Below are 57,087 nucleotides of genomic sequence, written 5' to 3'. Positions count from 1 at the left end.
GCGATCATTTACGGTGATCACGTAGAGACTTCCGGGCCCATTCCCGGAATTATACGAACGCTGTTTCAGTTGTCGGTTACCTTTATCCGCCGCCGCCAAAGCATACGTTCCGGCTGGTCGGCTTCACAGGTTACATTCTAGGGCAGGCCGATAAGCTTGTCAATGAAAAAAAGCGAATGATTAGGACGTTATATTATTTTAATGTTCGTTAATTATCCCATACTTCCCAAATTCAAAAAAACGTCCCATCCCAGTAGGCACAAGCCTGTCTCCGGGACCTGCCTGCACCTGTCAAAATGAAACGTTCCATTTCCTCTCGCGCTTTCCTATGAAAACGTTCGCTTTTCAGTCATTCTCCGTCAGCGGCGGAAGTTCGTCACGAACCTTCTTCGGGAGGCCGCTTCGCACCCGCTCATACGAGTGACGGATCAGGCCTCGGACGAAATCGGCTTCCAATCCTCCCTGTTCGAGCAGAAGGCTGTTCCAATGCGACTTGTTCGAATAATAACCCGGCACAATTTGCTCGTAGCGTTCCCGGTACTCCTCGGCGAGCAGCGGATCGCATTTAAGCGTCAGAATCTGCCTGGATTCGTTATCCGTTCCTCGCATGGCGAAGTATTTCCCTCCGACGCGATACAGCAGGCTGCCCCATTCTTCTTTCATAAAAGCTTCCGTACCGGGCAGTTCCAGACAGGTCTGCCGGATCCATTCGTCTGTCAGATTCATTTCGCATTCTCCTCGCCGATTTGTTGAATTCCGCTTCCGGGCACCGCGTCTGCCGATGCTCCGTTCCACCACCCGCCCGATTCCTCGGCAAACCCTTCTTGAACCATCAACTGCCGAATCGCTTCCTGTTCTTTGGTGCGGTTCATCACGATGCGGATACGCTTGGGCCGAAGAAGGGCAAACAGCTTCCGGAAGTCTTCAACCCCCAGTGTCTTCACTTCCAAAAACGCAAATTCTTCCAAACCTTCCGCACCCGCCGCCCAGTCCAGATTGTCCAGCGCAATGCCGAAACATTCGATCGAACGCAGATCGGGCAGATTCGAGAAGCCGGGCAGCGTCGCAAGCTTCGGCTGATCGCGCAGCTTCAATTCCCGAAGCCGCGGCAGCGCAGACAGCACATCCAGGCGGCTCAACCCTCTCACTCCCGTCAGGGACAGTTTTTCCAGCCGATCCAGCTTGTGCAGCCCGCCCAGATCCTCCGCGCCGCCAAAACCCAGCGAGAGCTTGTCCAACTGCGGATTCCCGCCCAAAAAAGACAAATCCCCCAGCGGAACCCCGTATAGGGTGAGAGCGCGCAGCGACTTCAATTCGTGCAGTACGCCGAGATGCTTGCGCTGCCCGGCAAGAACGAGTTCTTCCAATTCGGAGAATCGGTTCAAGATCGCAAGGTCGGGTTTTTTGGAACGGGTTTTGCCCAATCGAAGACGTTCCAGACCGCTGCGAACTTCGCCCAGCACATCGAACGAATCCAGCTCGAACACATCCAGCGTAAGTTCGCGCAGTTTCGCAAGGGAGCCTATATGGCTCAATCCTTCCGCGCGCGAGCAGCAGTCTACCGATAGCTTGACGACTCCCGGCAGCCGCTCCAAGACGGACAGGTCCGCCGCCTGCAGATGGAACCCGTAGATCCGCAGTTCAATGTCCGGCCGGATGGCGAACAGCTCCTCATTGAGAAGCTCCAGCAGTTTCGGGCCCGGTACTTCCAGTTCCGAATACTGCAGAATCCGAAGCGAAGGCTCCGCCGCCAGCAGCCGGATCTCGCCAGGCGTCCAGTTCTTGTCGATCTGAAGACGACCTCCGAACCCAATCGATTCCATCAGGAAGGTTCGTTCGAGCCGCGCTCGTGTTTGCGGATCTCAAAGCTGTGGAATACCGTCTCAAATCCGCCTTCCGTGCCCGGACTTGCCGAGTACAGACCGACTTTGAGCGCCGCACCTTCCGGGCAGTCCAGGTGCGCGATCCGCAGCTGTTCCCATTCTCCGTCCGCTTCGCGCGCATGGATCAGGAAGTCTTCGCCTTCCCGCGTCACTTTGAACTGCAGGCGGCGTTCGAACAGATCGGCGTCCGCGTTGCGGGTCGACCAGTCGGAATAACCGCCGCGCGTGACGACCGCTCCCAGATGCGAAGGTGCGCCGGGAATATACTCCACGGACGTCTTGAGCCAGTTGTCGCGGTCGACTTCCACAAACAGCCCGGATTGGTCGAACGTATAGCGCGGGTCCATCGACAATTCGGTTACCGCTACAAAGTCCCCTTCGATCTCGTCGTACAGCACGTGTCCATTGTAACGTTCGAAACCGTAGTGCGTTTTGAGCCAAAAATCGGTGTCGGCACGGCTGTGCAGCTTCAAAGCGCCCTCCGCGGTCTCCAGTTTCTCGGGTTCGGTCATGATCTTCAAACGGTCGGTATACTCCGGTATGTAGTGCATATCGTTTCCCCTTTCCATGCCTAAATAGAAATCGCAAGAACACATCAAGTATATCCGATTTCCTTCCTCATCATCCATCTTTGGGAATATCCTTCGCCTGTTTCAAAAACAAAAAAAGCTTTCTCCGCATCGCTGCGAAGAAAGCTTCCGACTACTCGGACTGGCGAGCTAGTTCATGCTCGGATTAGTTAAACGGATATTCGAGACCGTACCGCAGTTCACGCAGAAAGTCAGGATCACTTCGGAACCGTTGATCGCCATTTTTCCTTTTCCGACTTCTTTGACTTTCATATACTGGATAGCTTCTTTGAATTCCGTTCCGCTGCAGTTTGAGCATGTATGCATAAGTGTACCTCCTTATATTCTGTTGCAATTTCGATTTAATCGGGATCGGCGATTTTGAACATTCTGAGAGCGGCAAACCAGAGAACAGCGGATATGCCGATCAGAATAAACAGATACTGATAGGTTGGAAGCCAGGGGCTTGCGACTACATTCAGCTCCAACAGCGTGAAATCGTTCATGATCATCATGGGATTCCAAAACAAAAACTTGTAGTAAATATGCGGATTCTGATCCTGGATCATGGCAAACATGGACGGCATGGTAATACTGAACATCAGCAGCAGCGTAATCGGAGTCAGCACAGCTACAACCTTCTTGCTTTCTTTGAAAAAGGAAGCCAAAATGTAGCTCGCCGGGTACAGGCAAAGTAAGGTGACATTCGCAAACAGACATATTCTAAGGAAAGCCCCGCCATCGATCCCGATCAATACTTTGTAGCTGAACATGAACAGGATCAAGAACAGATTGAAAATGATAAAGATGCCCAAAGCGACCCCCATAAAGTAGCTGTTCAATTTCAAATCCGTTCTTTTTAACAGCAGAAACGTTCCGTCTTCCTTTTTCTCGGAGAGCAGCAGACTGTTCAACGATAACGCCAAACTAAAAATCAAAATCAGGAGGGTAAACGGAAGAAATTGAGATTTAACGAGTAAATCGACTATATGATCATTTTCCATGGTATTTTTTATAACCAAAGAAAAAATGAGGAAAATAAGAGGAGCCATAGCCTGACTGAAAGTTGTCCATTTATTCCTCCACTGTTCCAATAAATAGAATTTCGTAACGTTCCAGACCATTAGCTCACCTCGATATATTTTCCGGTCAGGCTGTGAAAGACCCCTTCAAGACCCTGAAACGGAGAATTTTTGTATTTGTCCAGAAGATCCTGTGTTTTTCCTGCCTCCAATACTTTGCCATTATCCATAATCACTACATCACTAAACAGTTCTTGATAACCGGAAATTTCATGGCTGATGATAATGGCCATTACGTTTTGGACAGCCAATTTTTCTTTTAAATGCTGTCCCAGCAGAAACTTTTTCTCGATATCCAGCTCCGAAAATGGCTCATCCAATACGACCACCCGCTTGTTCAACAGAAAAGTCAGATATAGAGAAACGGCTTTCCGCTCTCCGCCAGACAAATTTTCAACCAGCTGATTCTGAATCCGGTCCAGCGACAGCAGCTCGTACAATTTGGAGTCTTCCTTGGCATCAGCCGTAATCGTGGAGAAAAAACGAATCACTTCTTTTACTTTCAGAAACCGGAAACTGTTGAAACTCTGATACTGGAAAACGCAATTGGACTCCAGATCGCACTCTTCTCCGCCTTCTTCAAGCCGAATTTCTCCCCCGTCGCTTTTCAAATTTCCCGAGAGAATATTGACGAACGTACTTTTACCCGCTCCGTTTTTCCCGAGAATCAGATAGGTACGGCCGCTTTTAAAAGAGAGGGAAAAATCGTCCAGTACCTGCTTATTTCCGTATCTTTTGCTCAACCTGTTTATCTTCAATTCCATCTGCCTGGCCTCCTTCACTCTGCCGTTGTTAAGGTTAAACCCAGTTTACGATAGAAGAGAAAAATGAAAACGAGTATTTTGTGCACACTTTTGCTCACGTTCGAAAATTCAAGGTGATGATGCCGAGTTCGATCCCTTTTACGATTGCCGATACAGTCGAATTCACATGGAATTTCTCGTTGATCGTCTGAATGTGATTATTGACCGTTCTTCGGCTGATAAACAACAGGTCCGCTACGTCCTGCTGCCGGAGACCTTCCGCCATCAGCTGCAGGACTTCTTTTTCGCGTGCGGTCAGCTGTACGATATCCGAAGAGCTGCGGGGAAATATCATGCCGCCGCCGCGTACCCGCTCAATTTGTTCAACAAGATCATGGAGCGAAATATTTTTATGGATAAAGCCTTTGGCACCGATCTCGATTGCCCGGTTATGATATTCCACCAAGTCGTAGCCGGACAGAAAAATGATCTTCAAGTCCTTATAGGATTGAAGGACTTCCCGAGCGACCTCGAATCCGTTGTAGTCACCCATATGTATGTCCAGCAGCAGGATATCCGGCACTCTGTTCTCAAGCACCTTCATCAGCTGGTCGGGAGAAGTATAGACTTCGAACTTATCGACCTGGCCTTTGAGTGAAATCTCCAGACTTTTGGCAAACAATTTATGATCGTCAACCAGTATAAGATGCATATTCATTACCCGTCCTTCCCAGCGGCAGCTTGAATTGGAGGTGCATGCCGGAATCCGCGTTTTTTCGAATGATAAACTCTCCGCCTAACGCGTTGATCTCCTGCTTGACGGACAACAGACCGATATGTTGGACTTCGGCAGTATCCAGATCTTTTTCGATATCAAATCCTTTTCCGTCATCAATTACGTCCGCCAGCAGAATTCCTTCTTCCGAAATCTCCAGCGAGACGACGATCTCATTGGCGGATGCATGTTTGATCGCATTTTGCAGCAGCTCCTTAAGCGTACGAAACACCGGGTACTGCAGGCTTTCTTCAATTCCGATCTCTTCTTCGGCTTCCAGCCGGATATTCAAATGAGGCTGCTGTACCGCTTCTTCTCTCAATTTTCGGCACAGAATACTCAAGCTCTGGTACAATCCGAGATCCTGCAAAGTCGTCGGGTAAATATCGAACATCTTGCGGCGGATCGAATCGTTCAGTTCATCCAGCGTGTCCAACATAAGCTCACGGATCTCGGGATCCTCCCCGCCCGCTACTTCGCACATTCGCCGAACAGCCAAAATGGACTGCAAAATATCGTCGTGCAGATAGAGGGCGACCTCTTTGCGGATTTTCTCTGCATTTCGGGTGACGTGCATATTCTGATAGTCTTCGCAGCGCAGACTCGGTAGGGAAACATATCTTCGCTGATTCTCATGCAAAATCTCTGTCGTCTTGAGTATTTCGCATACTGTATTCGCAAGCAGGGATAACGTTTCGACTTCCCCGGTTGTAAACTTTCCTCCAGCCCGTTTATGACCGACAACCATCCAACCGTTCAACGTCTCTTTATAAAACAAAGGAAACGCAAAATAAAGCTTTCCGTCGATCATGACATGTTCGGTCTGTCGGTGCAGCTGTCCGCCGGACAGCCTTTTCAATGCAAAGTCTTTAAAAATCCCACTCTGCTCAAGCACATAGCTTCGCTCCTGCTCTCTCCAAATAATCATCGTTCCGTCCATCGGCAGCGTCTTGTCGATCAGCTGCTTGATCATCCCGCTCAGCGCACTCAAATAGTGGTCGTACGTGATCTTCTGTAGGATCTCGAGCCGTTCCTTCTCCAGATCCCCTTTGGCTCGGCTTGCCTCTTTGAGTTGGCGCTTCGCCATCGCTTTCTGAGCCATCATATACAAGTAAATGATCAAGGAAGCAAGCAGCAGCAGAAACAGAGATTGAAGCAGCGAGATGCCGACTTCATAATAAGCCAGACCTACAAAGGCAGCCGCTCCCCCGCCCGCAATCGCCGTCAGCTTAAGCATGAATCGGTAGTCATAACGGGTCTGAATCCCGTTTCGCTTAATCAGTACATAGCCGACAGCCGCCGGAAGAACGATCATCATGTAAATGGAATAATTTCGTATATCTTGGGGCAGCCAGCTGCGCAGCAGTAAAACACTGACTATAAAAGGAACAAAAGATACCGTCATCGCTCCATTCAACAGCCAACGTTCCTGGTTCAAAATTTGGCGCTGCTTCGGTCCATAATAAACCGACATCCGAATACAGGCCAAAATCGCCAATAGAATATGTATGCAGAACAGGTAACCCAGCAGCTTCACGGGACTCCATAATCCAACCAGAGTCAACGCCGAAGAATGCAGCAGCCAGATGTTCCACTTGTAATACAGCCTTTTCCGCGGAAGCTGCGTGAAAGTAACGAAAAAGATGAACATCAGATTGGGCATTAAGCTCATCAAAGGTTGGCCGATTATTTTGTGAAAAGAAAGAGAAGTGTTCAACGAGATCATGATCCACGCCGAAGCATACATTAAAAGGAGAAGCAGCAAACTGGACGTGTTCTTCGAAGTGCATAAGTAAATGACCGTACCCATCAGCACCAGCAGTACGGCAAAACAAGTGTCCGAAAACAATATTGAGGATCCACCGTTCGCTTGATAAGCATATAAAACGACCACGAGCATAAGCAGCGCGTGAATAGGAATAAACCCTGTACGTTTGTGTGCGGTCATACGCCCTCCTCAGCCTGCATCTTTTTTTATTTCCTTATTGTACATGACTGCCTACCTTATATAAATAAGACAATTGCCGTGTCGTTCGTCACCGGATCCGCTATATCGCCGTCGGAGAAGCACTCGCCGAACGGTGCCGGTACGGTATTTATTGCACGGCAAAAAGGACAGCCGCGCAAACGCGCAGCTGTCCTTTTTTCGAATTATTTTTCCGCCTGCTCCGCTTTTCTCACGAGCATAAAGTAAGTCAGAATCGCAATAAGGCTCGTACCCATCAACGTCAGGCCAAGCGGCACGGCCGTGTCCTCGCCCGCAATCCCGACGATCGGCGCGACCAGACCTCCCAGCACGAAAGGTACAAGACCGAGCAGCGCCGCCGCGCTCCCCGCATTGTTGGACTGGCTCTCCATCGCGAGCGGGAAAGCCGCCGTGGAGGTAATGCTGATCGAACATACGAAGAAGAATAACGGAATAACCAAAGCGAACAGCGGTCCTTCCACAACGGTAACCCCTACCACGACGATACTCGACAGCAAAGCCATCCATAAGCCGATGACCATAAGCTTCTGCTCCGGGACCCGATGCGAGATCCGCCCGACGATTTGGGAACCGATCATTAAGCTGATCCCGTTCGATGCAAACAATACGGAGAACATCGTCGGCGATACGCCGTAAATATTTTGATAGACGAAAGGCGTAGCTGCCACGTAGGCGAATACCCCTCCCGTCAGGATGCCCTGCGCCAACATGTAGCCCACAAACTTCTTATCGCGCAGCATCACGCCGTAGTTGCGAAGCTGGGACTTGAAGTTGGGCGAGACGCGCCGTTCGGGAGGATGACTTTCCTTCAGACGAAACTGCGTCATCAGGTACAGAAACACGCCGAGAATCGACAAGGAAATAAATACGCCCGGCCATGTCGTAAATTTAAGGACTCCGCTTCCGGCAATCGGAGCGACCAACGGTCCCAGGTTGCCGACAAGCAGCAGCAGGGAGAAAAATTTGGTCAGTTCATGACCGCTGTACAAGTCTCGAGCGATCGCGCGCGAAATGACGATTCCTGCGGAAGCCGCAAAACCTTGGGCAAATCGGAGTACGATCAACGTGCCGATATTGGGAGAATACGCGCACGCCAGCGAAACGATGACGTAAGCAATGATGCCGATCAGCAGCGGCCGGCGTCTGCCGTATGCATCGCTCAAAGGCCCCGTGACAAGCTGGCCTATGCCGAGCCCGAGCAAACAGGCAGTCAAACTGAACTGTACCAAAGAGGCATTCGTATGAAAGTCTTTGGCGATTTGAGGAAACGCGGGCAAATACATATCGATCGTAAACGGCCCCAACGTCGAAAAGACGCCGAGCAATAAAGCGAGACCGATCACGCTCCACTTACTGCTGTTACTTTTATTCATCATAATCTAAATCTCCGTCCTTCTTCATCCGGTCTGATTCCCGATTATACAGGACGCCAGTTACTAAGTGAACCTTATTTATTTTAAATTTCAAACTTTATTATTTTCATACCTTGACCCGTGCTGTTTTATGAGGAATCCTGGAATAGAGGTGGAAAATGAATATTGAACAATTTATTGAGCTGGGTAAAGAAAAAGCGATTCGGGGAAAACTATAACGTCATTCTTTTCCGGGAAGGCCACTCGTTTGATGCGGCCAGACTCCGTAAAGATCAAATCAAAGAAGCGGATCAATTTCGTACAGGAGTGACCGATCTTATTTTGAAAAGAGGATCAACCTTGTACGACGAACTTACCAAACGATATTCGTTGCGCTCAAACAATGAAAAGCAAAAACGACCCCAAAACGTATCACGTTTGAGGTCGTTTTTTTCATGTTCCTATTTACTCTATCCTATTCCCACTCGATCGTGGAAGGCGGTTTCGACGTTACGTCGTACACGATGCGGTTGACGTTATCCACTTCGTTGACGATGCGGACCGAAATTTTCTCCAGGACGTCCCACGGGATACGCGCCCAGTCGGCGGTCATTCCGTCGATCGAAGTCACCGCGCGGATGCCGACGGTGTACGAATACGTACGCGCGTCGCCCATAACGCCGACGCTCTTCATGTTCGGCAGCGCCGTGAAGTACTGCCAGATCTCGCTTTCGAGACCCGCTTTGGCGATCTCTTCGCGCAGGATCAGGTCCGAATCGCGCACGATCGTCAGTTTCTCTTCCGTCACTTCGCCCAGTACGCGGATCGCGAGACCCGGACCCGGGAAAGGCTGGCGCCAGACGATCGCATGCGGCATGCCGAGCTCTTCGCCGACTTTGCGCACTTCGTCCTTGAACAGCGTGTTCAGCGGTTCGATCAGGCTGAACTTCATGTCCGCCGGCAGGCCGCCGACGTTATGGTGCGACTTGATCGTCTGCGCCGTCGCCGTTCCGCTCTCCACGATGTCCGTATACAGCGTACCCTGTGCCAGGAAGTCGAAATCGCCCAGCTTGGCCGATTCTTCGTCGAAGCAGTAGATGAATTCGTTGCCGATGATTTTACGCTTTTGCTCCGGATCTTCGACGCCCGCGAGCTTGCTCAGGAAACGCTCCTGCGCGTCGATCTTGACCACGTGGATATCGAATTTGCCGACGAACGTCTCCATGACGCTTTCCGCTTCGCCTTTGCGCAGCAGACCGTGGTCGATGAACATGCACGTCAGCTGATCGCCGATCGCACGGTGGATCAGCATCGCCACGACGGACGAATCGACGCCGCCGCTCAGCGCGCACAGCACTTTGCGATCGCCGACTTTGTTGCGGATATCCTGAATCGCGTCTTCGATGAACGATTCCATCGTCCACTCGCCGCTGCATTTGCACACTTCGTACAGGAAGTTCTTGATCATCTCGTTGCCGTAGACGGAGTGGCGTACTTCCGGGTGGAACTGCACCGCGTGCAGATTGCGTTCTTTGTGGCTCATCGCCGCGATCGGCGCCGATTCCGTGCCCGCTTCCAGCACGAAGCCTTCCGGCAGCGTCACGACATGGTCGCCGTGGCTCATCCAGACGGTCTGCTTGGCATCGAGGCCCTTGGTCAGGACGCTGTTATGCAGGAATTCGACGTCGGCTTTGCCGTATTCGCGTTTGCCCGCGCGTTCGACTTTGCCGCCGAGCTGCTGCGCCATCAGCTGCATGCCGTAGCAGATGCCGAAAATCGGCAGGCCGAGTTCGTAAATAGCCGGATCGACGTGAGGAGCTCCTTCTTCATATACGCTGAGCGGGCCTCCGGAGAAGACGATGCCCGCCGGATTCAATTCACGCAGGCGTTCAACCGGGGTATTGTACGGCATTAGCTCGCTGAATACGCCCAAATCACGAATTCTTCTGGCAATCAGTTGGTTGTATTGTCCCCCAAAGTCCAGTACGACAATGAGTTCGTTCGGTTTATTCATGTCACGCCTCCCTTAATTACTGTCGCTAATTATACCGATGCCCCCCACATACCGCAAGAAAAAAAGGCGATGAACCCGCTTATTGCCCCGGTCGGCTGGCTTTGCGGAGCGAAGATGGATTTTTCTGTCCCAAATATCGTAAAATCAAGGAAAACGTCCGCAGCATTCGTCGTTCAAAGGAGCTCGAAGACATATGGAAATTTTCAAAATGGTTCAGCAGCTGTTCGAGCAGTACGGGTACCTGGTCATGTTCCTGGGCCTGTTTCTGGAATTCATCGCTCTGCCGTTTCCGGGGGAAACGACTATGGCTTATGCCGGTTACTTATCCTACAAAGGATCTTTGCGGTTCGATCTGCTGCTGCTCGTCGCCTTTCTGGGCACGACCATCGGCATGACCATAACGTATTTTATCGGCCAAAAAGCGGGACTGCCGTTTCTGCGCCGCTTCGGCGGCTGGTTCTTCAAAGAAAGCAAACTGATCAAGACGCAGACCTTCTTCTCCAAATACGGACCGGTTCTGATCTTCTTCGGCTACTTTATTCCCGGCGTCCGGCATTTTACCGGCTATCTGGCGGGCATCCTGAATATTTCTTTCAAAAAGTTCGCCGTCTATGCCTACACCGGAGCCTTGTTCTGGACCCTGCTCTTCCTCGGTCTCGGCAAAATCTTCGGGCCCCAGTGGTCGGTCGCGTTCAAATTGGCCGAGCATTATGCCGTCTGGATTATCGCCGCGGCTTTTCTTCTGCTGTGCGTCTTCCTGATCGTCAAATACCGGGCGCTGACCGCGTCGATTCTTACCGCACTGCCCCGTTATTTCAAGCGCGGACGCCGCCGCTCCGAGCAGCAATCCTCCCGGTCTTCGGCTGCCGAACGTCGGGTTTCCCTTCGGGCGGCGCATGACCGGCTGAGGCTGAAACGTCTGCATATCGTCCGGCTTCGTCCGGGACGTTTCCCGGCCGTGATAGTCCTAAAACTGAAATCGCGCTCCAAGTCGCGGCTGCCTTAAGCGGACAGCCGTACGCAAAAAAGACTCCCGGTCGAATCGACCCGGGAGTCTTCTTGATGTCGGCGGCAGGCGCTGATCAGATGCCGACTCCTGCCGTCTGGCAGTCGTGCTCCAGACGTTCGGACGATGCGGGAGCCTGTTCCGGAGATTCGATCCCCCGAATCTCCATGTCTTCAAGCAGGTCCATGTACAGACGCTTGGCCTGTTCGCAGGCCGCGGTAATGTCGTTCTCCCGTACGTTTTTGTAAATCCCCCGAAGTTTCGCATTGTACAAATTATGGTCCACTTTCACCCAAGCCGGAATGATTTGCATAACAAATTCCCCTCTCCCCAAAATAACCTGATCCTGCGCCGGCCCCCGCCGGCGGTCGGATTGTGTACGACACGGATCTGCAAGCTTGAAACACCCCCTGTGCTTCAAGCCGTAGTCCGTTCACCTGTACGGCACGGCTGTTCCTTTTTTTAGTGGACGCCTTTCCGTATTCGTCTCGAATATGGGTCCCCTGGCGCCCGGCTTCATCGTCAGTTCCCTCCCGTTCTGCGCTCCGACGTTGAAAACCAAATTGTTTTTCATTTCCTAACATAAATTTAAACGTTTTTCCGATTTTTCTCAAACGCTTTTTAGCTATTTTCATCAAATCGACTGAAAATGCGACAAACCGGCTATGAATTACAGAAGAAAACAAGAAAAAAATCCAGCTTCTAAGACTCGTTAAAAAATAATAAATCTTTTTTAATATTTCTATTCTTTCGATGCTTCTTCTACCGCCTGCAAAACTTCTTCCACATGCCCCTCGACTTTGACTTTGCGCCATTCCCGAATCAAGCATCCTTCTTCATCCAACAGGAATGTCGAACGTACGATGCCTTCATATTCTTTGCCGAAATTTTTCTTAAGCTGCCATACGCCGAACTCCTCGCTGACCGTGTGCTCCGTATCCGACAGCAGCGGGAAAGGCAGGTCGTATTTGGCGCCGAACTTCTCGTGCGATTTCACGTCGTCCGCGCTGATCCCGATCACGGCCGCGTTCTTGGTCATAAAGTAGCTTTCCGAATCGCGGAAATCGCAGGCCTGCTGCGTGCAGCCCGGCGTCATGTCTTTGGGATAAAAGTAAATCACGAGCTTCTTGCCGCGATAATCGCTGAGCTTGATTTCTTCGCTTCCGACGGCGGGCAGGCTGAATTCCGGTACGATTTGTCCGATCTCTATCATAAGTGAATCGCTCCTTTGGTTGAAAAAATGGGATGGTGCCGGATTCGGCTGATTAACGCTAAGGTTGTGCAGCGTGACGCTTCTGCGCTCAATCCCATCTTACCAGCAACCCGACGCGCAAGAAAGGAGCCGGCCCAATCGGCCGACCCCTTCTCTATCCTTCATGTGCCTTCTGCAGTTTTACAAAGCAGCGACTCTAACGAACCGTGATCATGCTAATCGCCTAACGGATCGCTTTTACACATTCTAACGAATCGTCCTCACTCTATTTGACCGAAACCGGCCTCATACCGGCTCAATAACGGTCGGTAAGGATATGACGATTCGTTAAATTATTAAAAGAGCGAAAGACCGGCAAATAGCGATACGAGGATTCGTTACCGATCGGTGTCCAGGCATAGTCCATGCCCGCTGACGTCCCCCACGCTTTTTGCTCTTTGCCCTTCGCTCTTGCCCTCTGCCCTTCCCTCTCTTCCCCCGGAGCGCCTACGCGCCTGCTCGTCTCCCCCGTCTACGATCCTGCCCCGCGGTACTTTTTCACGCCCACGTTCCAGCTTGTCAGGCCGATCGTCAGGAAGATCGCGGCCATGACCGGCGTCAGCCAGGCCATATGCGTCATCTCCGTCCTTCCGAGGAACAGCGACGCCGGATAGATCCCGACAAACGCGAACGGCAGAATCCAGGTCAGCAGAAACTGGATCGCACGGTTGTAGATCGTTACCGGATAGCGGCCGTAGTTCTGGATGTTGTACATAAGCGGGATAATGCCGGTCGGCGAATCCGAGTAGAACGACAGCGACGTCAGAGTGATGTAGATGCCGGTATAGATCAAGGTGGCGCTAACCGCAAACAGAATCAGTACCGGAATATGCCACCACAGCAGTTCGATCCCAAGCTGGCCGCCGCTGATGACCATGATAATCAAGCCGATCAGCGAACCGATCAGACCCGGCGGGTCGATGTTTTCCAGGAAAATCTGGAACAGATTATGGGCGGGACGGGTCAGAATGCGGTCCATCTCGCCTTTGACAATATAACGTTCGCTGAAATTCCACAGATTGACGAAGCAGCTGAACAAGCCGAACGGCACCATGAAGAATCCGTATACGAACACCACTTCCGCCTCGCTCCAGCCGCCCAGCGTATTCGTATGCCCGAAGACGACGAAGATGAAGATCAGGTTACTCGCCTGCATCAGCAGATCCGAGACGACTTCGACCCAGAAATCCGCGCGGTACGTCAGCCTTGTTTTCATATAATTCTTGAGATATTCGACAACCAATCCGATATAGTACATATGCTCAACCCCCCTGCACGAACAGCCGCTTGCGCGCCGCCCGCCACGTGAAGAAGATCGGGATCAGCAGAGCGAAGAACCAGATCAGCTGAATGCCGAACACTTCGAGAATGCCTGTCCCTTTGGTGCGTCCCGTAAAGACCGAACCCGGCAGATACGTGATCGCCTGGAAAGGCAGCCACTGCATGATCGAGCTGAGCCAGCCCGGGAACAGACTGATCGGGATGACGAGTCCGGAGAACAGGTCGACGACGACCCGTTTCATCCGCATGATGCCTTCGTTGTTTTCCACGAAAAACGCCATCAGCCCGGTCAGGATGTTCAGCTGCGAGTTGATCAGGAAACTGAAGAACAGCATGACCAGGAAGCCGATCCACGCGAGCGGGTCGGTCGGCAGGCGAACCGGGAACAGCAGCAGCGCAAGCAGCATCCCGGGAATCATGAACAGCGTGAAGCGGAACAGACCTTCGCCGAAGCCCTGCATCATTTTGACAAACAAATAATTGTAGGGACGGATGAATTGGATCGCGATAGAGCCGTCCCGGATATCGGTCGCGATCTCGCGGTCCAGGTTGTTGAAATAGAACGCGCGCGCCATCCAGGACACGGCGATATACGTCGTCATCTGGGAAGCCGTGAAGCCGCCGATCTCGCCTTTGTCCCCGTAGATAGCCTGCCAGGTGAAGTAGTACACGCCAATGTTCAGCATGTAGATCAGGATGCCGGAGTAATAATTGACGCGGTACGCCAGCATGGTAAGAAAACGGATCCGGATAAAGTCGGTATACACGCTAAGCATGGGAATGAGGCCCGCCTTCCGATACCGCCGATGTCGGCACGGTCGCCGATCCGGTCTGGTAAATCTGGCGAACGATCTCGTCGGTCGTCGTCTCCGTGATCTTGATATCCGTAATGGCGATATCCGCATGGCCGACAACCCGTGCCAGCACATCGGATACGCTCATCTCGCCCGGCACCAGCACTTCGGCGTGCAGGTCGTTGTCGGCGGTCCAGCTGACGTTCAGCTCCGATGTGAGCGCCTGCAGACGCGGCAGCGGACAGTGGTTGCCGAACTGGAACGTGATGCGCGTGCCCTGTCCCCAACGGGACTTGAGCGTATCGAGGCCGCCGTCGTAGATGATGCGTCCTTCGTCGAGCATGATGACCCGCGAGCAGAGCGCTTCGATATCCTGCAGATCGTGCGTCGTCAGCAGAATGGTCGTGCCGTGCTGCCGGTTCATGTCTTTGAGAAATTCGCGAATCTCCGTCTTGACGATAATGTCGAGACCGATCGTCGGCTCGTCCAGGAAGACGATCGACGGATTGTGCAGCAGCGCGGCCACCAGCTCGCAGCGCATCCGCTGGCCGAGACTGAGCTTGCGCACGGGGCGGCTGAGCAGTTCGCCCAGATCGAGGCGCTGGACGAGTTCGTCCAGCCGCTTTTTGTAGTCGTTCTCGCCTACGCCGTACACTTTGCGCAGCAGACCGAACGATTCGATAACGCCGATGTCCCACCAGAGCTGGCTGCGCTGGCCGAACACGACGCCGATATTGCGGACGAACTTCTCGCGCTCTTCGTGCGGCACGTAGCCGCCCACGTTGAGCTTGCCGGAAGTCGGAACGAGAATGCCGGTCAGCATCTTGATCGTCGTCGACTTGCCCGCCCCGTTCTCGCCGATGTATCCGCAGATCTCGCCGGCGGGGATGGAGAAGGAAATATCGTTGACCGCCGCGACCTCGTTATATTGACGGGAAAACAGATCCTGCAGCGCGCCTTTGAGGCCTCCGCGGTTCTTCTGGACTTTGAACGTTTTGTTCAGATGTTCGACTTCGATGGCGTTCATATGTGTTCCTTTCTCTGATTCCGAATCGGGTCCGGATCGTCTTTTTTGACAGGGAACGCCTGCGTACGGTTCAGCGCGAAAAGAAAGGGGTATTCAGCGTTAGGACGCCGGAAGCCTTTCGTGACGGCGGTTTTGCGTATGCGCAGAAGACAATAAAATCGGACAAATTGCCTGACGCTCCGAAAAAAATTATAATGTAGGGATATCGCGAAGGCAAACGGTATTCTCGCGTACTCCCTCCAAAGCGAAAGGAAGAAAACGAATGTCGAAAAGAAAGAAGAGGACCCTGAGCTGGGTGCTTTCGATTATTTTGGTCTCCGCGGGCGGTTATGCGGCTTTCTACTTCACCAGCTTATACAATCAGGTATCGGGTCTGCAAAAGGTAGGCGAAAGTTCGCCGTTCCGCAGTCTTCCCGTCACCGAGACGACAACCGTGCAGGATCCTCCGAAGTGGGAAGGCAGCGAACCGGTCAATATTCTGCTGATGGGCGTGGATGCCCGGGGCGTCGACGAAGGAGAAATCCCCCGTTCGGACTCGATGATTGTCGCTTCGATCGATCCCGTCGACAAAACGATCAATCTGTTCTCCATTATGCGCGACACCTACACCGACATTCCCAACCATGGCAAGCAGCGGATCAACGCCGCGATTACCCACGGGCCCAATACCGCCATGCAGACCGTTTCCGACCTGCTCGGCATTCCGATCCAATATTACGTATATACCGACTTCCAGGGCTTCATCAAACTGGTGGATGCCGTAGGCGGAGTCGATTTTTATGTGGAAAAAGACATGCATTACGTCAGCGCGGCCGATCAGCATCTGTACGATATCGACCTCAAAGAAGGCCAGCAGCATCTCGACGGAACAACGGCGCTGCAGTATGTCCGCTTCCGGCACGATCAGCTGTCCGATTTCAGCCGCACCGGGCGCCAGCGCGAATTCCTGCAGGCGATCGCCGACAAGCTGAAGACCTCGACTTCGATTATGAACCTGCCGAATATTCTCGAACAGGTCAGCCCCTATATCGACACCAATCTGAGCGTCGGCGATATGTGGAAATTGGCAACCGTCGCCTACGACAGCAAAATGGGCGGCAGCGAGCAGATTCCGCCGGCCAGCCTGCTGGTTGAAGAACGAGTCGACGGTGCGGCCGTACTGTCCGTCAGCAGCGAAGAAAAGCTCAAGCGGTTCATCCAGGACACGCTGGACGCTTCGGCCCAAGCCGGACAAACGCCCGCAGCGCCCGGCGGATCCGAACCGGCCGCGGAAGAAGACGGAACCGCTGGCGAAACGGAAACCGAGCGCGCCCCCGTCTCGGCCGTGCCGACTCCATCGGCAGCCAAAAGCGAAGCTTTGGTCGCAGGCGGCGGTCCGCGGCAGTAAATCTGCCTAAACGCAACCAAATCGTCCCTGTACGTCAACCGCAAAATTCGTTACGCTTAAAGAGCGCCTTTCGACAAAGGCGCTCTTTTCCTTGAAGCGGCTCAAACCGTCTGTACCGCAACCTCCATATCGAAAGGATCGTGTATCATGAATCGTCCAAATTCCGAAAAACTTTACGCCGAAGCGCTCGAACATATCGTCGGAGGCGTCAACAGTCCTTCCCGCTCGTTCAAAGCGGTAGGCGGCGGCGCTCCCGTCTTCATGCAGCGGGGCCAGGGTTCCCGTTTCTGGGATGTCGACGGCCGCGAATATATCGATTACCTGGCCGCTTACGGCCCGATCATCGCGGGGCACGCCCATCCCCATATTACCGAGGCGATCGTTCGCGCCGCGCAGAACGGGACTCTCTACGGAACGCCGACCGAACTTGAGATCAAGCTCGCGAAGATGCTCAAAGACGCGATTCCGTCGATGGACAAAGTCCGCTTCGTCAATTCCGGTACGGAAGCCGTCATGTCGACGATCCGGGTCGCCCGCGCCTACACGAAGCGGTCGAAGATCATCAAATTCGCCGGCTGCTATCACGGTCACTCCGACCTGGTGCTCGTCGCGGCGGGCTCCGGGCCTTCCACGCTCGGGATTCCGGACAGTGCCGGCGTACCGGCCAGCATCGCCCAGGAAGTCATTACCGTGCCGTTCAACGATCTGCAGGGCCTTGAAGAAGCTCTCAACCGCTGGGAAGGCGAAATCGCGGCCGTTATGGTCGAGCCGATCGTCGGCAACTTCGGCATGGTCATGCCCGAGAAAGGTTTCCTCGAAGGGCTCTGCAAGCTGGCGCACGACCATGGCGCGCTCGTCATTTACGACGAAGTCATCACCGCGTTCCGTTTCCACTACGGTTCGGCACAGACGTTCGGCGAGCTGGACAACCATGATGCCATCATGCCCGATCTGACGGCGCTTGGCAAGATACTCGGCGGCGGACTGCCGATCGGCGCCTACGGCGGCCGCAGACACGTGATGGAACAGGTTGCTCCGCTCGGACCGGCTTACCAGGCGGGCACCATGGCCGGCAACCCGGCTTCCGTCTCGGCGGGCATCGCCTGCCTGGAAGTCCTGCAGGGCGAAGGCGTCTATGACGAGATGAACCGCCTGGCGATTCGCCTGACGGACGGCATCGCCGAGTCGGCGCAGCGCCGCGGCGTGCCGCTGACGATCAACCGTATCCGCGGATCGTTCTCGACGCATTTCTGCGATCATCCGGTCACCAACTACGAACAGGCGCAGGATACCGACGGCGAAGCGTTCGCCGCTTTTTTCCGCGGCATGCTGGATCGCGGAATCTGCCTGGCTCCTTCGAAATACGAAGCCTGGTTCCTGACGACCGCGCATACCGACGCGGATATCGACGCCACGCTTGCCGCGGCGGACGAGACGTTCAAAACAATGCGCTGATTTTGCGATCGGACAGCATCGGGCGGAAGCTTGAAGCTGCACCAGGCATCGGCTTCCGCGCTGAGATACGGACATTCAAAAAGGCTTTTCCCTTGAAGGGAAAAGCCTTTTTGGCGAAGTTACACCCTCTTCGTTTGTTTCGGCAAAACGGCCGTGTACGCAGACAAAATAGCGCATCCTCTTCGCTTTATGCAACGCTTCTCAAACGCTTCTCCCGAATAACTTCGCGAGAGCACTTATTCGGCTTCCAAAGGCCCATTTCAAGGAAACAACTGCAGGAAAACCGTTATTCATAAGCTTAAGCGAAATGATCGACTTCCCCGCCGGACCGTCCGGAACTAGATCTCCCGGGACTGCTGCAGAAGGTCCGCAAGTTTCAGATCTTCGTGCAGGGCATGCCCCCATGTCACCCTCAGGATGGCTTCTTCTTCTCCCGCAAGCAGACGCTCGCAGCGGCTGCGCCCAAGAGTGAGCGCCAAGCCGTATCGACCTTCGCCGCCGCCCGGGATATCGATCCGCACCGCTTCTCCGGTATAATCGGCATCTTCCTGCAGATCGCCGGGCAGCAGTTCCGCGCGCACGTTTCTCATCTGCCGAAAAGGGTTGCGATTATCGATATGCAGCTCCAACAGAACGGGTATACCCTCTCCGTTCTCATCGGATCCGGCTTCTGCTGCCTTTTCCGCCCGGATTGCAGGAGGCCGCAGCGCAAAAGACCCGAATCCGAAGACGGCTTCTTCCGCAGCCAGCAGGAGACCGAGGCCCAGCAGCAGACCGATCTTTTTGTTTCTTTTATCCTTGTTTTTTATCATGTGCGGTTTCTTCACCATCCTGTTCATTTGCTTCCTAGATATAGACGCAGCGATCGGACAAAAGTTGTCGGAATCTCCTATTCTGGTGAAAAGCCTCCTAAATCGGTTATGATAATAATAAAAAGGGAAGTAGAGGGACATTCCATGGACGACGATAAAGAGCAGCGCCGCAAAAATCTCAAAGTCATTCAGTTCGATAAAAATGCCGAAGACCTGGTCGAAAGCGAGAAGCCGACCGTAACTTTCGACGACGTCGGCGGACTCGAGGAAATCAAGAAAAAGATCCGCATGAATTTCATTCTGCCGCTTAAGCAGCCCGAGCTGTTCGCGGCCTACGGCCGAAAAGCGGGCGGTTCCCTTCTGCTGTACGGTCCTCCCGGATGCGGCAAGACGTTTCTGGCCCGCGCCGTCGCCGGCGAGATCGATGCAAGCTTCCTCCATCTGGAGCTGCAGGCCATCCTATCGATGTATACCGGAGGCAGCGAGCACAATCTGCACGGCATTTTTGAAAAAGCCCGCGCCGAAGCGCCCTGCGTCCTGTTTATCGACGAACTGGACGCACTGGGCGGCAGCCGCCACGGCATGCGCCAGCATCACGACCGCATGCTGGTCAACCAGCTGCTGCTGGAACTGGACGGGCTCGAAAGCTTTAACGAGAACGTCTTTATCATCGGAGCCACCAATACGCCGTGGTATCTCGATTCCGCGCTGCGCCGTCCGGGACGCTTCAACAATCTGCTGTTTGTGACGCCGCCCGAGGAAGAAGAACGTGATACCATTCTCAAGCTCAAGCTGGCCGGCAAGCCGGCGGATGGCGTCAGTGTGCGCAAACTCGCCGAAAGCACGCCGCTGTTCTCCGGGGCGGATCTCGAACAGCTGGTACGCGACGCTACCGAACTTGCGCTCGAGCGGGCCATGGAGACGGGAGAAATCCAGCCGCTTGCGGATACGGATTTCCGGCGCGTGCTGAAGAGCCGCCAGGCTTCCACACTCGACTGGTTCGCGACCGCGCGCAATTATGCGACGTTCAGCGATACGAACGGCGAATATGCGCAGGTACTCGAATTTATCAAAAAGCATAAAATCCGCTGATGCCGCTTCTGCCCGTCGGCGGACATTTCCGTACGCCGACGCGGGAAACGCGCCGCAAAATCCAGGAGGTCCTGCAATGAGCGAACAAACGAACGGCCCGGTTCCGCCCGGCCTGCGCGCCGAGCGGTTCGAACGGCTGATCGGCTGGGGCCGGTACAAAGAGGCGCTGGCCGAAGCGGGCGATTGGCTGCGCGAAGAACCGGAAACGCCCGAACCGTACAATGCGCTCGCGCTCGCTTATATCCATACGGAGGAATACGATCGGGCTGTGACCTGTACGGATCAGGCGCTGCGGCTCAATCCGGACGACGAAGACGGCTGGTTGATGCGCGCGGTTGCCTATTACTCGGTCCAGGATTGGCCGAAGATGCAGGAAGCCGCGCAGGAAGGCCTCCGCATCAATCCGTATCGGGCGCACCTGTATTATCTGTTGGCCAACATGCACAACAAGCACGGCAAATTCGAACAGGCGCACCAGAACATCGGGCAGGCGCTGGAGATCGATACGCAGAACGGCTTGTACCTGGCACTTTACAGCTATATCTTGGCGAATCTCCGGCGTTTCGACGATTCGCGCGCGGCCGCCGAAACCGCACTGCGAAACGATGTGGAGCGCCCCCAGACTTTTCTCTATCTCGGATGGGCCGCCGACCGGCGCGGCGACGCGAAGACGGCCAAGACGATGATGGAGCAGGCGATCCGACTGAATCCGGACGACGAGCAGACCCGGACCGAATACATGGAAGCCCTGCAGAAGAACTATTGGTTTTACCGGATTTTCACGCTGCCCGTGTTCTTTCGCCGCTTTAAGCCCTGGCAGTTGGTACTGACCTGGATCATCGCGTCCATCTTGTTCCGGCCCCTCATTATTCTGCTGGTCATTTTGTATATGCTGAGCTTCATGCTCAGCAAAGCGTTCGTCCATGTGCAGGTCTACGGCTGGAGGCGAGCACCGAAGAGGCGGGGAAAATGATCCCCGCCTTTTTAAGGTTCCGCAAAACTCTGCCGTGAACCGTTTCTGTGCGGATTTCCTGATCTACTCTCGGCGCTGCCGCAAAAATTCGCGGCGGTATCCATCCGGATCAAGCAGAACCCGGCGAATTTCCGCTTCCGAGATCGGCTTGACGATATAAGCCTGCATGCCGCTGTCGAGACATTTTTCCGCAAAGCCCGGCTGTACAAAAGCGGTGACCGCAACCATGTACGGCACCGAGTCTTCCGGCAGAACCTGGCGGATCAGCCGGGCTGCCGTCATCCCGTCCATCTGCGGCATCTGTACGTCCATGAATAAAAGATCGTAGCGCTTTTTCACAACCGCTTCGAAAGCTTCTAGGCCGTTTTCGACCACATCCGCCCGAATTCCGGACTTCCGCACTATTTCTTCAAGCAGCCTGCGGTTGACCGGATGATCTTCCGCAATCAGAACCCGCAGTTTCTTGAGCTGAGCCGGCGTCTCGGAAACCGCCTGTGCCGGATTTTCGTTGGCATGCAGGGTTCCGTTTTTCAGCACCGAATCCAGGCCGTCCATTTCTTCGATCCGGCAGGGAAGCGTAAAGCGGAAATTTGATCCTTTGCCTTCGCGGCTCTCTACCCGGATCGTTCCGCCCATCAATTCGACGAGCCGTTTGCAGATCGACAGGCCCAGTCCCGTTCCGCCGTACTTGCGATTCAATTCGGGGTGAAGCTGCGAGAACGATTGGAACAAACGCCCAAGCTTGTCCTCGGCGATCCCTATTCCCGTATCCTGCACGCAGAACTCCAGTACGGGGTCCTGCTTGCTTGGTCCCGGGATCGTCTCCACGAACACCGTGATCGAGCCGCTGTCGGTAAATTTGATGGCATTTCCGATCAAGTTGGTCAATACCTGTCTCAGCCTGCCCGGATCGGTGACAATTTCCTCGGGAACATCGGAACCGACGTTCCAGTGAAGTCCCACGCCTTTCTCCGCCGCCCGGGGGGCAAACAGATCGACGGCTTCATCCACCAGTTGGACCAGCGAGAAGCTCTCGGGTTCCAGCGACAGGCTGCCCGCATCGATCTTGCTGAAATCAAGCACATCGTTCAGAATGCGCATCAGCGACACACCGCTGCCTTGAATAATTTCGGCGTATTCGCGCTGTTCCCCGTTGAGATCGGTATCGAGCAGCAGGTCGGTCATGCCGATTACGCCGTTCATCGGCGTACGGATCTCATGACTCATCATCGCCAGAAACTCCGACTTGGCCGTCGCCGCTTGTTCGGCCAGCTCTTTCTGGCGCATCACTTCGCGCTCGTTCGTCAGATCGCGGAATACGACGACGGCCCCTTGAATCCGCCCTTTGTCCACAATCGGATTGACCGTATATTGAACCAGGCAGCTTGATCCGTCCTTTTTCCACATGACGCCTTCCTGAAGCGATCTTGAGACACCGTCATGCACCGTGCTGCAGATCGGACACTCTTCGACGCTGTACGGCGCTCCGCCCATTGCCGAATGAATCAGCAGAGCGTGATTGTCCTGGCCGATAAACTCATCCTGTTCGTAACCGAGCAGGTTAAGAGCAGCCGGATTGGTAAAGCTGGTCTTTCCGTCCATCCCGATTCCGAAAATCCCTTCCGATACCGAATTCAAAATAAGCGTGTATTCGTAACCCAACTGTTCGATTTTGCGGGTATACTGTTTGCGTTCCGTAATATCGCTGGCAATACCGTACACGCCCACGACTTCGCCTTCCACAAAAATCGGCACGTTCGTAATCTGAAGCTCCACTTTTTCGCCGGTCCTGCGCTCGATGGATGCTTCATAATTTTGCGGAGTACCGCGGCAGGCCGCCGCAAAATGGCGGTTGGTGCGCTCCAGATTCTCATCGTAAATGACGGAACGGTACGATCTGCCGAGCAGCTCTTCCTTAGTATATCCCAGCAGTCCCGCCATACTCTCGTTGCAGGATGTATAAATGCCTTCGAGACTGAGCGAATACACGCCGAACGGATTATAGTCGAACAGCGACCGGTAGCGTTCTTCGCTTTCCTGCAGTCTGCGCTGCGCAAGTTTGCGTTCGGTCACGTCCCGCGACACTCCGAGAATTTCCAGAGGCTCCCCCGTGTGCTCGTCGAACGTAAAACTTGCGGCGCTTTCCAGCCATATATAATCCCCGCTTCGGGTTTTGGCCCGAAATTCCACCGTGCGCGACGTCTCGCCTGCCGCGGCATCACGCAAATAATCGGCAACTTTCTCGATATCCCCCGGATGAAATACGTCAAAAGCACTTTGTCCGACCAGCTCTTCCGGCTTATAGCCCAGAATATGTTCGGAGGCCGGAGACACATACCGAAACATCGAATCGGCGGATTGGCGGGTAAACAGATCCAACGAATGTTCGGAAATCAACCGGAACTCCCGTTCGTTCTGGCGAATCTGACGTTCCATTACCGTCTGCTGGGTAATGTCCTGAATACTCCCGATCAGATGCGTCTTATCGATCATCTTGCTCTGCGAGCGTACGATCCTGCGTTCTCCGCGATCCGTCAGCAGCGCATAGGTGATATCGTATTCGCCGCCGGCAGCACGTTCCGCAATCAGCTTGGCTACACGATCGCGGTCCTCGGGAACGATTCGCTTCATCATATCTTCCAGCCCGTTGACTGATTCCCGGTCTTCGATACCGAACACGTCGTACAGCAGATCGGAGTACTGTCGTTTGCCGCTTTCGAGATCCCATTCCCAAAAAACGATCCTCGCCATCGCCTCCGCTTGTTTATAGCGCTCGGAAGTCTCCCTCAGTTTACGCTCCAGCATTTTGGCAGACGTCGCATCGCGGCAGACCACGTAGACGCCGACACGCTCGCCCTCATGGTCCAGCGGAACAAAACTCAACTGGAGATATTTCCTGCCGCCGGCTTTGTGCCGGGTTTCAAGATCCATGCTTGCCGTCACTCCAGATTCCGCCCGGGCAAAACAATGCTGCAAATCCGCCGCCTGTTCCCTGGATACCCATTGTTTGGCCTCGATCAGATCAGCCAGTTCCCGAGCCGTAAAGCCCGTCGTTTCCAAAAAAGCCGGATTCACATCAATGACCCAACCGGTACGATCCAGTACCACAATTCCGTCCGGATGGTTCATTAACAAAGAATGGTATAATCCGGCCGCCGACACCACCTGTTCAAGTCTATCGTTTCGATTCTGCTCCAACCTCGGTATCCCCTTAATCAAAAAATAATGAGCCTTTTGGTCCTTCTTCCGTCGATCATGTGTTAGTCATTACCCTGGCCGAGCGAGAAAAAAACGAATTTGCCGCATACAGGGGTTCGTACCTTCCCGAGACTCGGTTTGTTATCCTTTTCCGTTTCAACAAAAAATCCGGAGACGGCAGAAGCCATTTCCGGATCGGTTTGATTTCTTGTAGGCAGATGGGGTTCGCTTGGTTCAACGATTCACGAATACCGTACGCAGACGCGGGGTATACTGAACATCGAAGCCCAAACCGTCCGCCAGCACCGCAAGCGGTACGTAGGTTTTCGAGACTCCGTTCACTTTCTCGGTAAAGGCCGCAATCTGGATAGCCGTTTCTTGGCCGTTGACGGTGATCGCTTTTTTCCCTACGGGAATCGCGACACTGCGGCCGTCCACCATGATGCTGGCCGTCGCCGCCTTGTTGTTCCACTTCAGCTCGGCTCCGAGCGCATCGGTGATGTCGCGCAGGACGACGAAAGTCGTGCCGTTCTTCAGAATCGGCTTGAATGCCGTATTCAATTCCTTGCCGGATACGATTACCGCTACGGTCTCTGCCGGAACGGGAGCGCTCGGCGTCCGGTATTCTTTCCAGATCTGCTCGGAGAAAGCTTTGGCGAATACTTCATATCCGGTCTGATTGGGATGGATATCCCGGCGGGCAATATGCGTCAGCTGCATTTCGCGGCCGATAAACAGCGGAGTCATATGGACCGTTTCGACATGGGCGCCCGCCGCGTTCTGTGCCGTTACGACTCCGTTCAGCGTCGAAGCGTACGCGGCTGCGGCCTGGTTCAGCGTGGCATACAGCGACTTGGCCGCAATGGCCGGAATCGGCTGATACTGGTCGGCTACGACGATACGGGCATTCGGATTGATCTCGCGCAGATCCCCAAGCACCTGGCCCAGATTGACGGCGTACGTTTGAAGCAGCGCTTCGACCTTGGGAGTCAATTCTTCCGCGGCCGGCAGTTGGCTGCCTGTAATCAGCGGAAGAAGATCGTTGCCTCCGATTGTAATCGTGATGACATCGGCTTCGGCCACATCGGCGCGGATTCCTGCCGTATCGGCGGCGAATACAGCCGCATTCGGATCGCGAAGTCCGGCTTGAATAGCGTCGGCCGTCGTATTCGTACCGGCGCGAATCGCTTCGATATAATGCTCGAGTCCGGCCGAATTCAGACCCGATATACCGTAATTGTCCACTTCCGAACGTCCATGGAATCTTGCCTGCTCCGCAAGCCGGGGAACAAATCCGTAGTAATCGGCCTGTGCCTTGTCGGGCTCGTAACCGGCCGTCAGCGAATCGCCGAACGAGACGATTTTGTAGGTATCGCCCGCCGCGTAGGTGCTCGAAACGCCTGCCAGTCCGAATGCCGGAAGCACCAGCGCGGTGCATACCAGCGCTTTCAAGCTTTTTGTCCATGTTGTTGTCATTGTTGTTCCCTTCCGGTCTCTGCGGACCGTTCAAATAGATTCGGCTGGCGGCTGGCGGATCAAAAATCCGATATTCAAAAATCGCCGTCGCATCCGGAAAAGGTTCCGGATACGGCGGCCTGACGAACGCGAATCGGTTTGCCTTATTTGCGGCTGTCGCCCGGAGCTTCAGACGGCCGCGTTTGGGTCTTCTTGAGGTAATCGTCGTAACGGTCGTCGATCTCTTCCGCCATCTGCCGGTACAGACGGGTTTCCTCGACGATCGGGTCAAGCGTCGATTGAATCCGGATCTCGTAACGCGGCGAAATCTGTTCGCGTTCTTTGCGTTCGCGGTCGTCGTCTTTCAGTTCGCCTTCCGTCAGCAGTTCGCGGAGTTCTTCCTCCACTTCTTCCTGTCCGGGTCTGCGGATCTCCTCATCGCTCATCTCTATTCCTCCTTGGGAGTTTTAGCCAAGAGACTTTGGATAGACCGGATTCAGAATCCGGTCGCGTCCGATTCCTTAAGCACCGTAAGCATTTCCGCGTGCAGAGCGCCGTTGGTGGCGACGAGATTGCGTACGCCCAGATGATAGCTTTCGCCAAGCGTATCGGTCACTTTGCCGCCGGATTCGGCAACGAGCAGAGCTCCCGCCGCAATATCCCAGGCATTCAATCCCGACTCCCAGTAACCGCTGAGTCGGCCGGCCGCCACGTGGGCGAGATGCAGCGCCGCGGATCCTCCGGCGCGCAGACTGCGTGCGCGCGGGGCAAGCTCCGCTATGCCCCGAAGATTGATCGGCAGCTTGACGACCGGATCGGCCGGGAAGCCTACGGCAATCAACCCTTGGGCCAGACGTTCTTCTCCGGATACGGCCATGCGGGCTCCGTGCACATAAGCGCCTTTGCCTTTCTCGGCCACGAACATTTCGTCGCGGGAAGGATCGTAGATCACTCCGATAATTACTTCGCCGTGATGCGCGAGAGCGATCGAGACCGAATAGAACGGGAATCCATGCACAAAGTTGGTCGTGCCGTCGATCGGATCGATGATCCACAGGTATTCTTCATCCTGCGCTTCGGCAAGAGCGCTTATTGCGGCCGCTTCGCCAGGTTCCACACTTTCTTCGCCAAGAATCGCGTGATCCGGAAAATGGGTCAGAATCAGCCGCCGAATCATCTGTTCGGCGCCTTTGTCGACTTCCGTCACCAAATCCTGGGCCGACGTTTTGGTCGACAGCTGTTCGTGCATGCCCAATTTGCTTTTGATCCATTCGCCTGCTTTGGCGGCTGCATTGATCGCAACCGCGGTATAACTTTTGCCCGTCAGGACATAAGGAACTTTCTCGTTCGATTCCACAGTATAACCGCCTTTCTTGAGCTGCTTGTTGGACAGGGGACTGGCGTTGGAGAACCGCCGGGAGCGGGAAGAGCGGGCCCGGCTTCGCCCGGGCTGTTCGAGAATCGGCGGCCCAATGGGCCTGGATTCCCGGGGAGGGCTCGCTTGGCGCGGGATCTGCAAATCGCCTTGCCCGGAGGGATCGGCAATTTGCAGATCCTATCCTACTTCTATCCCATTACGTGATATCCGCCGTCCACGTAGATCACTTCTCCCGTAATCCCGCGGGACAACCCGCTGAGCAGGAACATCGCCGTATCTCCGACTTCGGCCGTCTCCGTCGTGCGGCGAAGAGGAGCTTTCTCTTCGACGACTTTCAGGATCGAATTGAAATCGCTGATGCCTTTGGCGGCCAGGGTACGGATCGGGCCGGCGGAAATGGCGTTCACCCGGATGCCGGTCGGACCCAGGTCGGCGGCCAGGTAACGGACGGAAGCTTCAAGAGCGGCTTTGGCTACGCCCATCACGTTGTAATTGCGCATCACGCGCTCGGCGCCCATATACGTCATGGTCACGATGCCGCCGCCTTCGCTCATCAAAGGATGCAGCTTCCGGGCTACGGCAACCAGCGAGTACGAACTGATATCGTGCGCCAGAGCGAAGCCGTCGCGGGAAGTATCGACAAACTGTCCCGACAGGTCTTCCGCTTTGGCAAAAGCGATACAGTGCGCAATCCCGTGCAGCACACCGAATTCATCCTTGATTCTCTCGGCCAGCGCCTCGATCTCCGCGTCGTCCGTCACGTTGCACGGCAGTACAACCGAGTTCGGCAGCGTATCGGCCAGTTTGCGAACCCGGCCTTCCACCCGCTCGCTCTCGTACGTAAAGGCCAGCCTCGCGCCCTGCGCGGACAAACTTTGCGCAATGCCCCAGGCGATGCTGCGATCGTTCGCCACGCCCATCACCAAGATATTTTTACCCGCCAACAGTTCTCCCATAATCCGTTCCTCCCAATTTTCCGTTCGTTATTCCTTGTCTCCGAAAAACATTTCATGCGCCAATGCCGTTAGCACGCGCGATTCCTCGTCCGTCAGCTTGCGCACCAGATCCAGCTCGACCTGCGTGATCTCTTTATCCTGAAAATTGATCTCCGCGATCGAAGCGGTAACGAGTACAATCGCGACGGCCCGGTTGTCGGGGGTATAGGCGATCACTTTTTGTCCGGTCGGAAATACGCGGAAACCGTCTTTGCGCATTTTGCCGCGTCCGTACTCGAGCAGTTCGTACAGTTCCTGCTCGCTTTTGAATTTGCAGACCGAGTTGAATTCCGTTTCAAATCCCATGGTTAGCTCTCCTTTCGACCGAATGATCCGTTGACTGCGAGGTAGGTTTGGTGCTGAAGACTTAAAGACTTAAAGACTTAAAGACTTAAAGACTTAAAGACTTAAAGACTTAAAGACTTAAAGACTTAAAGACTTAAAAACTTAAAGATTCAAGGCTCGCTCGGCGCGGGAACCAAACTTTGCTTGGCCCGGAGGGGTATGCAAAGTTTGGTTCCTTATCTACCGTATTGAAGGTTGGTGCGGGCTTCATGGCGTTCCAGAGCCAGTTCGATCAGACGGTCGAGCAGGGCCTGATAGGACATCCCGGTTTCGCGCCAGAGAAGAGGGTACATACTGAAGGGCGTAAAGCCGGGCATCGTGTTCACTTCATTAATGAGAATCTTGTTGTCGGAACGCCGCACGAAGAAGTCGGCGCGGCACAGGCCGCTGCCTTCGACGGCTTTGAATGCGCGAACGGCAAGTTCGCGGAGGGAATCGGCCAAATCCGCATCGACCGGAGCCGGGATCATCATCTCGGATTTGCCGTCGATATACTTCGCATTATAGTCGTAATAGTCGCCGGAAGAGACGATTTCGCCCGGTACGGAAGCCTGCGGGTCGTCGTTGCCGAGCACGCCGACTTCAAGTTCGCGTCCGTCGATGAATGTCTCGATCAGCACTTTGCGGTCGTACCGCAGCGCAAGTTCCACGGCATCGATCAGGGCTTCCTGGTCGCCGGCTTTGGAGATGCCGACGCTCGAGCCCAGGTTTGCAGGCTTGACGAAACACGGATAGCCGAGCTTGGTCTCCGCTTCCTGAAGCAGATCGTGCCGGCTGATACGCCAATCGCGCTCTCCGAAAGCGATATACTCGCCCTGTTCCAGCCCGGCGGCCGCAAACAGTTTTTTCATGACGTCTTTGTCCATGCCGGCCGAAGACGACAATACGCCCGCGCCGACGTAAGGCAGCCCGGCCATTTCGAACAATCCCTGCACGGTACCGTCTTCGCCGAATGTGCCGTGAAGAAGCGGGAACATCACATCGATGCCGCTTTCTTGGCCGCTGAGCGAAGCGAACAAGGCGCCTGCCGCCTCGGACGTACCGCCCGCCGCCGCATCCAGTTTCATGTCCTCTACCGAATTCATCGGCCCGTCCAAAGCGGAACCCATTCGCCACTCGCCCTGAAGGGTAATATAAAAAGGAACAATCTCGTATTTCGCGTAATCGAAAGCGTTCATTACCGCAAAACCGGTCTGCAGCGAAACCTCGTGTTCGCCCGATTTTCCGCCGTATACCAATCCTACCGTTACTTTGTTTGCTGTCATGTCTAAGCCCCCGTCAATTCGTTAAAATCTCTCTCACCAGTATAGAGGATAGGGGCTCCGCCTGCAAAGAAAACCCGCATACCGCGCCGGCCCGAAAATCGAAATCCGGCGGCTGTTTCGTGGCAAAAAGGACTTTACGATCCGTATTGTAAACGTTATAATTAAATTAGATATTTTTGAAATTTAGTTTCATCCAATGAAACTTCGTAAAATCAGTCCATGATTCCCGGAACGGAAAGGTTCCTTCAACGGCAGCCGCACTTCGTTTCCGAGCTTGATTTTCCGCGCGTTCCGTCAAGACCCTATCCGGTTCCGCGGCGATCCATTACATTTCTCGAGGAGGTCCATCCATGGCTTTATCCGATCAATTTTCTGTCGCCCGTACGCTCGAATCGGGAGGCAAATCTTACCGTTACTACAGCTTGAAGGCACTCGAAGAACAAGGACACCACGGCATCTCCAAGCTTCCGTTCTCGATCCGCGTTCTGTTGGAAGCAGCCGTTCGCCAATTTGACGGGCGCGCAATCACCGAAGAACACGTAAACCAGATCGCCCGCTGGGCCGAAGAACGCGACGCCAACAAGGAGATCCCGTTCATTCCGGCACGTATCGTCCTGCAGGACTTCACCGGCGTACCGGTTGTCGTCGATCTCGCAGCCATGCGCGATACCGTGAAACTGAGCGGCGGAGATCCGAAACAGATCAACCCGCTCGTACCGGTCGACCTCGTTATCGACCACTCGGTCATGGTTGACGCGTTCGGTACATCCGACGCGCTCGACTTTAATATCAATCTCGAGTTCGAACGCAACGAAGAACGCTACCGTTTCCTGCGCTGGGCCCAAACGGCATTCGATAACTTCCGCGCCGTTCCGCCGTCCACGGGGATCGTGCACCAGGTCAACCTGGAGTACCTGGCTTCCGTTGCGGCAACGAAAGTAATTGAAGGCGAAACTTACGTCTTCCCGGATTCCCTCGTCGGCACGGACTCCCATACGACCATGATCAACGGTCTGGGCGTTGTCGGCTGGGGCGTAGGCGGTATCGAAGCGGAAGCCGGCATGCTCGGCCAACCGCTGTACTTCGTCACGCCTGACGTCGTCGGCTTCAAACTGACGGGCAGCCTGTCCGAAGGCGCGACCGCGACCGACCTGGCGCTTACCGTTACCGAAATTCTGCGCAAAAAAGGCGTAGTCGGCAAATTCGTCGAGTTCTTCGGTCCCGGCCTGAGCAACATCGGTCTGGCCGACCGCGCGACGGTTGCCAACATGGCACCGGAATACGGCGCGACCGTCGGCTTCTTCCCGGTCGATTCCGAGACGCTGACGTACCTGCGCAACACCGGCCGCGAAGACGAGCAGATCGAACTGGTCGAAAACTACTACCGTGCCCAAGGCATGTTCCGTACGGACGATATGGCCGATCCGGAATTCAGCGACGTCGTCGAGCTTGACCTGGGTTCGGTTGTACCAAGCCTTGCCGGACCGAAACGTCCGCAGGACCGTATCGAGCTGACCAACATGAAGCGCAACTTCGAAGACATCGTGCGCACGCCGGTCGACAAAGGCGGCTACGGACTCAGCGACGAGAAGATCGCCGAGAAAGTCACGGTCAGCCACAAGAACGGCAAAACGAGCGAAATGGGCGCGGGCGCCGTTGTGATTGCAGCGATCACCAGCTGTACCAACACCTCGAACCCGAGCGTTATGCTGGGCGCGGGTCTGCTCGCGAAGAAAGCCGTCGAGCGCGGCCTGGTCCGTCCCGAATACGTGAAGACCAGCCTGACGCCGGGCTCCCTGATCGTAACCGACTACCTGTTCAAGGCAGGCCTGCTTGAGCCGCTTGAAAAACTGGGCTTCTACGTAGCCGGTTACGGCTGCGCAACCTGCATCGGCAACTCCGGCCCGCTGCCGGACGAAGTCGCTCAAGTCGTTGCCGATAACGATCTGACCGTTGCGGGCGTACTGTCCGGCAACCGGAACTTCGAGGGCCGCGTCCACGCGCAGGTCAAAATGAATTACCTGGCTTCCCCGCCGCTCGTCGTCGCTTACGCGCTGGCCGGCACGGTGAATATCGATATGGCGACCGAGCCGCTTGGCTACGACCAACAAGGCGAACCGGTATTCCTGCGCGATATCTGGCCGACTTCCCAGGAAATCCGCGATGCGGTTGCCATGGCGATCACGCCGGAAATGTTCCGTCTGAAGTACGCGAACGTATTCACCGCCAACGAGCGTTGGAACGCGATCGAAGTACCGGAAGGCGAACTGTACGAGTGGGATTCCAACTCGACTTATATCCAGAACCCTCCGTTCTTCCGCTATCTGAACGACGGAATGAACGATATTGCCGACATCAAGCAGTCCCGCGTATTGGCTCTGCTGGGCGATTCGGTGACGACCGACCATATCTCTCCTGCGGGCAACATTGCGCCTAGCAGCCCGGCCGGTCTGTATCTGGCCGAACACGGCGTCGAACGCAAAGACTTCAACTCCTACGGCTCGCGCCGCGGTAACCATGAAGTCATGATGCGCGGTACGTTCGCCAACATCCGGATTCGCAACATGGTGGCTCCGGGCACCGAAGGCGGCGTAACCAAGTATCTGCCTACCGATGAAGTGATGTCGATCTACGACGCTTCGATGAAGTATCAAGACGAAGGCCAGAACCTGATCGTACTCGCCGGCAAAGAATACGGTACGGGCAGCTCCCGCGACTGGGCGGCCAAAGGCACGATGCTGCTGGGCGTCAAAGCCGTTATCGCGGAAAGCTTCGAACGGATTCACCGCAGCAACCTCGTCGGCATGGGCGTACTTCCGCTCCAGTTCGAAGAAGGCAGCACGTGGAAATCCCTCGGCCTCGACGGCCGCGAGACGTTCGATATTATCGGCCTGAGCAACGACGTGAAACCGGGCCAGAAATTGACGGTAGCCGTTACGCGCGAAGACGGAACCACGTTCGAGTTCAATGCGATCGCCCGTCTGGACAGCATGGTCGACGTCGACTATTACTATAACGGAGGCATCCTGCAAACGGTCCTTCGCCAAATGATGAAAGTCGCCAACGGCGAAAAACCTTTGAAAATGCAGGACTAAGCCTACCGCACTTTTAGCCTTACACCAAAAAGCTGCACCCGCCAAACGGCGAGTGCAGCTTTTTCATGTTGGATTGACAATTTGCCCGCCCTTACTCATCATGGTTTGTAAAAGGATATCCATTCAAATTCATCTCTGCCCGGGAGGCCGCCTCATGCCAATCGAAACGCTCACTCTCCGTCCACTCGCTCCAAACGAACCGCCGCCGCTGGATCTGCTGCTGCTCGCCGACCCTTCAAGATCCATCGTCGAAGACTATCTGCGCCGCGGCACATGCTTCCTCGCCGACGACGGGATACGAATCGCCGGTGTATTCGTGCTTCTGCCTACCCGGCCGGAAACGGTCGAATTGGTCAATGTCGCCGTCGATGAGACCCTCCACGGACAGGGCATCGGAAAAATTCTCGTGCTGCATGCCATAGAAATGTCACGGGAAGCCGGTTACCGGACAATCGAGCTCGGTACCGGCAACTCCGGGATCGGCCAGCTTGCTCTATACCAGAAATGCGGATTCCGTATAATCGGAGTGGATCCCGATTTTTTCGTCCGGCATTATGACGAAGAAATTTACGAGAACGGAATCCGCTGCCGCGATATGATTCGCCTGTCACTGCATCTGTAACGCAGCGGCGCCGGGCGGCTGCAGGATTCAATCCCGAAGCTTGATTTCCTTTTCCATCACGTAGTCGTCCATCACGAAGCCGTTCCCGATATCGGCAACCTGTTCGCGTACGGTGCGGAATCCTTTTTTCTCGTACACGGCAATACTGTCGCGATTGTCCCGGTTGACCGTCAGCCAAATATGGCTCAGGCCTCTCTGTTCGCACAGCCGTTCCAGGAATTCACTGGCCCGGCTGGCGTAACCGCGTCCGCGATACTCCCGGGCGATATAGAATTTGCTGAGAAACAGCGATCCTTCTTCTTCCTTGACCGCCAGATATCCGACCACCGCTTCTTCATTCCGCATCGAAAAGTAGGTATAACCCTGCCGATTTATTTGATCCGCAATCGCGGAAACGGACTGGAATTTTTCGATCATGTACTCGATTTGTTCTTTGCTGATCAGAAACAGATAGTACTCATGCCAGATCCGTGCGGCCAATACGGCCGTTTCCTCCATCTCGCGCTCCGTTTGTACCTGACTCATAGTAAGTTCCATATTCGTGCCGCCTTTCCCGGATTTCCGGCTGAATGATGTGACGAATTTAGAAGTCCCTTCCCGCGGCTGCCGCCTTCTCACCGGATCATCAGACCCATCTGGCGTGCCCGCTCCATCAGCAGCGGCGCATAGCCTTCCAGCTTCTCCACAGGCAGACGCGCCAGCGGTCCCGATACGGACAGAGCCGCGGCCAGATTGCCTTTGAGATCGAAGATTGGGGCCGCTACGGATGTAGCGCCCTGCTCCCTTTCTTCGACGCTAATCGCGTAGCCGGCAGCACGGATAGCTTTTAACTGATCGCGAAAAGCGGATCTTGCGACCATGTCCGGCCAGATCGGATCGCTGAGGATGTATTCCTGGTCGCGTTCGCTTGCGAACGCGACCAGGATTTTGCTCGAAGCGCCGACGTACAGCGGAAGGCGAGCGCCGACGGGAGCCACACGGCGGATCGCCTGGTTGCTCTGCACCGCCTGAATACGCAGCCGTTCCCGGCCGTCTCTCACGTAGAGACTGACGGTCTCTTCCAATTCGTCCCGCAGTTTCTCCATGGCGGGAAGAAGCAGAAGCGCGGGATCGTCGGTATTCGACAGATGCGCGGACAGTTCCCAGATTTTGATGCCCAGCCGGTACTTCTCGGTGGAAGCGTCACGGCTGACAAATCCTTTTTCCTCGAGTGTCGTCATCAGCCGGTGAACGGTGCTTTTGTGCAGCCCCACTTCGCCGGCGATCTCCGTAAGACTCAAGGTACCGGTCCGGGTGAAACACATCAATATATCAAGCGCGCGTTCGACCGCACGAACGGTTAATTTGCCGTCTTCCATACAGGTTTACCTTCTCTCCGGATTCCCAGCGGGAATTTTGAGTTTCAAGCGGGCGCCGATCGTTTCATAAGTAAAGGTACCTTTTCCGGCCCGTTTGTTTCTTCTAAATATAGCACATTTCGTTTCATTTGATGAAACCCTTTTATTTTTTATGAAACTCATGCCGATGAAATAAAGGGGTTACATCGTCTGCCGCAGCGGCCGATAAAAGGAGTAGGTTTGACTTCGACATGATCGGCGCATACGATAAATACAACGAAGTTTTTTCATTTTCCAACAAGTTTCGAGTCGGTCAGAGTGACGGTGCACGGTTCTTCGCCGCATACGTCAGACCGGCCGATCCAAATTCAGACTAAGGAGAGACCGCGATGAATCCCGTTTCCGGAAGCCTAGCTCCGTCCCAGAGGCAGTCCGCCCCGCAGACGGAAGATCCTGTCAAGGAAACCCACTCGGGCCGTCGCCGGTTGCGTAATATAGCAGTGGCTCTGTTCTTATCGATCCTTTTCTTTCTGATCTTTTGTTTCGTCGCTCTGCATGCCTACATCGCCTGGGTACTGTCCAACCCCACCGTCGCTCCCTTGTATTCCACCCCCAAGCAGGCGGTCGGGATGGAGTACGAAGATATCACGTTCCCTGCAATCGACGGAAGCCGGACCATGCAGGGGTGGTATATTCCGGCCGAAAATACGGAATCGAAGAAAACGATCGTGCTCAGCCACGGCTATGGAGCCAACCGCGAAGAGACCTGGATTCCGATGTACGACCTCGCGCATTATGCGCACCGTTTGAACTTCAATGTCATCATGTTCGATTACGGCTTCGCTTCGCAGGGCAGCAAGGAAGTCGCAACCGGCGGCAAAAAAGAAACCCAGCAGCTGCTCGGAGCCGTCGAATATGCCAAGCAAAAAGGAGCCGAGCAGGTTGTGGTCTGGGGCTTCTCGATGGGCGGCGGCACTGCGCTGCAGGCCGCTCTGATCAGCGACGATATCGATGCCATGATCCTGGACAGCGCCTTCCTGCTGCAGCCGGATACGCTGTACCACAACATTCGGCAAAATATCGCCCTGCCGCGCCATCCGTCGCTTGAAATTCTGCAGTTCCTGTTCCCGATCCTGAACGGCACGAGTCTTCATCAGATTCCGTACCAGAAAGTCGAACAGGAAGATTACCCGATTCCGATTTTCTTCATTCACGGCACGGAAGACACCAAAGCTCCTTACGAGATCGCCGAGCAGTTGGCCGCGAACCAGACCAATCCGAACTCCAGATCCTGGATTGTCAAAGACTCGCACCACGAACTGATCTTCCGCGAACATCCGCGCGAATACCTGCGCCGCGTCTCCAATTTCCTCGGCGATATTCGGCTGGCGCAGCAGGACGAGATCGAGAACGGCGAAGCCGGCGAAATCAAACGGCCTTAAACCCGGAACCGATATTTCTGCACCGCATCGCTCCGAATTCTTGTACCCGGCGGCAAAAGCCGCTTCGAACCCGCCTGCGCGGCGTTCGAAGCGGCTTTTTGTTGTTCCGTGGGGCCTAAGCGAACAAGGCTCCCATCCGTTAATCTTTATCGTACCGCGCTTTGAGCTGCTGCGACAGGAGATCGAGTTCGTCCATTGGCAGTTCGGGTGCCTGTTCCAGCACGGCGGCTCCCGCATGATCGATCATCCACTCTTCCAGCGAAGAGATGTAGGCTTCGGCGGAAGGGACGCCGGCCAGCTCGTCCAGACTCCCCATCGTCCCTTCCCGGACTTCGGGATAAGCGTCTCCCGGCTTCAGCACGCCGGAAGCTTCGTCGTAGAATTCGCGGGCCAGACGCCGCCGCTCCTCGCCGCTGCCGTCCACGATGACAAATGCGGTCAGGATATACGCTTTGGTCTGCCTGCGCTGGGCAATGCCGCAGAACTTGCGCCCGTTCACGCTGACATCGTAATCGCCCGGACAGAAAGCCCCGGAGATCTCGCCGGCTCTCGAATCGCTTGTCCACGGCGAAGCCGCTCCGGCGATCAGCGAAACCATCCGTTCGAAATCGCCGTGCAGTTCAAGCTTGCGCCCCGGATTCGGCAGGATCACCGACACATTGACTACGCCTTCGTCGAGCGGAACCGCCGCTCCGCCCGATACCCGGACAGCTACCGAACAGCCTTCGCGCCGAAGTTTGTCCATCGCCTGGGGCGCCCGGGGCAGTCTGCGATCCCGCATGCCGATCGTCAGCGCGTACGGATGGCGCCAGATATGCATGATCGGCGCCTCGCCCTCTCCGACGCGCCGGCACATCATTTCTTCCCAGGCGATCGGGAACAGAATGTCCTCCGGCATGCTCTCAAGCGGCGGAGCCCAGATTCGGATGCCGGAAGGCCAGAGGCCGCTCGCTTTCTCTGCGGCTGTAGTCCGATCCTGCGTTCCCGGTCCTTCGGCATTTCCTTGCGCGCCCTCCGCCTTGCGATACTCCGGCTGCTCCACACTCATGGCTGACCGCTCCTTTTCTACTTGTTGGATTTCTTCTGAACGTCGGCTCTTGGTGACGATGATGTGCCGGCATCCGGTTCTTCTGCGGTTCGGCGATAGTCCTCGCTTAGAATCCCTTTGTACATCAGCGACAAGACCTGCTCTCTTGCGGCATGGGCATCCGGCATACCGCTCCAGATCCCCGGCCGGCTCAGATACTCTTTGACAGCCATCATAAACATGAACATCACATGCGGAGAGACGTCTTTGCGCAGCATGCCGGATTGCTGGCTTCGAAAAATAATTTCTTCGATTCGCCCCACCATGTTTCCTTTCTCGAATTCCATCAGGTTTGCGGCAATATCCGGGTAACCGTCGAGCAGCTCTTTGACGAAAAGCTCCGAGATCGATGCGTATTCTGCTGCATTGCGCAATCGAAGCAGGGCATTGAACGGATCGGACTCTTCCGCAAGCACACGGTCGGTATCTTTTTCCGCTTTTTGCATCATGGTTTCGATCACTGCGCGCAGCAGTCCTTCTTTATTTTGAAAATAGTTATACAAAGTCATTTTGGATACCGAGGCCGCTTCGGCGATCCGTTCCATACCGGTCTCGGCAATGCCCTGCTTGAAAAACAGCGCCGAAGCGGTCTCGATGACTCGTTCGCGTTTGCCGCTCACTCCGCTTCTCACACCCCTTTTATAGATCTTGGCGGCTCAATCCCCAAGCTGCGAGGATCAGACCCGCCACGTACAAACCAACCGTAATGAATACGCCGGTTCCTGTCAAGGAAGCCTGCTGCACGATATCGCTTGGAGGAAACAGCTGGAACAGACTGGCTTTCGCCAATTCCGCCGCAGTGCCGTGAGCCGTTGACAACAAGCCCATAAAAAACATAACCAGCACAAGACCGATTCCGATTGAAGTCGCTGTCCGTTCGGAAGTCACCCAGAAGGTTAACAGATACCCAATCCCCAGAAAAGCAAGCGCGATGCAGTATCCGGCTGCAGCCAGCAGAAGCAATAGTCCGACATCCGAGACGCTGCTGAACCATAAGCCCGCGATCCAGTTCACTACAAAAGTCAGCCCAGCTACAACCGTAACGAGTATCAGATGTGCAGCAGCTTTGGAGAAAAAGACTTCTTGACGGGTGTAAGGCAGAGAAAACAGATACTCCGCCGTCCCTTTGTCCCGCTCTCTCGAGATGCAGGAACCCGCCCAGATTGCCGAAAAAGCGCCGAGAAGCAGCACGAATAACGTATGCGGCTGCGCGGCGATCCATCCTTCGTAGGAGGTCATCATTTCCGCATTGATCCCGAACGATTCCAGAATGCCCGCTTTGCTCTGCAGCAGCTCCATCATGCCCACATTTCCGGTGAACGAGTCCGCCATCGCGCCAAGCGCGAATTGATAGACGAGCAGCACCAGCGTCCCGACCACAAAAGAGATACGCAGCGACTTCAGCTCCATGGCAATCAAATTGATTCTCATACCGGTTCGGCCTCCCCTTCGTAATCCCGCATAAACTGCTGCTCCAGCGTTGGCCGTTCCACCTTTAGGTCGGCAATCGCCCGAAGCGATAACCGTTCCAGTACCGGCCCCACCGATCCTTCTACCGCAAATAGATGAACTCCATTTTCCATTTTGGCTTCCGGGTCGAACTCCCGCAGTTTCAGCCTATCCGTCAAGTCGCCTTCTTCACGGAAACGAACCCGGAATAGATGCCGCCGGCCTTCCGCAAGCGAATGGACATCATCTACCCGAAGAAGCTTCCCTTCCCGAATCATGGCAACCCGATCGCACAGACGCTCCACTTCGTTCAGCACATGGGTGGAGAAAAAGATCGTCATTCCCTCAGCCCGCTGCTCCAGCAGCATTCCCACCAGTTTGCGCTGAATCAGCGGGTCCAGTCCGGATGTGGGTTCGTCCAGAATGAGCAGTTCCGGCTTGTGCAGCAAACTCTGAATCAGGCCGAGCTTCTTGCGATTGCCGAGCGAATACGATTTTACTTTTTTGTCCAGATCGAGATCCAGCAGGTCTGCCTGTTCGCGGTAAGACGTCTCGGACAGCTTCAAGCCGTAGGCACGTGCCGTAAAAGCCAGGCTCTCCCGGCCGCTCCAACGGTCATACAGCAGAATCTCCGACGGCAGATAGCCGATACGCCGGCGCAGTTCGGCGGAAGGGCGCCCGGCATCCTGCCCAAACAGTCGAATCTGACCGGCCGTAGGCTTGGCCAACTGCATGATCATTCGGATCGTCGTGGACTTTCCTGCCCCGTTCGGTCCAATAAACCCGTAGATCTCTCCCGGCTGAACCTTCAGATTCAAATCCGATACGGCTTGTTTTGATTTGTATACCTTAGTCAAAGATGTCGTTTCGATAACAGCCATACGCTCACCTCTTTTATACTTTATGTGTTTTATGAGTATAAAATAGAGCATTGAACGTATTTTGTTAAGCTTCTTTATACCCATTGTGCAAAAAGAATAAAAAAAGACCGTTGCGGCGAAATATTCGTCGTAACGGTCTTCATGCCTAATTTTTCCGAGCGCAGGCCCTACTCGATGCTTCTCAGGCTTTTGGCCATCTCGGTCAGCAGCGGCAGCGCTTTGGCTGTGTCGAGATAGGTGAACGAGACCACGTACGTTTCGCCGCCATGTTCCACCCGGAAAAAGTCCGCGACCCGGCCGTCGTTGATCGATCCCTTGTACTCTTTATAGCCCATCAATTCTTCGGTACGGTCGCGCATAAGCGAAGCGTCGATCAGCGAATTTTGCGTGACGGTCATAAAGATCTGCTTGTCTTGGAATCCCCAGGCCGTATCGTTTCCCATCTTGAACGCGGTCGCCCCTTCGGGCAGATAAACGCCTACGGGAAACTTCGGATGACGCTCGAAAGTCCCCGGCGCCGTCTGTCCGTCCCAGGTAACCTGGACCTTCTCGCTTGGATCATAAGCTTTGAGATCGAACAAAGGCTGCGTCCCTTCCAGCGGCTCCGATTCCTGATGGCCGACCCAAGCCGGCTTGCCGCATGCCGTCAGCACGATCAGCAGGATCAGCGCGAGGCCGATCGCCGTTTTTCTCATTTTCGTCCACTCCTTCCGTCGCTTGCCGGGAACATCCATCCTTTTTCCCAAGCTGAAAAAAGAACCCGCCGGTCCAGGGTATCTCTTCAAATGAACGCCCGGTCTGCAGGAATCCGGCATTTGAAGAAACGGCCCAGGGCCGGACAGGTTCGTCTTGCTTGCGCACATCCGGTAAAGCTTCATTCGCCAAGCGCGAATGGCCTACCGTCAGGCTTCAGTTCTTGATCAGCGCCAGGCATTCGGCACGCTGCGCCGAATCGTTGCGCAGCACGCCGCGTACGGCGGTCGTTACCGTCTTGCTGCCCGGTTTCTTGACGCCGCGCGCGCACATGCACAAATGTTCGCCTTCCACAACGACCATGACACCCTTGGGCTGGAGAACTTCCACCAGAATGTCGGCGATCTGCGTGGTAATGCGTTCCTGCACCTGCAGGCGGCGCGTCACCGCTTCGGCGAGGCGGGCGAACTTGCTCAATCCTGCAATCCGGCCGTTCGGAATGTAGCCGATATGGATCCTGCCGAAGAACGGCGCCATATGGTGCTCGCACTGGCTGTAATAAACGATGTCCTTGACGATGACCAGCTCTTCGTGATGCTCATCGAACGTCACGCCCAGCGCTTCCCTCGGATCGACGTCGTAACCGGCAAAAATCTCCTCGTACATCCGTGTAACTCGCGCCGGAGTCTCCAACAGCCCTTCCCGCTGCGGATCCTCGCCGATCAATTCCAGAATTTTGGCGATATGGTGCTCGATTTGTTCCCGGTTGTCGCCAACCTTCTTGTTCGTATAATCGTTCACGCCGGCCATGCTTCGCTCCTCCTTACCTGATGCAGGAATCGGGTCCGATTCGACGAATCGGACCCGATTCCGTGCATGCGCCGGAACCGCTGTACGCGTCCCGGCCCTCGCGTTTATTTTCTCCGCTTGTTGCCGGGAGGAAACGCATTTCCTTTGGGCGGTTTACCGCCAGGCATTCCGCCCGGCATGCTGCCGCCGTTTTTCTTCATCATCTGCTGCGCCTGCTGCATCTGCTTGCCGTTCAGATTGTATCCCATCTGTTTGGCCATTTTTTGCAGCATTTGCGGGTCGTTCTGCATACTGGTAAGCTGGCGGCGCAAGTAGTACACGCCGATAAAGAATCCGCCGACCAAACCGACGATCAATGTGACGATCGGTATCACGTAATTCCACCACATCGTTGATGTCACCCCACGTTTTTTTGCTGGTATATGCGTATATGGACACGCGATTTAAGTGTAGCACGAGGCGGCATTTGCCGCAATTTATTATTGCCCTGCGCGCGAAGGATCTCCCTTCGCCGGGCGCGGTCTGCGGCCTTCGCGCACTTCGCTCAGCGCAAGGGCGATTCGCTCGAGCACTTCCGCCTCCTGCTCCAGCGCCTGCGCGGACAGCAGCGCCTCTTCCGCCGCGGTGCCGCCGATCCGGCCGATCGACCACGCGGCCGTGCCGCGCATCACAGGACGCGGATCGCCCTGCAGCACTTCGGCGAGCTTCGGCAGCGCCGACTCGTCCTTGAAGTTCCCCAGCGCAATCACGGCGTTGCGCTGGATCGGACCGCGGCCGCGCCAGGCTGCGGCCGTGTCTCCGAACTGCTCTTTGAACTGCCGGTTGCTCAGATCCAGCATCGGCAGCAGCAGCGGCTTCGCCTTTTCGGGGTCCGGCTGCAGCTGCGCGTGATGCGGCCAGTGCTTGCCCTTGTTCTTGGGGCAGACGATCTGGCACGTATCGCAGCCGTACAGCCGATTGCCGATCTTCATCATGAACTCTTCGCTGAGCAGTCCCTTCGTCTGGGTCAGAAACGATACGCAGCGCTGCGCGTTCAGCTCCCCGGGGCCGACAAGCGCCCCCGTCGGGCAGGCGTCGATGCAGCGCGTGCAGTCGCCGCAGTCTTCCTGCACTTCTTCGTCGGGCGAGAACGGAATATTGGTAATCAGTTCTCCCAGATAGATCCACGAACCGTATTTGGGCGAAATGATCATGCAGTTCTTGCCTTGAAACCCGATGCCCGCCCGGTGCGCAACCGCCCGATCGGACAATACGCCGGTATCCACCATACTGACTACGCTGGCCCATGGCACCTTTTCCTTGAGAAAAGCCACCAGGCGATCCATCGCTTCGCGCAGCACATGATGGTAATCTCGGCCCCAAGCCGAACGCGCCATCATGCCCCGGTTAAGGCCCGGCTGAGACTTCGGCGGATTCTCGAGTTTCGACGGATAGGCGACCGCAATCGCAATCAGCGACTGCGGATCTTCGTGGCTGAGCGCCGGATACGTCCGTTTGTCGAGATCCGGCTCCTCGAAGCCGGATTCGAATCCTTTGGCGCGGTGCACTTCAAGCCTTGTTCGCAGCGACATAAACGGTTCGGCCGAAGCGAATCCGATATCGTCGATGCCGAGTGAAGGCGCCGCTTCGATAATTTCCCGCTTGAGGGCTTCCCACGAAGCCGTCTGCGCGGCTCCGCTGTGCCCGGTCTGTTCAGTCATGCCGATGCCTCCTTTCCTTTTTTCGTTTATCCGCAAAAAAAGACGCTTCATCCGGTCTGTACCAAGCCGCCGGAAGCGTTTTTCGGTTTGTTTTCCACTTGATTTTCTTTGGCGATGCTTCTTCTATTTTACCTCTTTCGGCCCGGGAAATCGAGCGGAGCAAATAAAAAGCATCCCCGCGCTCTCCAGCGCCCGCCCCGGCATCACAGCCGTGCGGACGCCCGAGGAAGCGGGCATGCTTATCAAGTTCAAGCGGTTCCTTTCCGGGGATCCGCGCTTTGTCTCGTTTGTCGGCGGGTCGGCCTACCCCGATGCTCCCCGCATCCGAATATGTACGGCTGTTCCCGCTTGCTTACACGGCCAGGATACTGAGTTTCTGGAAAGCGTTCAAGATCCGGTTCGCTCCGTATCCCATCGCTTCGTACAGCGGAAACGCTGCCGAATTGTGTTCATCTCCCGATACGAAGATGCTGCTGACCTTGCGCTGCTGGAAGCGGCCTTCAAGCTTGGCGACCATCGCTTTGCCGATGCCCTGACGGCGGTAATCCGGATGAACGGCGATACGATAGTAACAGCCCATGTTGCTCTCGATCGTACCGATCAGTACGCCCACAATCTCGTCTTCATCTTCCGCGACCAGGATAAGTTCCGAATCCCACGACAGCTGGCGGGAGAACGGACCGATCGTCTTTTCATAACATTCTTCGGATAAAGCAACCTGCAAAAGTTCCGTTACGCGGCTAGAATCACTTAACTGAAAAGAACGAACATTCATGCTTGAATCCCCTTCTTCTGTTGGAAATGACAGCATCGGCAGAAAAACGGCAGTTCGAAATTTCATCGCATACCCCGGAGACGCTGCGTATGCAGGACACTGCCGGTTCGGCCATGAAAATGTTCGTTCTTGGCTTTTCGCAAACGCTTACTTGAATCAGGTTTTTACAGAAATAAAGACGCGAGTTTACAAAAAAGGCAGAAAAAAAGCGTGGTTTCCAGCGGATTTACTTTCCTCACACGATTATTAAACCATAAGTGACACGAAAAAACATTACTTTTCTTTTGGAAGCGTTACAATTCGAGTTTTTTCGCTCCTTTGTCGACACTTTCCGTAAAAAAGGACCAAAGACTGCCGCTTCATCATAAACGAATGCCGTTTACACGGTTATGACCTTTTTAACAATCGGAATCGGCGTTTTGCGTCTTGGTAAAAAGCCACGGAGAAAAAATGACCTATTGATTTAAAGAAAGTGTTCCTGTTTAATAAAGAGGTAAGGACGTTCCTATGTACACCCTGTGTAAATCTCATCATCTTAACGCGGGACACGTCGTAAAATCCCACTTAAGCAGGAGGTAATCTTATCATGGCTTTTGAATTGCCAGCATTGCCGTACTCGAATGACGCGCTTGAGCCCCATATCGACGCACAGACGATGGAAATCCACCACGATCGCCATCACAACACATACGTAACAAACCTGAACGCCGCTCTGGAGAGCGCTCCCGAGCTGCAAGGCAAGAGCCTGGAAGAGCTGATCGGCGACCTCGACAGCGTACCGGAAAGCATTCGCACAGCCGTTCGCAACAACGGCGGCGGACACCATAACCACAGCCTATTCTGGACCGTCATCGGACCGAACGGCGGCGGAGCTCCATCCGGCGCACTGGCCGACGCGATCGACAGCGACCTCGGCGGTTTTGACAAATTCAAAGAAGACTTCGCCAAAGCGGCTACAACCCGTTTCGGCAGCGGTTGGGCATGGCTGGTTGTCGGCAAAGACGGCAAACTGGCCGTGACAAGCACTCCGAACCAGGACAGCCCGCTGTTCGAAGGTCTGACGCCGATTCTCGGCCTGGACGTTTGGGAGCATGCTTACTACCTGAAATTCCAGAACAAACGTCCCGATTACATCGCGACTTTCTGGAACGTAGTCAACTGGGACGAAGTATCCAAGCGTTTCGAAGCCGCAAAATAAGTTCGAACCCCCTTGCCGCTGCAGCCTTACGGCCGCAGCGGCAAAGCAAAACGCCGATCCTCCGGGATCGGCGTTTTTTTGCGTCCAACCGGCGGCATCAACCTCAATCTCGGCCGAATTCTTCGAAGTACCGGTTCAGGATGTTCAAGAACAAATTCGGAAAAGCGATATCCCGCATGTCGTCATGCGAAATCCAGCGCCATTCCACTTCCGTGCCGGATTCGTCGCTTTCGGCTCCCGCCGCCGCTTCCGGCACGGCCACCTCGTAAGGGACGCCGCTCTCGGCAGCCAGCTGCGCCAGCGTCTCCGGTTCCTCGCGGGCAATCAGCACCCTCATCGTCCAGTGAATATGACTGAACGTATGCTCCGCCGTCATATACGGCGACATCGGAGACCAGGACAAGCCGAGATCTTCCAGCATCTCTTCCAGCTGTACGACTTCAAGGCCCAACTCTTCGGCTCCGGTCGTACTCTCTGCCGCAATATGCGGCACTTCCCACATGCCCGCGAGCAACCCCGTTCTCGGCCGGCGGCGGACCAGCACCCGGCCTTGGCGTTCTCCGGCCCCTTCCAGCAGCACGGCAAGCCGCTGCTCGGGACGCGGCTTCTTGGCCTTCGTCTTCACCGGAAGGTCCCGTTCCATGCCTTCGATCCGGCCCCGGCAGTGTTGCATGACCGGGCAGATCAGGCAGTGCGGCGACTTCGGCGTACAGATCAGCGCCCCCAGCTCCATCAACGCCTGGTTGAAGTCCGAAGCCCGGCCTTCCGGAATCAAGCCCGGAATGATCTTCTCCATGCCGATTCGCGTCTTCGGCTTGGCAATATCGTCCTCGATCAGGAAATAGCGCGACAGCACGCGCATAACGTTGCCGTCGACCGCCGGCTCAGGACGGTTGAACGCAATGCTTAGAATAGCGCCTGCCGTGTACGGGCCGACCCCCTTGAGCGCGAAGACATGCTCGCGTTCCGACGGCATCTGTCCGTCATGGCGTTCAACGATCTGCCGGGCGGCCGCCTGCAGGTTGCGGGCACGCGAGTAATAGCCGAGCCCTTCCCACATCTTCACTACATCTTCTTCCGGCGCTTCCGCAAGTTCCCGGATCGTCGGGAAACGCTCGATAAACCGGTTGAAATACGGAATCACCGTATCGACCCGCGTCTGCTGAAGCATAATTTCCGATACCCAGATAAAATACGGATCCCGGTGCCGGCGCCAAGGCAGATCCCGTTTGCTCCGGTCGTACCAGACCAGCAGTTCCCGGCTGAAATACGTTTTGCTCTCTTCGCTTTCGATCGCGTCGATCCGTTCCCAAGCTGTACGGGTAGGTGCGTTTTCTTTTTTTTCGCCAGTCATGATGTCGTCCTTTCCACTACGGCGAAGGCCGAAGCCATCGCCGGCTGATGCGTAATGCTCAAATGGATGGCGTAACCGTTCCCGCCCGGCAGCTGCAAGCGGCTCCAGGCCGCGTCCGACAAACGTACGCCGGGTTTGCCGAGAGCGTCCGGTACGATCTCGATATCCTCAAATCCAACCTTTTGTCCGATCCCGCAGCCGAATGCTTTGACAATAGCTTCCTTGGCCGCAAAGCGCCCCGACACGAATTCCGCCCGTTTCGGTCCGCGCCGCTCCGCGATCTCCAGCTCGGCAGGGGTCAATATCCTTTGCAAAAAGCGTGCAGCCTGCGCGCCGCCAAGCAGCCGCTCTACACGCGCGATTTCCAATATATCGTGGCCGATTCCATAAATCATCCGGCATTCCTCCACCTGGGGATCTCTTCGGCCGTTCCGGTACAGGCCTCGGCTCCGCTCTATATTGTATCAGGAGGCGAAGGGGAACTCCAGTTCCGCCCAACGTTATTCGCGTTCTTGGTCATGCTCGCTCCCGGCTGTCTGCGTGAGCTCCTTCGTTTACGGCCTTTTTCCGGGAAAAAATAACGGCTGGAGGGTCGTTATTTCTCTTTTCTCGGTTCGAAAAAACGAAATGACCGCGCTCGGACCCTTATCGCGCTTTTACCAAGACCGAACACCGAGATAATCGTGAAATAACGGTTCGATCGCAGTTATTCGCTCCCAAGCGCCGGGTTCGGAGAAATAACGTTCCTCATGCAGCTATTTCCGCACGAAAAAAAGACCCGCCTCAGCGGATCTTTTCCCCGTCTATCGACGCCTCCCGCATCCGCAAGCTTCCGGCCAAAGCCGTCTCCCGGTGCCGGAACGTTCATGACTGCAGCTTCCCGGCGGTCCCGCAGACTCCAAAAATCAGATGCCCGGAATCGGATTGCGTTTGTGCGCGGTTCTCTTGTAGAAGTTCTCGAGCAGCGACTGTGCGTTCGGCGAGATTTCCTTGCCTTCCAGATAATCGCTGTTCTCGTCGTAGGTGATGCCAAGCTCCGTCTCGTCGGTCTGGCCGACCCACAAACCGGCGGTCGGCGCTTTGGTCACGATATCGGCCGGTACGCCCAGAGCGCTCGCTACCTGGCGAACCTGGCGTTTGTTCAGCGTAGACAGCGGCGTCACGTCGACCGCACCGTCGCCCCACTTGGTATAGAAGCCCGTGATCGCTTCGGACGCGTGGTCCGTACCGACAACCAGCAGATTCATCTCGAACGACAGCGCGTACTGAACGACCATCCGCGTTCTCGCTTTGATATTGCCTTTGCCTTTGTCGGTCATCTGATGCGGGTTGTTGATATCGAGCTTCTGGAAGCTCTTCTCGACGGTCGAAGCGACATGATCGACGGCATCCTGGATATTCGTCTCGACCGTATGGGTCAGACCGAAAGCCTTGGCTGTCGCGTAACTGTGCTCGATATCGGATTGTTCGCCGTAAGGCTGGAACACGCCGAGCGTGATATACTCTTTGCCCGTCTCCTGGGTCAGCTCGTCCGTCGCCCGTTTGCACAGACCCGTCGCCACGGCACTGTCCACACCGCCGCTGATGGCGATCAGCAGACCGTTGGTCCCCGAACCCAGCACGTACTGCTTCAGGAAATCGACCCGTTTACGGATCTCCGCTTCCGGATCGATCGTAGGCTGCACGCCCAATTCCGCGATAATTTGCTGCTGTAAACTCATCGTACATTCGCTCCTTTGAATATCCGGAACCTGCTTCTACCGGACAAAATGGATAATGCCTCTCTTCATCATTATACCCGTAAGAGCCTGACATCGAACTTACGCGGCCTTTTTTTGCCCGACTCGACCTTGCCCTGCGTGCCTGGACATGCAAAAAGCCCCGACCGGACACGGGGTCCGCCGGGGCTTGGAGAGCCGGAATTTCGGAGCTTGAAAATCAGCCGCAGAATTCGTCGAATTTCCGGGTCAGCTCATCGGCAATTTCTCCGGCGGAGCGGTCTTCGATCCCGTGACGCTCGATAAAGTGGACCAACTCTCCGTCTTTGAACATCGCGATCGAAGGCGAAGACGGCGGAAACGGCGCGAAATATTCGCGGGCCTGGGCCGTCGCTTCTTTGTCCTGTCCGGCAAATACCGTAAACAGATTGTCGGGTTTCTTGTCGTGCTGAAGCGCCTGGGCCACACCCGGACGGCATTGTCCGGCGGCACAGCCGCAGACCGAATTGATGACAACGAGCGTCGTGCCCGAAGCGTTGGGAAGATTGGCTTCCACTTCCTCCGGCGTACGCAGCTCCTGGATGCCGAGCGAAGTCAATTCATCCCGCATCGGTTGAATCATGTCGCGCATATATTGGTCGAAAGACATAGCCATGTTCGATTCACTCCTTCAAAACGTTGATGTGCCTCCATTATACCGCTCCTCCTAACCAAAGGAAAGCCGTTATGCGCAGGGAACTGCCCGCTTTCTCCCCGATTCTTCGTTCTTTTCCGGATTTTTGCGGCGGTGTTTTGTGCTATGATGGAAAAAAAGCAAACGAAAAGGAAGATGCAAGTTGGACTATGAAGTAATCGTCGTCGGCGGAGGGTCGGCGGGATTGATGGCCGCCGCCGCGGCCGGAGAACGCGGCGCCCGCGTGCTGCTGCTCGACAAAGGAGACAAGCTCGGCCGCAAACTCGGCATCTCGGGCGGAGGACGCTGCAATGTCACGAACAACAAGGAATATGACGAACTGATCAAATGGATTCCCGGCAACGGCCGGTTCCTCTACAGCGCGCTGGCGCAGTTCGGCAGCCGCGATATCATCGCTTTTTTCGAAGGATTGGGCATTGCCCTCAAGGAAGAAGACAACGGACGCATGTTTCCGGTCAGCGACCGGGCGAAGACCGTGGTGGATGCGCTGGTCGGACGGGTCCGCTCGCTTGGTGTCGAAGTGCGAATCAATACGCCCGTAGAGAGCCTGTTATATGAAGACGGACAAGCGGCAGGCGTACGGCTCAAAAACGGCACCACGATTTCCGCCTCCTGCGTGATTGCGGCGGTCGGCGGGAAATCCGTGCCCAAGACCGGCTCCACCGGCGACGGTTATCCGTGGGCGGAAGAAGCCGGACATACGGTCACCAAGCTGTTCCCGACCGAGGTTCCGCTAACTTCGGGGGCCGCGTTTATCCAGAGCAAGGAACTGCAGGGATTGTCGCTGCGGGACATCGAACTGACGGTCTGGAGCGGCAAAGGCAAAAAGCTCGTCACGCATGTCGGCGACATGCTGTTCACCCACTTCGGCCTGTCCGGTCCGGCGGCGCTGCGCTGCAGCCAGTACGTGGTCAAGGAGCTGGACAAGCAGGCGGGAGGCACGGTGCGCGTCACGGTCGACCTGATGCCGGACCGCAGCGCCGACGACGTCTACCGGGAAACGCTGAACCTGACGGCGGCCGATCCGAAGAAAGCGATCAAGAACGTACTGAAAACGGCCGTGCCGGAAAAGCTGATTCCGCTGCTGCTCGTACGCGCGGAGCTCGACGAAATGCTGACGCACGACAACATTCCCAAAGCCAAGTGGACGGAGCTTGCGAAGCTCATCAAGGCTTTCCCGATTCCGCTCAACGGTACGCTCTCGATCGAGGATGCGTTCGTGACGGGCGGAGGCGTCCATCTGAAGGAAGTCGACCCGTCCACGCTGGAGTCCAAACTGACGGGCGGCTTGTATTTCTGCGGCGAACTGCTGGACATTCACGGATACACGGGCGGCTACAACATCACGGCGGCGTTCTCGACCGGCCATGCCGCCGGGACAAGTGCGGCGGAACGGGCTTTGGCGCTGCGCGGCTGACGCCGGCAGGCAGAAGTGGAATGAACCGCTGCACCCTCTTGTCGCTTGTACCCGTTTCCCTACAAAAGCCGTACCTGCCACGATGGCGGGTACGGCTTTTCCCAGTCTGTACAAGCTGCTTGCCTAGACGGACGGTTCTTTTTTCTGCCAAAATGCAGCAAGCAGATAAGCCAGCAGCATCCCTGCGAACGCACCAGGCAGACCGAACACTGCAGCTCCCCACCAGGCAGCAAACACTTTGACGCCGAGGCAGGCACTCAATGCAAAAGCAAGCGGCAGCATTTGAATTCCGACGGCAGGAGCGCAGGCCGAGTCCAGCAGGACGCTGTCCATCGCCGCAACCGGAGGGAACGCATGGCTGGCGAACGTGACCCACAATCCGCGCAGCCATATGGAGAACAGCAGCAGCATCAGCGGTACGACAATCCACCCGAGCCAGACGGGGCCGACGGCCGCGGCCGCCAGGCTAATGCCGAGGAACTGCAGATACATGCCTGCATAACCCCGTTCGCGCATTGCGCTTTTCAAGGCGGCATCCGCGATCTGCCGAGTCTGCCAACTGCCCGCGAAGCGCGGCAGCAGCGGTCCGGAGCGGCGCAGCAGCAGGGCTTTGCGCTTGGGCGGCTGGGGCTTGTCCACGGCACGCGCCAGCAGCAGGGCGGCGAAGCGAAAACGGGCCGCGGTGTCGGCTGCCGCGCTTTCCTCGAAATGATGAGACAGCGTCGTACGTGTTCTCATCAGCCAGACGGCCGCCGCGCCGAGCGCCGCCGCTGCCGCCAAACTTGTGGCAGCTCCCGAGGAAGCCGCCCACAAAAATAACGCGGATGCTGCCAACAAACCGCCTGAAGCGGCATTGCTTTTAAGGCGCTCCCGCCGGAATACGACGGTAAAGTGGATCAACATGCCCACTGCAAGGTGCAGCATCCATGCCGCCAGGCCGGAGGCCATGATCGTTCCCCACGGAATCCCGTACAGCTCCCTTAGGAAAGGCAGCAGGACCGCGAACACCAGCAAAGTCTTGATCGCCTGAAATGCCGCAAACAAAACGAGTGCGCGGGCCGTTACCCCTTCCAGCCATCCGGGACGCTGCCGAAGAAAGACAGCGTCCGCCTGTTCCAGCATCAGGATCGGCCGGGAGGCCCATGCAGTGAGCAGCGGAACCAACAAAAGTACGGCAAGCGGCAGGCTCTGCACCACCTCCGGAATTTCACCGTTCCAGAACCCGTAATAATAGCGGCCGCCCAGCAATCCGAACGGAACAATGATATACAAAGCAACCACCCAATCGACAACCAGACGCCAATTTTTGCGTTCCCAGTCGATATGGTCGCGCAGCCGCCGCCGGAACAGGGCTGCCGGCCGGGCGAGTCGGGCTGATCCGGTGTTCCCCCGCGCCAACCGGTTCATATCGTCAGCGCCTCGAAGCAGTCAAACAGATCGCCTTCGGCCAGCCCGCTCGCTGCCCGAATCTGCGCCATATCGCCTTGAGCCGCCGCCTCCCCGCCCGAGAGCAGCACGAAATAATCGCAGATTTTTTCGGCTGTATCGAGCACGTGGGTACACATCAGCACACCCGCTCCGCGCTTCCTTTCTTCTTCCAACAGCCGCAAAAAGTCCCGGGTGGCGCGCGGGTCGAGGCCGATAAACGGCTCGTCCACAATATAGATGTCGGGCTTCAGCAGGAACCCGAGCATCAGCATCATTTTCTGCTTCATGCCTTTGGACATTCCGCCGGGCAGCTTATCGCGGGCATCGGTCATGCGAAAACGCTCCAGCAGTTCATGGGCACTGCGCTCGAATTCCCCTTCTTCCATGCCGTAAGCCGCCCCGGCCAAAGCAAGATGCTCCCATAATGTCAGCGTGTCGTAATAAAGAGGCTGTTCGGGAACGTACGCATAAGTGCCCGAACCTCCCAGCTCGATCTGTCCTTTGACGTGGGGAATCAGTTTCAGGATCGCTTTGATGGTCGTGCTTTTTCCCGCGCCGTTGGGCCCGATCAATCCGACCAACTCCCCGCGGCCTACCCGGAAAGAAATATCTCTCACGCAGGCGTCGCCCGGCGAATAACCCGCTTCATCGATACGGATATCCAGCATGGCTTCGCTCTCTTCATGTTCAAGCTCTGTCCACTCTGCCATTTCCTTCCCTCCTTATGCCGGTTCTTCCTCAATTTTCGGACTGCGCGATTCCGGCAGCCCAAGCGGAAGAAACAAGCGTTCATCCTCCCTGTTACGTATTTTTTATCTTTTCGTTTCTTTTTCCCAAATAATTCCTGTGCGCGCAGTCACTTTAAATTTGAAGCTTTAATGAAAAGCATAAAATTTTAATAGTTAAAATGAAAAACTGTGATAAATGACATGTTCTCAAACATTAGTGCTGAACTAAGATAAACATAATCCATCTACCAAAATTTGAAAGGGCGGAGTCGTAATGATCCATACTCAGGCACGCGATACCGAATTGTCCCTGCGTCTATACCGGGTATTCGCCAAATCGTTTAAGAGCGTTAACGAACATGCCGTCAGCGGCAGCAAGATTCAAGGTTTCAACCCTACGGCCTTCGCCGTTCTGGAAGTTCTTTATTTCAAGGATCAGCAGCCGATTCAACAGATCGGAGCCAAGCTCCTGCTGCAAAGCGGCAATGTGACCTACGTGATCGACAAGTTGGAACGCCACGGTCTGCTCGTCCGCCATCCCTGCCCGACCGATCGCCGCGTTATCTATGCCGAACTGACGGAAAAAGGCCGAGCCCTGATGGACGATGCTTATCCCCATTATGCGGAACGTCTGACAAACGCACTGGTCGGCCTGCAGGAAGAAGAAAAGCTTCAACTGATCTCGCTGCTCAAAAAAATGGGCATGGAAGCCGAAAGACTCTCTCCGTCGGCGCGCAAGTAAGCGCAGCCCCCGGCGGAGCAGAAGTCCGATTTTACCGCTTGCTTGTTAAGTGAAATATTTCTCAATGTTTGGCTTTCACTCGATGGCCGAATCGCCGCGTCCGTATACCAAAAGACGATTTCCCGAGGCTCCCCCCGGGAAATCGTCTTTTTTTCAGCCAAGCTTTGTGTGGAAACGGTGCAAACCGCGAGTACGAAACCTCTGCCGTTTCCCGTTATTCGCGGGGAGCCGGAGGACGCTTACTCAGCGGAAGCACCGCGAGCAGACCCAGCACCGTCAGGATCAGCATCACGATAAACAGGCTGTGCAGCCCGTTTTCGAGAATACCCGACAAGCCTGCAAGTTTATCCGGAGACATCTCGGCGCGCGTATGTTCCGACAGCAGCGCATTGATGTCCGCTTCGGTTGCTCCGCCGGATGCCGCTCCTCCCGTACCCGACAGCAGCGAAGCATTGAGCAGCGTTCCGAAAAAGGCGACTCCGAGCGTCTGGCCCAGCGTACGCAGAAACGTATTGAGCGCCGTCGAAGCGCCGCGCATGGAGTAGCCGACCGAAGACTGGGCCACAATCGTAAACACGGTGAGCGACATGCCGAAGCCGAGACCGAGTATTAGCATCAGCAGCGGAAGCACGTATCCCGGCGAACCGCTGCCGATCAGAGCCACGCCGGCGCTTCCCGCCACAAGCGCGGCCAGGCCGATTACGGCCGCTCCCCGCGCGCCGCTCTTGGCGATCATGCGGCCTGCGATAAACGAACCCGCGATCCAACTGAATGACATCGGTGCCAGCAGCATGCCCGACAATACGGCGCTTCCCTGCTGCACACTCTGTACCCACAGCGGAACGTAGGTGGTCAGGCCGATCAGCAGCGTGCTGACGAAGATGGCCGCGATACTGGAGAACAAAATATCGCGGATCCGGAACAGTTGGAGCGGCACGAGCGGTTCGGTCGCCCGCTGCTCAATCCACACGAATGCGGCGAGCATGACGATCGATCCCGCCAGCAGACCGATAATCAGCGGCGAGTTCCAGGCTGCGCTCTGTCCGCCGGAAGTGAGGGCCAGCAGCAGCGCCGTCATGCCGATCGTAAAGGTCGCGGCGCCGGCCCAGTCGATATCGGCCTTTTTGCGCGTCCGTTCTTCTTTGAGGAACAAAGCGATGAACAGCACGGCCAGCAGGCCGAACGGCACGTTGATCCCGAAAATCCAGCGCCAGGAAAAGGTATCGACCAGATAGCCTCCCAGAAGCGGTCCCACCAGCGAAGCGATGCCCCAGACGGAGCTGATCATGCCCTGCACTTTGCCGCGTTCTTCCATCTTGTACAGATCGCCTACGATCGTATACGTGACCGGAATAACCGCTCCCGCCCCGATACCCTGAATCGCGCGAAAAGCGATCAGCTGCTCCATCCCGCCGGCGAAACCGCACAAGGCGGAGCCGGCAATAAACAGAAGGCAGCCGGTCAGGAAAACGGGCTTGCGGCCGAACAGATCGCTCAGCTTGCCGAAGATCGGCGTGGTTATGGCCATCGTCAGCAGATAAGCGGCAAATACCCAGCTCATCAGCGACGCCGCTTCGAATTCGCCTACGATCGACGGCGTTGCCGGACTGATGACCGTACCTTCCACCGCTGCCAGAAACGTAGACAGCATCAAGCCGGCCAGTACATATTTGCGTTTGTTTTGCGTGTGTTCCACTGTGTCGAAATCCTCCCATACAAGGCAGCGCCCGGAAGCGTCCTCTTCGAAATAACCCAAGCCGCTTTGACCCGAGCCGATTCGGTCCGGGTCAAAGCGGCAGCTTTTCTATCTTACCATGGAAACGGAGCCTCCGGGCTTTCCGGCAGGCTTTTTGCCCGGCAGCAGATGTGCCGGTTTGATCGGCGCGTTTCCGCCGCTCCGAAAAAAAACCGCATAGGCGCCTACGAAGATGGCGACATGCGGGTTTTGTGTCGGCAGCCGGAACGTTGGATGACGGAGCCGCTGCCAAACGAATCTACGCTTCGGACATGGACCTGTGCCGATCAGGCACGCACAGCCTTGACGGTGCGCTGGGCGGTCAGGACTTCGGAGCACATGCTGCCAAGCGAATCGCGAACCTTGCGCAGCTCGGTAATGCCCGCTCCGGTCAGCGTATATTCTTCTCCGTGGGCGGTAAGCAGATTCTCGGATGCCAAGTTCTCCAGTTCCTGCTTGACCTCGCGGTCCGCGACCCGGTAACCGGCACGCTCCAGTCTGGGCAGCGCTTCGCGAATGGAAATATCCTGCTCCTCCGCGTAATGCAGCAGATGGATTCGTACGAACAAATTCTGTGTTGCGGCCTGCATATCGCCTCTCCTCCATTTCTGTAAACGGCTGTCGCATTTCTCCGGTATTCGCTTCCGCGGATGTCGGCCGAAGAACGCAGCCTATGAGTTACCCACTACTTACCCGCGCAATTCCCGACGGAAACATCGAAACGGAGCTTTGAAGCTCATTGACATTTGCTGCGGAAAAGGCCTAAATTTAAAAGACCGGTTCGATCCGCGATCATCCGAATACGTTCGCAAATAGGAGGCTTACGCCCATGTTCGAAATGAAAAGCCAAGAAGGCACCCGCGAGGAACGCTACGCGACGGCCCTGTCCCAACTGAAAGCCCTGATCGACGGAGAGCCTGACCGCATCGCCAATCTCTCCAATGCTTCGGCACTGCTTGCGCAGTACCTGCCCGATACCAACTGGTCCGGTTTCTATCTCTACGACGGCAAAGAGCTGGTGCTCGGTCCGTTCCAGGGACTGCCGGCCTGCATCCGTATTCCGATAGGCAAAGGCGTCTGCGGCACCGCGGCCAAGACGCGCGAAACGCAGCGCATCGACGATGTGCATGCGTTCCCGGGCCATATCGCCTGCGACGCCGCGACGAACAGCGAAATCGTCGTTCCCCTTTTCAAAGAAGACACGCTGATCGGCGTACTCGATATCGACAGCCCGGAACATGCCCGTTTCGACGAGACCGACCAGGAGTTCCTGGAGCGTTTCGCCGAGATTCTGGTCGCTCAACTGTAACCGACCTTCCGACGAATCAAAAAGACCGCCATGGGTTTCACGGCGGTCTTTTTTGGTCTGTATCTTTGAGTCGGGCCCGTTTACGTATTCAGCCGATATTCGCTGCGGCGGACCTTGCGGTGGCGCCAGTATTCGAAAATCCCGATCGTCAGGGCCAACCAGGCCGCGCTTGCGGTATAGCCGCCGATCACATCGCTCGGATAATGGACGCCGAGATAGATCCGGCTGAGTCCGATCGTAAGCGTCAGCAGAACGCAGAGCAGCAGCGCGATAATCCGCAGCGGAAGCGGCTTGATCAGCCTCCACAGCACGTAAGCCAGAATCCCGTACAAAGCGAACGCCCCCATGGAATGGCCGCTCGGGAAGCTGAAAGTGGATTCTTCCGCCAGGCGGTTGATATCCGGCCGGTCGCGGCGGAACAGATTTTTGAGCAGAATATTCAGCAGCGCGCTGCCTCCTGTCGCGCATACCACAAGCAGCGCTTCCCAACGAAGACGCGGTATAAGCAGCAGGAACAGCAGCAGGGCGACAACCAGCACGATTACCACTTTGGTCGATCCGATCCACGAGAGCGTCTCGGCCACGCTCGTCCAGGTCGGCGTCTCCTGGTTCTGGATTCTTCCGATCCATTTATGGTCAAAATTCATCACGCTTTGATGTCCCGATCCGACCAGCATCGCGATCAGTACAAAAGCGACGGTGAGCAGGCCAAATCCTATAAAGCACAGGGCGGTATGCCTCATCGAGGCTTTG

At 55.6% G+C, this 57,087-nt stretch carries 54 protein-coding genes, 2 pseudogenes and 1 riboswitch (2 of these 57 running past the window's edge); of the genes and pseudogenes, 12 read left to right on the top strand and 44 right to left on the bottom strand.

Annotation, left to right across the window (positions count from 1 at the left end):
* Positions 1–78: riboswitch (purine riboswitch) on the bottom strand (it extends 24 nt beyond the left edge of the window).
* A 267-nt stretch (positions 79–345) separates the two neighbouring features.
* The 11 genes from HOP44_RS20005 to guaA all read right to left on the bottom strand — a co-directional run bounded on the left by HOP44_RS20005 (position 346) and on the right by guaA (position 10,405).
* Positions 346–726 (bottom strand): MmcQ/YjbR family DNA-binding protein, encoded by a 381-nt coding sequence (locus HOP44_RS20005; protein ID WP_172256673.1) that lies wholly within the window; start codon positions 724–726, stop codon positions 346–348.
* Positions 723–1,823, bottom strand: coding sequence for a leucine-rich repeat domain-containing protein (locus tag HOP44_RS20000; protein WP_172256671.1), 1,101 nt, complete (start codon positions 1,821–1,823; stop codon positions 723–725). The genes HOP44_RS20005 and HOP44_RS20000 overlap by 4 nt, the downstream gene beginning before the upstream one ends.
* Entirely contained in the window at positions 1,823–2,434 is a 612-nt protein-coding gene (locus HOP44_RS19995) for a DUF1349 domain-containing protein (protein ID WP_172256669.1), read from the bottom strand. Before HOP44_RS19995 ends, HOP44_RS20000 begins: the two co-directional genes overlap by 1 nt.
* Positions 2,435–2,602: 168 nt before the next feature.
* Positions 2,603–2,779, bottom strand: coding sequence for a hypothetical protein (locus HOP44_RS19990; protein WP_172256667.1), 177 nt, complete (start codon positions 2,777–2,779; stop codon positions 2,603–2,605).
* 35 nt (positions 2,780–2,814) lie between these two features.
* Positions 2,815–3,456, bottom strand: a complete 642-nt coding sequence (locus HOP44_RS19985) for an ABC transporter permease (RefSeq protein WP_343059977.1) — start codon at positions 3,454–3,456, stop codon at positions 2,815–2,817.
* Between the two features lie 119 nt (positions 3,457–3,575).
* Complete coding sequence (locus HOP44_RS19980; RefSeq protein ID WP_172256663.1) at positions 3,576–4,298, bottom strand: ATP-binding cassette domain-containing protein; 723 nt, start codon at positions 4,296–4,298, stop codon at positions 3,576–3,578.
* Positions 4,299–4,392: 94 nt separating this feature from the next.
* Positions 4,393–4,995 (bottom strand): response regulator transcription factor, encoded by a 603-nt coding sequence (locus tag HOP44_RS19975; RefSeq protein WP_172256661.1) that lies wholly within the window; start codon positions 4,993–4,995, stop codon positions 4,393–4,395.
* Positions 4,970–6,370 (bottom strand): sensor histidine kinase, encoded by a 1,401-nt coding sequence (locus HOP44_RS19970; RefSeq protein ID WP_172256659.1) that lies wholly within the window; start codon positions 6,368–6,370, stop codon positions 4,970–4,972. The genes HOP44_RS19975 and HOP44_RS19970 overlap by 26 nt, the downstream gene beginning before the upstream one ends.
* Entirely contained in the window at positions 6,327–6,842 is a 516-nt protein-coding gene (locus HOP44_RS19965; protein ID WP_172256657.1) for a hypothetical protein, read from the bottom strand. The genes HOP44_RS19970 and HOP44_RS19965 overlap by 44 nt, the downstream gene beginning before the upstream one ends.
* Before the next feature lie 361 nt (positions 6,843–7,203).
* Positions 7,204–8,412, bottom strand: a complete 1,209-nt coding sequence (locus tag HOP44_RS19960; protein ID WP_172256706.1) for a Bcr/CflA family multidrug efflux MFS transporter — start codon at positions 8,410–8,412, stop codon at positions 7,204–7,206.
* A 454-nt stretch (positions 8,413–8,866) separates the two neighbouring features.
* Complete coding sequence (gene guaA, locus HOP44_RS19955; protein ID WP_172256656.1) at positions 8,867–10,405, bottom strand: glutamine-hydrolyzing GMP synthase; 1,539 nt, start codon at positions 10,403–10,405, stop codon at positions 8,867–8,869.
* Positions 10,406–10,598: 193 nt separating this feature from the next.
* Here guaA and HOP44_RS19950 point away from each other — a divergent pair.
* Positions 10,599–11,183 (top strand): annotated as a pseudogene (locus HOP44_RS19950) (DedA family protein); the annotation flags it as partial.
* Between the two features lie 304 nt (positions 11,184–11,487).
* Here HOP44_RS19950 and HOP44_RS19945 read toward each other — a convergent pair.
* From HOP44_RS19945 to HOP44_RS19925, 5 genes are all read right to left on the bottom strand, one after another.
* Positions 11,488–11,724, bottom strand: a complete 237-nt coding sequence (locus HOP44_RS19945; protein WP_172256652.1) for a hypothetical protein — start codon at positions 11,722–11,724, stop codon at positions 11,488–11,490.
* Positions 11,725–12,153: 429 nt separating this feature from the next.
* The gene (gene bcp, locus HOP44_RS19940) at positions 12,154–12,624 is read right to left on the bottom strand and encodes a thioredoxin-dependent thiol peroxidase (protein WP_172256650.1); all 471 of its coding nucleotides are present in this window, start codon (positions 12,622–12,624) and stop codon (positions 12,154–12,156) included.
* A 511-nt stretch (positions 12,625–13,135) separates the two neighbouring features.
* Entirely contained in the window at positions 13,136–13,921 is a 786-nt protein-coding gene (locus HOP44_RS19935; RefSeq protein ID WP_172256648.1) for an ABC transporter permease, read from the bottom strand.
* 4 nt (positions 13,922–13,925) lie between these two features.
* Positions 13,926–14,720: an ABC transporter permease gene (locus tag HOP44_RS19930; RefSeq protein ID WP_172256646.1), complete on the bottom strand. Its 795-nt coding sequence runs from the start codon at positions 14,718–14,720 to the stop codon at positions 13,926–13,928.
* Positions 14,713–15,765, bottom strand: coding sequence for an ABC transporter ATP-binding protein (locus tag HOP44_RS19925; RefSeq protein WP_172256644.1), 1,053 nt, complete (start codon positions 15,763–15,765; stop codon positions 14,713–14,715). Before HOP44_RS19925 ends, HOP44_RS19930 begins: the two co-directional genes overlap by 8 nt.
* 262 nt (positions 15,766–16,027) lie before the next feature.
* Here HOP44_RS19925 and HOP44_RS19920 point away from each other — a divergent pair, with 262 nt between their 5' ends.
* Positions 16,028–17,152 (top strand): LCP family protein, encoded by a 1,125-nt coding sequence (locus HOP44_RS19920; protein WP_172256642.1) that lies wholly within the window; start codon positions 16,028–16,030, stop codon positions 17,150–17,152.
* 147 nt (positions 17,153–17,299) lie between these two features.
* On the top strand, positions 17,300–18,607 hold the full coding sequence (locus HOP44_RS19915) for a glutamate-1-semialdehyde 2,1-aminomutase (RefSeq protein WP_172256640.1): 1,308 nt from the start codon (positions 17,300–17,302) through the stop codon (positions 18,605–18,607).
* A 338-nt stretch (positions 18,608–18,945) separates the two neighbouring features.
* Here HOP44_RS19915 and HOP44_RS19910 read toward each other — a convergent pair whose 3' ends face one another.
* A complete protein-coding gene (locus HOP44_RS19910; protein ID WP_172256638.1) occupies positions 18,946–19,419 on the bottom strand; it encodes a hypothetical protein in 474 nt (157 codons plus the stop codon).
* A gap of 144 nt (positions 19,420–19,563) precedes the next feature.
* Between HOP44_RS19910 and HOP44_RS19905 the strand changes: the two genes are divergently transcribed.
* The gene (locus HOP44_RS19905) at positions 19,564–20,511 is read left to right on the top strand and encodes an ATP-binding protein (RefSeq protein ID WP_172256636.1); all 948 of its coding nucleotides are present in this window, start codon (positions 19,564–19,566) and stop codon (positions 20,509–20,511) included.
* A gap of 76 nt (positions 20,512–20,587) precedes the next feature.
* Positions 20,588–21,484, top strand: coding sequence for a tetratricopeptide repeat protein (locus HOP44_RS19900; RefSeq protein WP_172256634.1), 897 nt, complete (start codon positions 20,588–20,590; stop codon positions 21,482–21,484).
* A 63-nt stretch (positions 21,485–21,547) separates the two neighbouring features.
* Here the strand turns inward: HOP44_RS19900 and HOP44_RS19895 are convergent, their stop codons facing one another.
* The 7 genes from HOP44_RS19895 to HOP44_RS19865 form a co-directional block, all read right to left on the bottom strand.
* Entirely contained in the window at positions 21,548–24,682 is a 3,135-nt protein-coding gene (locus HOP44_RS19895) for a PAS domain S-box protein (protein WP_172256632.1), read from the bottom strand.
* A 234-nt stretch (positions 24,683–24,916) separates the two neighbouring features.
* Positions 24,917–26,158, bottom strand: coding sequence for a stalk domain-containing protein (locus HOP44_RS19890; protein ID WP_172256630.1), 1,242 nt, complete (start codon positions 26,156–26,158; stop codon positions 24,917–24,919).
* Positions 26,159–26,301: 143 nt separating this feature from the next.
* Entirely contained in the window at positions 26,302–26,583 is a 282-nt protein-coding gene (locus HOP44_RS19885) for a hypothetical protein (RefSeq protein ID WP_172256628.1), read from the bottom strand.
* A 50-nt stretch (positions 26,584–26,633) separates the two neighbouring features.
* Positions 26,634–27,494, bottom strand: coding sequence for an inositol monophosphatase (locus HOP44_RS19880; protein WP_172256626.1), 861 nt, complete (start codon positions 27,492–27,494; stop codon positions 26,634–26,636).
* Positions 27,495–27,703: 209 nt separating this feature from the next.
* A complete protein-coding gene (gene fabI, locus HOP44_RS19875) occupies positions 27,704–28,471 on the bottom strand; it encodes an enoyl-ACP reductase FabI (protein ID WP_172256624.1) in 768 nt (255 codons plus the stop codon).
* Positions 28,472–28,498: 27 nt separating this feature from the next.
* A complete protein-coding gene (locus HOP44_RS19870) occupies positions 28,499–28,816 on the bottom strand; it encodes a hypothetical protein (RefSeq protein ID WP_141448405.1) in 318 nt (105 codons plus the stop codon).
* Positions 28,817–29,031: 215 nt separating this feature from the next.
* Positions 29,032–30,120 (bottom strand): D-alanine--D-alanine ligase, encoded by a 1,089-nt coding sequence (locus HOP44_RS19865; protein ID WP_172256622.1) that lies wholly within the window; start codon positions 30,118–30,120, stop codon positions 29,032–29,034.
* A gap of 350 nt (positions 30,121–30,470) precedes the next feature.
* Here HOP44_RS19865 and acnA point away from each other — a divergent pair, with 350 nt between their 5' ends.
* A complete protein-coding gene (gene acnA / locus HOP44_RS19860) occupies positions 30,471–33,215 on the top strand; it encodes an aconitate hydratase AcnA (RefSeq protein WP_172256620.1) in 2,745 nt (914 codons plus the stop codon).
* A 154-nt stretch (positions 33,216–33,369) separates the two neighbouring features.
* A complete protein-coding gene (locus tag HOP44_RS19855) occupies positions 33,370–33,837 on the top strand; it encodes a GNAT family N-acetyltransferase (RefSeq protein ID WP_172256618.1) in 468 nt (155 codons plus the stop codon).
* 27 nt (positions 33,838–33,864) lie between these two features.
* Here HOP44_RS19855 and HOP44_RS19850 read toward each other — a convergent pair whose 3' ends face one another.
* Both HOP44_RS19850 and HOP44_RS19845 read right to left on the bottom strand, forming a co-directional pair.
* Positions 33,865–34,374 (bottom strand): GNAT family N-acetyltransferase, encoded by a 510-nt coding sequence (locus HOP44_RS19850; RefSeq protein ID WP_172256616.1) that lies wholly within the window; start codon positions 34,372–34,374, stop codon positions 33,865–33,867.
* 77 nt (positions 34,375–34,451) lie between these two features.
* Entirely contained in the window at positions 34,452–35,195 is a 744-nt protein-coding gene (locus HOP44_RS19845) for an IclR family transcriptional regulator (RefSeq protein WP_172256614.1), read from the bottom strand.
* A gap of 368 nt (positions 35,196–35,563) precedes the next feature.
* Here HOP44_RS19845 and HOP44_RS19840 point away from each other — a divergent pair, with 368 nt between their 5' ends.
* Positions 35,564–36,616, top strand: coding sequence for an alpha/beta hydrolase (locus HOP44_RS19840; RefSeq protein WP_172256612.1), 1,053 nt, complete (start codon positions 35,564–35,566; stop codon positions 36,614–36,616).
* 139 nt (positions 36,617–36,755) lie between these two features.
* On the opposite strand, the gene HOP44_RS19835 is transcribed toward HOP44_RS19840, so the two are convergent.
* The 9 genes and pseudogenes from HOP44_RS19835 to HOP44_RS19795 form a co-directional block, all read right to left on the bottom strand.
* The gene (locus tag HOP44_RS19835) at positions 36,756–37,664 is read right to left on the bottom strand and encodes a lipoate--protein ligase family protein (protein WP_172256610.1); all 909 of its coding nucleotides are present in this window, start codon (positions 37,662–37,664) and stop codon (positions 36,756–36,758) included.
* A gap of 17 nt (positions 37,665–37,681) precedes the next feature.
* Positions 37,682–38,323: a TetR family transcriptional regulator gene (locus tag HOP44_RS19830; RefSeq protein WP_172256608.1), complete on the bottom strand. Its 642-nt coding sequence runs from the start codon at positions 38,321–38,323 to the stop codon at positions 37,682–37,684.
* A 19-nt stretch (positions 38,324–38,342) separates the two neighbouring features.
* Positions 38,343–39,134, bottom strand: a complete 792-nt coding sequence (locus HOP44_RS19825) for an ABC transporter permease (protein ID WP_172256606.1) — start codon at positions 39,132–39,134, stop codon at positions 38,343–38,345.
* Positions 39,131–40,033 carry an ABC transporter ATP-binding protein gene (locus tag HOP44_RS19820; RefSeq protein WP_172256604.1) on the bottom strand — a complete coding sequence of 301 codons (903 nt, stop codon included), beginning with the start codon at positions 40,031–40,033 and terminating at the stop codon, positions 39,131–39,133. The genes HOP44_RS19825 and HOP44_RS19820 overlap by 4 nt, the downstream gene beginning before the upstream one ends.
* A 167-nt stretch (positions 40,034–40,200) precedes the next feature.
* Entirely contained in the window at positions 40,201–40,728 is a 528-nt protein-coding gene (locus tag HOP44_RS19815) for a hypothetical protein (protein ID WP_172256602.1), read from the bottom strand.
* 214 nt (positions 40,729–40,942) lie between these two features.
* Positions 40,943–41,536: a GTP cyclohydrolase I FolE gene (gene folE / locus HOP44_RS19810; RefSeq protein ID WP_172256600.1), complete on the bottom strand. Its 594-nt coding sequence runs from the start codon at positions 41,534–41,536 to the stop codon at positions 40,943–40,945.
* A 104-nt stretch (positions 41,537–41,640) separates the two neighbouring features.
* Positions 41,641–41,925: a YneF family protein gene (locus tag HOP44_RS19805; RefSeq protein ID WP_172256598.1), complete on the bottom strand. Its 285-nt coding sequence runs from the start codon at positions 41,923–41,925 to the stop codon at positions 41,641–41,643.
* Positions 41,926–42,072: 147 nt separating this feature from the next.
* Positions 42,073–43,236 (bottom strand): annotated as a pseudogene (gene queG, locus HOP44_RS19800) (tRNA epoxyqueuosine(34) reductase QueG); the annotation flags it as partial.
* Positions 43,237–43,588: 352 nt separating this feature from the next.
* A complete protein-coding gene (locus HOP44_RS19795) occupies positions 43,589–44,011 on the bottom strand; it encodes a GNAT family N-acetyltransferase (RefSeq protein WP_172196815.1) in 423 nt (140 codons plus the stop codon).
* A gap of 586 nt (positions 44,012–44,597) precedes the next feature.
* On the opposite strand from HOP44_RS19795, the gene HOP44_RS19790 reads away from it, so the two are divergent.
* A complete protein-coding gene (locus HOP44_RS19790; RefSeq protein ID WP_216667666.1) occupies positions 44,598–45,209 on the top strand; it encodes a superoxide dismutase in 612 nt (203 codons plus the stop codon).
* 103 nt (positions 45,210–45,312) lie between these two features.
* Here HOP44_RS19790 and mutY read toward each other — a convergent pair whose 3' ends face one another.
* From mutY to HOP44_RS19770, 4 genes are all read right to left on the bottom strand, one after another.
* Complete coding sequence (gene mutY, locus HOP44_RS19785) at positions 45,313–46,563, bottom strand: A/G-specific adenine glycosylase (protein WP_172256596.1); 1,251 nt, start codon at positions 46,561–46,563, stop codon at positions 45,313–45,315.
* A complete protein-coding gene (acpS, locus tag HOP44_RS19780) occupies positions 46,560–46,958 on the bottom strand; it encodes a holo-ACP synthase (protein WP_172256594.1) in 399 nt (132 codons plus the stop codon). Before acpS ends, mutY begins: the two co-directional genes overlap by 4 nt.
* A 510-nt stretch (positions 46,959–47,468) precedes the next feature.
* The gene (gene nadE / locus HOP44_RS19775) at positions 47,469–48,284 is read right to left on the bottom strand and encodes an ammonia-dependent NAD(+) synthetase (RefSeq protein ID WP_172256592.1); all 816 of its coding nucleotides are present in this window, start codon (positions 48,282–48,284) and stop codon (positions 47,469–47,471) included.
* A gap of 217 nt (positions 48,285–48,501) precedes the next feature.
* Complete coding sequence (locus tag HOP44_RS19770; RefSeq protein ID WP_172256583.1) at positions 48,502–48,936, bottom strand: BrxA/BrxB family bacilliredoxin; 435 nt, start codon at positions 48,934–48,936, stop codon at positions 48,502–48,504.
* A 181-nt stretch (positions 48,937–49,117) separates the two neighbouring features.
* Between HOP44_RS19770 and HOP44_RS19765 the strand changes: the two genes are divergently transcribed.
* Complete coding sequence (locus HOP44_RS19765) at positions 49,118–50,392, top strand: BaiN/RdsA family NAD(P)/FAD-dependent oxidoreductase (protein ID WP_172256581.1); 1,275 nt, start codon at positions 49,118–49,120, stop codon at positions 50,390–50,392.
* 123 nt (positions 50,393–50,515) lie between these two features.
* On the opposite strand, the gene HOP44_RS19760 is transcribed toward HOP44_RS19765, so the two are convergent.
* Both HOP44_RS19760 and HOP44_RS19755 read right to left on the bottom strand, forming a co-directional pair.
* The gene (locus HOP44_RS19760) at positions 50,516–51,799 is read right to left on the bottom strand and encodes an ABC transporter permease (protein ID WP_172256579.1); all 1,284 of its coding nucleotides are present in this window, start codon (positions 51,797–51,799) and stop codon (positions 50,516–50,518) included.
* A complete protein-coding gene (locus tag HOP44_RS19755) occupies positions 51,796–52,530 on the bottom strand; it encodes an ABC transporter ATP-binding protein (RefSeq protein WP_172256577.1) in 735 nt (244 codons plus the stop codon). The genes HOP44_RS19760 and HOP44_RS19755 overlap by 4 nt, the downstream gene beginning before the upstream one ends.
* Before the next feature lie 292 nt (positions 52,531–52,822).
* Between HOP44_RS19755 and HOP44_RS19750 the strand changes: the two genes are divergently transcribed.
* The gene (locus tag HOP44_RS19750) at positions 52,823–53,290 is read left to right on the top strand and encodes a MarR family winged helix-turn-helix transcriptional regulator (RefSeq protein WP_172256575.1); all 468 of its coding nucleotides are present in this window, start codon (positions 52,823–52,825) and stop codon (positions 53,288–53,290) included.
* Positions 53,291–53,504: 214 nt separating this feature from the next.
* Here HOP44_RS19750 and HOP44_RS19745 read toward each other — a convergent pair whose 3' ends face one another.
* Positions 53,505–54,941, bottom strand: coding sequence for an MDR family MFS transporter (locus HOP44_RS19745; RefSeq protein WP_172256702.1), 1,437 nt, complete (start codon positions 54,939–54,941; stop codon positions 53,505–53,507).
* Positions 54,942–55,312: 371 nt separating this feature from the next.
* Entirely contained in the window at positions 55,313–55,615 is a 303-nt protein-coding gene (locus tag HOP44_RS19740) for a hypothetical protein (protein ID WP_172196797.1), read from the bottom strand.
* 239 nt (positions 55,616–55,854) lie between these two features.
* Between HOP44_RS19740 and HOP44_RS19735 the strand changes: the two genes are divergently transcribed.
* Positions 55,855–56,334 carry a GAF domain-containing protein gene (locus HOP44_RS19735; protein ID WP_172256573.1) on the top strand — a complete coding sequence of 160 codons (480 nt, stop codon included), beginning with the start codon at positions 55,855–55,857 and terminating at the stop codon, positions 56,332–56,334.
* An 80-nt stretch (positions 56,335–56,414) separates the two neighbouring features.
* On the opposite strand, the gene HOP44_RS19730 is transcribed toward HOP44_RS19735, so the two are convergent.
* Positions 56,415–57,087, bottom strand: partial view of a phosphatase PAP2 family protein gene (locus HOP44_RS19730; RefSeq protein ID WP_246369945.1) — the 3' portion only. 17 nt of this gene lie beyond the right edge of the window; the window shows 673 of its 690 coding nt (coding positions 18–690); the start codon falls outside the window, past its right edge; the stop codon is at positions 56,415–56,417.

This window comes from Saccharibacillus deserti (assembly GCF_013618475.1).
In the GTDB taxonomy this organism is placed as follows: Bacteria; Bacillota; Bacilli; order Paenibacillales; family Paenibacillaceae; genus Saccharibacillus; species Saccharibacillus deserti.
This window is presented reverse-complemented; position numbering and strand designations above follow the sequence as displayed.

Coding starts and splice junctions, on each gene's coding strand:
- HOP44_RS20005 (WP_172256673.1), bottom strand. CDS start 726: ATGAATCTGACAGACGAATGGATCCGGCAGACCTGTCTGGAACTGCCC.
- HOP44_RS20000 (WP_172256671.1), bottom strand. CDS start 1,823: ATGGAATCGATTGGGTTCGGAGGTCGTCTTCAGATCGACAAGAACTGG.
- HOP44_RS19995 (WP_172256669.1), bottom strand. CDS start 2,434: ATGCACTACATACCGGAGTATACCGACCGTTTGAAGATCATGACCGAA.
- HOP44_RS19990 (WP_172256667.1), bottom strand. CDS start 2,779: ATGCATACATGCTCAAACTGCAGCGGAACGGAATTCAAAGAAGCTATC.
- HOP44_RS19985 (WP_343059977.1), bottom strand. CDS start 3,456: ATGGAAAATGATCATATAGTCGATTTACTCGTTAAATCTCAATTTCTT.
- HOP44_RS19980 (WP_172256663.1), bottom strand. CDS start 4,298: ATGGAATTGAAGATAAACAGGTTGAGCAAAAGATACGGAAATAAGCAG.
- HOP44_RS19975 (WP_172256661.1), bottom strand. CDS start 4,995: ATGAATATGCATCTTATACTGGTTGACGATCATAAATTGTTTGCCAAA.
- HOP44_RS19970 (WP_172256659.1), bottom strand. CDS start 6,370: ATGATGATCGTTCTTCCGGCGGCTGTCGGCTATGTACTGATTAAGCGA.
- HOP44_RS19965 (WP_172256657.1), bottom strand. CDS start 6,842: ATGCACTTCGAAGAACACGTCCAGTTTGCTGCTTCTCCTTTTAATGTA.
- HOP44_RS19960 (WP_172256706.1), bottom strand. CDS start 8,412: ATGAATAAAAGTAACAGCAGTAAGTGGAGCGTGATCGGTCTCGCTTTA.
- guaA (WP_172256656.1), bottom strand. CDS start 10,405: ATGAATAAACCGAACGAACTCATTGTCGTACTGGACTTTGGGGGACAA.
- HOP44_RS19945 (WP_172256652.1), bottom strand. CDS start 11,724: ATGCAAATCATTCCGGCTTGGGTGAAAGTGGACCATAATTTGTACAAT.
- bcp (WP_172256650.1), bottom strand. CDS start 12,624: ATGATAGAGATCGGACAAATCGTACCGGAATTCAGCCTGCCCGCCGTC.
- HOP44_RS19935 (WP_172256648.1), bottom strand. CDS start 13,921: ATGTACTATATCGGATTGGTTGTCGAATATCTCAAGAATTATATGAAA.
- HOP44_RS19930 (WP_172256646.1), bottom strand. CDS start 14,720: ATGCTTAGCGTGTATACCGACTTTATCCGGATCCGTTTTCTTACCATG.
- HOP44_RS19925 (WP_172256644.1), bottom strand. CDS start 15,765: ATGAACGCCATCGAAGTCGAACATCTGAACAAAACGTTCAAAGTCCAG.
- HOP44_RS19920 (WP_172256642.1), top strand. CDS start 16,028: ATGTCGAAAAGAAAGAAGAGGACCCTGAGCTGGGTGCTTTCGATTATT.
- HOP44_RS19915 (WP_172256640.1), top strand. CDS start 17,300: ATGAATCGTCCAAATTCCGAAAAACTTTACGCCGAAGCGCTCGAACAT.
- HOP44_RS19910 (WP_172256638.1), bottom strand. CDS start 19,419: ATGATAAAAAACAAGGATAAAAGAAACAAAAAGATCGGTCTGCTGCTG.
- HOP44_RS19905 (WP_172256636.1), top strand. CDS start 19,564: ATGGACGACGATAAAGAGCAGCGCCGCAAAAATCTCAAAGTCATTCAG.
- HOP44_RS19900 (WP_172256634.1), top strand. CDS start 20,588: ATGAGCGAACAAACGAACGGCCCGGTTCCGCCCGGCCTGCGCGCCGAG.
- HOP44_RS19890 (WP_172256630.1), bottom strand. CDS start 26,158: ATGACAACAACATGGACAAAAAGCTTGAAAGCGCTGGTATGCACCGCG.
- HOP44_RS19885 (WP_172256628.1), bottom strand. CDS start 26,583: ATGAGCGATGAGGAGATCCGCAGACCCGGACAGGAAGAAGTGGAGGAA.
- fabI (WP_172256624.1), bottom strand. CDS start 28,471: ATGGGAGAACTGTTGGCGGGTAAAAATATCTTGGTGATGGGCGTGGCG.
- HOP44_RS19870 (WP_141448405.1), bottom strand. CDS start 28,816: ATGGGATTTGAAACGGAATTCAACTCGGTCTGCAAATTCAAAAGCGAG.
- HOP44_RS19865 (WP_172256622.1), bottom strand. CDS start 30,120: ATGACAGCAAACAAAGTAACGGTAGGATTGGTATACGGCGGAAAATCG.
- acnA (WP_172256620.1), top strand. CDS start 30,471: ATGGCTTTATCCGATCAATTTTCTGTCGCCCGTACGCTCGAATCGGGA.
- HOP44_RS19855 (WP_172256618.1), top strand. CDS start 33,370: ATGCCAATCGAAACGCTCACTCTCCGTCCACTCGCTCCAAACGAACCG.
- HOP44_RS19850 (WP_172256616.1), bottom strand. CDS start 34,374: ATGGAACTTACTATGAGTCAGGTACAAACGGAGCGCGAGATGGAGGAA.
- HOP44_RS19845 (WP_172256614.1), bottom strand. CDS start 35,195: ATGGAAGACGGCAAATTAACCGTTCGTGCGGTCGAACGCGCGCTTGAT.
- HOP44_RS19840 (WP_172256612.1), top strand. CDS start 35,564: ATGAATCCCGTTTCCGGAAGCCTAGCTCCGTCCCAGAGGCAGTCCGCC.
- HOP44_RS19835 (WP_172256610.1), bottom strand. CDS start 37,664: ATGAGTGTGGAGCAGCCGGAGTATCGCAAGGCGGAGGGCGCGCAAGGA.
- HOP44_RS19825 (WP_172256606.1), bottom strand. CDS start 39,134: ATGAGAATCAATTTGATTGCCATGGAGCTGAAGTCGCTGCGTATCTCT.
- HOP44_RS19820 (WP_172256604.1), bottom strand. CDS start 40,033: ATGGCTGTTATCGAAACGACATCTTTGACTAAGGTATACAAATCAAAA.
- HOP44_RS19815 (WP_172256602.1), bottom strand. CDS start 40,728: ATGAGAAAAACGGCGATCGGCCTCGCGCTGATCCTGCTGATCGTGCTG.
- folE (WP_172256600.1), bottom strand. CDS start 41,536: ATGGCCGGCGTGAACGATTATACGAACAAGAAGGTTGGCGACAACCGG.
- HOP44_RS19805 (WP_172256598.1), bottom strand. CDS start 41,925: ATGTGGTGGAATTACGTGATACCGATCGTCACATTGATCGTCGGTTTG.
- HOP44_RS19795 (WP_172196815.1), bottom strand. CDS start 44,011: ATGAATGTTCGTTCTTTTCAGTTAAGTGATTCTAGCCGCGTAACGGAA.
- HOP44_RS19790 (WP_216667666.1), top strand. CDS start 44,598: ATGGCTTTTGAATTGCCAGCATTGCCGTACTCGAATGACGCGCTTGAG.
- mutY (WP_172256596.1), bottom strand. CDS start 46,563: ATGACTGGCGAAAAAAAAGAAAACGCACCTACCCGTACAGCTTGGGAA.
- acpS (WP_172256594.1), bottom strand. CDS start 46,958: ATGATTTATGGAATCGGCCACGATATATTGGAAATCGCGCGTGTAGAG.
- nadE (WP_172256592.1), bottom strand. CDS start 48,284: ATGAGTTTACAGCAGCAAATTATCGCGGAATTGGGCGTGCAGCCTACG.
- HOP44_RS19770 (WP_172256583.1), bottom strand. CDS start 48,936: ATGGCTATGTCTTTCGACCAATATATGCGCGACATGATTCAACCGATG.
- HOP44_RS19760 (WP_172256579.1), bottom strand. CDS start 51,799: ATGAACCGGTTGGCGCGGGGGAACACCGGATCAGCCCGACTCGCCCGG.
- HOP44_RS19755 (WP_172256577.1), bottom strand. CDS start 52,530: ATGGCAGAGTGGACAGAGCTTGAACATGAAGAGAGCGAAGCCATGCTG.
- HOP44_RS19750 (WP_172256575.1), top strand. CDS start 52,823: ATGATCCATACTCAGGCACGCGATACCGAATTGTCCCTGCGTCTATAC.
- HOP44_RS19745 (WP_172256702.1), bottom strand. CDS start 54,941: ATGCTGTCTACGTTTCTGGCAGCGGTGGAAGGTACGGTCATCAGTCCG.
- HOP44_RS19740 (WP_172196797.1), bottom strand. CDS start 55,615: ATGCAGGCCGCAACACAGAATTTGTTCGTACGAATCCATCTGCTGCAT.
- HOP44_RS19735 (WP_172256573.1), top strand. CDS start 55,855: ATGTTCGAAATGAAAAGCCAAGAAGGCACCCGCGAGGAACGCTACGCG.